This is a genomic window from Arthrobacter castelli DSM 16402 (assembly GCF_000430705.1).
Lineage (GTDB): Bacteria > Actinomycetota > Actinomycetes > Actinomycetales > Micrococcaceae > Arthrobacter_C > Arthrobacter_C castelli.
The window spans coordinates 171,089-213,644 of record NZ_AUMN01000005.1 but is presented as its reverse complement, the minus strand read 5'-3'; the positions used below and the strand labels follow the sequence as shown (position 1 = coordinate 213,644).

General features: G+C 60.9%; 37 protein-coding genes and 3 pseudogenes (1 of these 40 only partly in view). 16 read left to right on the top strand and 24 right to left on the bottom strand.

Annotated elements, in window-relative coordinates; all coding sequences use genetic code 11:
* Nucleotides 1-190, bottom strand: a pseudogene (locus H535_RS29600) (ISL3 family transposase); the annotation flags it as partial.
* 170 nt (nt 191-360) lie between these two features.
* On the opposite strand from H535_RS29600, the gene H535_RS28950 reads away from it, so the two are divergent.
* The 4 genes from H535_RS28950 to H535_RS0108120 all read left to right on the top strand — a co-directional run bounded on the left by H535_RS28950 (nt 361) and on the right by H535_RS0108120 (nt 6,134).
* Nucleotides 361-1,038: a hypothetical protein gene (locus H535_RS28950; RefSeq protein WP_155838614.1), complete on the top strand. Its 678-nt coding sequence runs from the start codon at nt 361-363 to the stop codon at nt 1,036-1,038.
* Between the two features lie 323 nt (nt 1,039-1,361).
* A complete protein-coding gene (locus tag H535_RS0108130; protein ID WP_026819158.1) occupies nt 1,362-4,901 on the top strand; it encodes a TM0106 family RecB-like putative nuclease in 3,540 nt (1,179 codons plus the stop codon).
* Nucleotides 4,902-4,980: 79 nt separating this feature from the next.
* Complete coding sequence (locus tag H535_RS0108125; protein ID WP_026819157.1) at nt 4,981-5,517, top strand: hypothetical protein; 537 nt, start codon at nt 4,981-4,983, stop codon at nt 5,515-5,517.
* Nucleotides 5,511-6,134, top strand: coding sequence for an RES family NAD+ phosphorylase (locus tag H535_RS0108120; protein ID WP_026819156.1), 624 nt, complete (start codon nt 5,511-5,513; stop codon nt 6,132-6,134). The genes H535_RS0108125 and H535_RS0108120 overlap by 7 nt, the downstream gene beginning before the upstream one ends.
* Before the next feature lie 23 nt (nt 6,135-6,157).
* Here the strand turns inward: H535_RS0108120 and H535_RS24240 are convergent, their stop codons facing one another.
* Nucleotides 6,158-7,405: a thiamine pyrophosphate-dependent enzyme gene (locus H535_RS24240; RefSeq protein WP_051298812.1), complete on the bottom strand. Its 1,248-nt coding sequence runs from the start codon at nt 7,403-7,405 to the stop codon at nt 6,158-6,160.
* A gap of 132 nt (nt 7,406-7,537) precedes the next feature.
* Nucleotides 7,538-8,188, bottom strand: a complete 651-nt coding sequence (locus H535_RS30370; protein ID WP_051298810.1) for an SbtR family transcriptional regulator — start codon at nt 8,186-8,188, stop codon at nt 7,538-7,540.
* Nucleotides 8,189-8,279: 91 nt separating this feature from the next.
* Between H535_RS30370 and H535_RS0108105 the strand changes: the two genes are divergently transcribed.
* Nucleotides 8,280-8,690 carry an NUDIX hydrolase gene (locus H535_RS0108105; RefSeq protein ID WP_026819155.1) on the top strand — a complete coding sequence of 137 codons (411 nt, stop codon included), beginning with the start codon at nt 8,280-8,282 and terminating at the stop codon, nt 8,688-8,690.
* 104 nt (nt 8,691-8,794) lie between these two features.
* Here the strand turns inward: H535_RS0108105 and H535_RS0108100 are convergent, their stop codons facing one another.
* The 3 genes from H535_RS0108100 to H535_RS29890 form a co-directional block, all read right to left on the bottom strand.
* Complete coding sequence (locus H535_RS0108100) at nt 8,795-10,300, bottom strand: GntT/GntP/DsdX family permease (RefSeq protein WP_026819154.1); 1,506 nt, start codon at nt 10,298-10,300, stop codon at nt 8,795-8,797.
* Between the two features lie 71 nt (nt 10,301-10,371).
* On the bottom strand, nt 10,372-11,229 hold the full coding sequence (locus H535_RS0108095; protein WP_026819153.1) for a phosphogluconate dehydrogenase C-terminal domain-containing protein: 858 nt from the start codon (nt 11,227-11,229) through the stop codon (nt 10,372-10,374).
* Nucleotides 11,226-12,023 carry a sugar phosphate isomerase/epimerase family protein gene (locus tag H535_RS29890; RefSeq protein ID WP_035768761.1) on the bottom strand — a complete coding sequence of 266 codons (798 nt, stop codon included), beginning with the start codon at nt 12,021-12,023 and terminating at the stop codon, nt 11,226-11,228. Before H535_RS29890 ends, H535_RS0108095 begins: the two co-directional genes overlap by 4 nt.
* A 112-nt stretch (nt 12,024-12,135) precedes the next feature.
* On the opposite strand from H535_RS29890, the gene H535_RS24230 reads away from it, so the two are divergent.
* Nucleotides 12,136-12,906 (top strand): FadR/GntR family transcriptional regulator, encoded by a 771-nt coding sequence (locus H535_RS24230; protein ID WP_051298808.1) that lies wholly within the window; start codon nt 12,136-12,138, stop codon nt 12,904-12,906.
* 169 nt (nt 12,907-13,075) lie between these two features.
* Here H535_RS24230 and H535_RS29885 read toward each other — a convergent pair.
* Nucleotides 13,076-13,539 (bottom strand): annotated as a pseudogene (locus H535_RS29885) (cyclodeaminase/cyclohydrolase family protein); the annotation flags it as partial.
* On the opposite strand from H535_RS29885, the gene H535_RS29880 reads away from it, so the two are divergent.
* The gene (locus H535_RS29880) at nt 13,540-13,686 is read left to right on the top strand and encodes a hypothetical protein (protein WP_245580228.1); all 147 of its coding nucleotides are present in this window, start codon (nt 13,540-13,542) and stop codon (nt 13,684-13,686) included.
* A gap of 58 nt (nt 13,687-13,744) precedes the next feature.
* Here H535_RS29880 and H535_RS24220 read toward each other — a convergent pair whose 3' ends face one another.
* The 5 genes from H535_RS24220 to H535_RS0108055 all read right to left on the bottom strand — a co-directional run bounded on the left by H535_RS24220 (nt 13,745) and on the right by H535_RS0108055 (nt 20,149).
* The gene (locus H535_RS24220; RefSeq protein ID WP_035768759.1) at nt 13,745-14,725 is read right to left on the bottom strand and encodes an ROK family protein; all 981 of its coding nucleotides are present in this window, start codon (nt 14,723-14,725) and stop codon (nt 13,745-13,747) included.
* Nucleotides 14,722-16,410 (bottom strand): dipeptide ABC transporter ATP-binding protein, encoded by a 1,689-nt coding sequence (locus H535_RS24215; protein WP_035768757.1) that lies wholly within the window; start codon nt 16,408-16,410, stop codon nt 14,722-14,724. The genes H535_RS24220 and H535_RS24215 overlap by 4 nt, the downstream gene beginning before the upstream one ends.
* Nucleotides 16,410-17,312, bottom strand: a complete 903-nt coding sequence (locus H535_RS0108065; RefSeq protein WP_081416522.1) for an ABC transporter permease — start codon at nt 17,310-17,312, stop codon at nt 16,410-16,412. The genes H535_RS24215 and H535_RS0108065 overlap by 1 nt, the downstream gene beginning before the upstream one ends.
* Entirely contained in the window at nt 17,309-18,265 is a 957-nt protein-coding gene (locus tag H535_RS0108060) for an ABC transporter permease (RefSeq protein WP_026819150.1), read from the bottom strand. The genes H535_RS0108065 and H535_RS0108060 overlap by 4 nt, the downstream gene beginning before the upstream one ends.
* 72 nt (nt 18,266-18,337) lie before the next feature.
* Complete coding sequence (locus H535_RS0108055) at nt 18,338-20,149, bottom strand: peptide ABC transporter substrate-binding protein (protein ID WP_026819149.1); 1,812 nt, start codon at nt 20,147-20,149, stop codon at nt 18,338-18,340.
* Nucleotides 20,150-20,541: 392 nt separating this feature from the next.
* Between H535_RS0108055 and H535_RS24210 the strand changes: the two genes are divergently transcribed.
* Genes H535_RS24210 through H535_RS0108040 form a run of 3 tightly spaced genes read left to right on the top strand, consistent with a single transcriptional unit; the run spans nt 20,542 to nt 23,936 of the window.
* A complete protein-coding gene (locus tag H535_RS24210) occupies nt 20,542-21,663 on the top strand; it encodes an ROK family protein (protein WP_245580224.1) in 1,122 nt (373 codons plus the stop codon).
* Nucleotides 21,664-23,160: a M81 family metallopeptidase gene (locus H535_RS0108045; protein ID WP_026819148.1), complete on the top strand. Its 1,497-nt coding sequence runs from the start codon at nt 21,664-21,666 to the stop codon at nt 23,158-23,160.
* Nucleotides 23,160-23,936 carry a copper homeostasis protein CutC gene (locus tag H535_RS0108040; RefSeq protein WP_026819147.1) on the top strand — a complete coding sequence of 259 codons (777 nt, stop codon included), beginning with the start codon at nt 23,160-23,162 and terminating at the stop codon, nt 23,934-23,936. Before H535_RS0108045 ends, H535_RS0108040 begins: the two co-directional genes overlap by 1 nt.
* A 38-nt stretch (nt 23,937-23,974) precedes the next feature.
* On the opposite strand, the gene H535_RS0108035 is transcribed toward H535_RS0108040, so the two are convergent.
* Nucleotides 23,975-24,985: a LacI family DNA-binding transcriptional regulator gene (locus H535_RS0108035; RefSeq protein WP_026819146.1), complete on the bottom strand. Its 1,011-nt coding sequence runs from the start codon at nt 24,983-24,985 to the stop codon at nt 23,975-23,977.
* A 188-nt stretch (nt 24,986-25,173) separates the two neighbouring features.
* Between H535_RS0108035 and add the strand changes: the two genes are divergently transcribed.
* From add to H535_RS0108015, 4 genes are read left to right on the top strand one after another with little or no spacing between them, the layout of a single operon-like run.
* Nucleotides 25,174-26,259, top strand: a complete 1,086-nt coding sequence (gene add / locus H535_RS24205; RefSeq protein WP_162144869.1) for an adenosine deaminase — start codon at nt 25,174-25,176, stop codon at nt 26,257-26,259.
* Nucleotides 26,256-26,918: an ECF transporter S component gene (locus H535_RS0108025; protein WP_026819145.1), complete on the top strand. Its 663-nt coding sequence runs from the start codon at nt 26,256-26,258 to the stop codon at nt 26,916-26,918. The genes add and H535_RS0108025 overlap by 4 nt, the downstream gene beginning before the upstream one ends.
* A 16-nt stretch (nt 26,919-26,934) precedes the next feature.
* Nucleotides 26,935-27,705 (top strand): energy-coupling factor transporter transmembrane component T family protein, encoded by a 771-nt coding sequence (locus H535_RS0108020; protein WP_026819144.1) that lies wholly within the window; start codon nt 26,935-26,937, stop codon nt 27,703-27,705.
* Nucleotides 27,693-29,498 (top strand): ABC transporter ATP-binding protein, encoded by a 1,806-nt coding sequence (locus H535_RS0108015; protein WP_051298801.1) that lies wholly within the window; start codon nt 27,693-27,695, stop codon nt 29,496-29,498. The genes H535_RS0108020 and H535_RS0108015 overlap by 13 nt, the downstream gene beginning before the upstream one ends.
* Nucleotides 29,499-29,584: 86 nt before the next feature.
* Here the strand turns inward: H535_RS0108015 and H535_RS0108010 are convergent, their stop codons facing one another.
* From H535_RS0108010 to H535_RS0107960, 11 genes are all read right to left on the bottom strand, one after another.
* Nucleotides 29,585-30,310, bottom strand: a complete 726-nt coding sequence (locus tag H535_RS0108010) for a FadR/GntR family transcriptional regulator (protein WP_162144868.1) — start codon at nt 30,308-30,310, stop codon at nt 29,585-29,587.
* Nucleotides 30,311-30,365: 55 nt separating this feature from the next.
* Nucleotides 30,366-31,181 (bottom strand): SDR family NAD(P)-dependent oxidoreductase, encoded by an 816-nt coding sequence (locus H535_RS0108005; protein ID WP_026819141.1) that lies wholly within the window; start codon nt 31,179-31,181, stop codon nt 30,366-30,368.
* 77 nt (nt 31,182-31,258) lie between these two features.
* A complete protein-coding gene (locus H535_RS0108000) occupies nt 31,259-32,257 on the bottom strand; it encodes an alpha-ketoacid dehydrogenase subunit beta (RefSeq protein WP_026819140.1) in 999 nt (332 codons plus the stop codon).
* Nucleotides 32,254-33,234, bottom strand: a complete 981-nt coding sequence (locus tag H535_RS0107995) for a thiamine pyrophosphate-dependent dehydrogenase E1 component subunit alpha (protein ID WP_211236554.1) — start codon at nt 33,232-33,234, stop codon at nt 32,254-32,256. The genes H535_RS0108000 and H535_RS0107995 overlap by 4 nt, the downstream gene beginning before the upstream one ends.
* Nucleotides 33,235-33,244: 10 nt before the next feature.
* Nucleotides 33,245-33,472 carry a lipoyl domain-containing protein gene (locus H535_RS0107990; protein WP_026819138.1) on the bottom strand — a complete coding sequence of 76 codons (228 nt, stop codon included), beginning with the start codon at nt 33,470-33,472 and terminating at the stop codon, nt 33,245-33,247.
* Nucleotides 33,473-34,426 (bottom strand): PCC domain-containing protein, encoded by a 954-nt coding sequence (locus tag H535_RS24200; RefSeq protein WP_051298799.1) that lies wholly within the window; start codon nt 34,424-34,426, stop codon nt 33,473-33,475.
* 20 nt (nt 34,427-34,446) lie between these two features.
* A complete protein-coding gene (locus tag H535_RS0107980; protein WP_026819137.1) occupies nt 34,447-35,211 on the bottom strand; it encodes an SDR family NAD(P)-dependent oxidoreductase in 765 nt (254 codons plus the stop codon).
* Between the two features lie 28 nt (nt 35,212-35,239).
* Nucleotides 35,240-36,670: a TRAP transporter large permease gene (locus tag H535_RS0107975; protein ID WP_026819136.1), complete on the bottom strand. Its 1,431-nt coding sequence runs from the start codon at nt 36,668-36,670 to the stop codon at nt 35,240-35,242.
* A 3-nt stretch (nt 36,671-36,673) separates the two neighbouring features.
* Complete coding sequence (locus tag H535_RS0107970) at nt 36,674-37,165, bottom strand: TRAP transporter small permease (protein WP_026819135.1); 492 nt, start codon at nt 37,163-37,165, stop codon at nt 36,674-36,676.
* A gap of 16 nt (nt 37,166-37,181) precedes the next feature.
* Nucleotides 37,182-38,192, bottom strand: a complete 1,011-nt coding sequence (locus H535_RS0107965) for a DctP family TRAP transporter solute-binding subunit (RefSeq protein ID WP_035768750.1) — start codon at nt 38,190-38,192, stop codon at nt 37,182-37,184.
* Between the two features lie 376 nt (nt 38,193-38,568).
* Nucleotides 38,569-39,192: a cyclodeaminase/cyclohydrolase family protein gene (locus tag H535_RS0107960; protein ID WP_026819133.1), complete on the bottom strand. Its 624-nt coding sequence runs from the start codon at nt 39,190-39,192 to the stop codon at nt 38,569-38,571.
* 98 nt (nt 39,193-39,290) lie between these two features.
* On the opposite strand from H535_RS0107960, the pseudogene H535_RS24195 reads away from it, so the two are divergent.
* Nucleotides 39,291-40,460: pseudogene (locus H535_RS24195) on the top strand (RtcB family protein).
* A gap of 272 nt (nt 40,461-40,732) precedes the next feature.
* On the top strand, nt 40,733-42,556 hold the 5' portion of the coding sequence (locus tag H535_RS24190) for a glycoside hydrolase family 3 protein (RefSeq protein WP_245580221.1). Its footprint extends 45 nt past the window's final position; 1,824 of the gene's 1,869 nt are visible here — the first part of the coding sequence; it begins with the start codon at nt 40,733-40,735; its stop codon lies beyond the right edge, outside the window.

The window sequence follows — 42,556 nt, the reverse complement described above, 5'->3', positions numbered from 1 at the left end:
GCCTGCGTCCGTGCCCGATGGCAACGACGCCGCAGGCCGGGCAACCAGCCAGGGACTGATCCGTTTCAATGCGAAGGAGCAGGCTCTCGGCAGATCCGGTGACGGAGGTGATGTGCACTCCAGTGATACCGAGCAGAGTGTCAGCGCGTTCGCACCAGCGCCCACCGGGACAGGACGTAGAATTAGACAAGTCAGGGTCTCTTTTGAGGTTGGAAGTTTGGTCGCTACCAATTCAAAGAGACCCTGACCCCGTTCCGTGCGCGCCACGCCGCAGCAGCCGCAGAACATCCCGCCATCTCAAATTCCTGAGGACACCCTAACCACGCTCAAATGCGAAGGGCCCTCAATAGCGGTCATACAATGACGCTGATAGCCAGCAACGTCGATTCAGACACTGAACGAATAGTCTCCTACCTCAATAGCTACTACAACGTACCGATTAACGTAATGGTGTTCCGCTACTTTACTGATGGTGGTCACCAGTACCTTGCCAGAACTTGGCTCATGGACGAAGAAGCGCCAGTTCCGGTTGCGAAAGGAAAGAAGAGCACGTCGTCAACGGTTGATTGGAATGGACGCGATTGGTACGTTTCGTATGGTGTCGATAACCGATCCCGGTATTGGGAAGATGCCAAGAGATACGGGTTCGTATCAGCTGGGGGTGGCGAATGGTATTCAAAAACGATAAAGAACCTTCCAGAAGGTGCTCGTGTATTCGTGCACATTCCACAGAACGGCTATGTCGCGGTCGGCACCGTTACAGGTCCACCAGCAACGGCCGATGAAGCGAGTCTCTATGTCGATGGAGTCAACAGACCGTTTCGATCTCTTGAACTGAATGGAGTCTATTCGCACCCGGACGCACCCGAAGGGGCAGATGCCGCTGAATACGTTGTACCGGTCGAATGGATCGCTACGGTGGACCGCGATCAAGCCTATTGGCAGCTGGGTATGTTCGCCAACCAACACAGCGCCTGCAAGTTGCGAAATCAATTCACGATCGATGAGCTTTCGAGGATTTTTGATCTCAACGACTAATCACGAGACATTGTCTGCGGCGTCCCGAACTCAACCGGGCCCATTCTACAGAACGCCCTCTGCGCCCGGCTGCAGACCGCGGCCGCTGGGCCGCAGGATGAGCCCCTCTTCTTGATATCGACGCGGACCAGACGCCCGGGCCGGTCACGTTTGTAACGTCTGATGACTGCTGCGCGACAGCCCTGCGAAGAGGAAATCGAAATTTGTCGGTAGCGAATGCTCTACTGAAACTGTTCTTGCGGAAGGGCGAGACTGCCCGTCCGGAGCGGGCATGCGTCACACCTATATATTGATCTTCACCGCACCAGCCTTGGGGAGGCACCGTGTTCTTGCTCGATTCAACCGATACCGTCGACCATCGCGACCTCATCTATTCGGCGAGCGACTTAGTCATCGCGTCGCGGTGCGAATACCAGTTGCTGCGGATCCTCGACGAGAAGTTGGGGCGAGTTTTCAAGCTCGACATAACCGAAGACCAGATGCTGGCCCGGACAGCAGAGCTGGGCGATGTCCACGAGCATAAAGTCCTCGAGGCGTACAGGCAGAAGTTTGGACCCTGGGACGCACATGCCGGCACGGGTGTCTACGAAGTCGACGCAGCCGCGATCAAACGGGAGTCGCTGGCTGATAAGCACAGAGAAACGATCGCTGCGCTGGAAGCGGGCGCCGACGTTGTCTTCCAAGGCTCGTTCTTCGACGGCCTGTTCCACGGACGTTCGGACTTCCTGGTCAATACAGGCGACGGCGTCTACGCCGTCTATGACACCAAACTGGCCAGGCACGCCAAGGTCGAAGCATTGCTGCAGCTTGCCGCCTACGGCGATCAGCTCATCCAGGCAGGAATCGCTGTCCATCCGGAAGTGACGCTGGTCCTCGGAACAGGGGCTCACAGCAATCACAGTTTGCATGATCTCCTTCCGGTCTTCCGCGAACGACGCCAGCGGCTCCTGGAGTTCACTGCCGCGCATCGGGATCAGCCGGAGCCGGTCGAATGGAATCGTGAGGACATTACCTCGTGTGGCCGTTGCGGCTACTGCCAGCATGAGATTCATAGGACGCGGGATCTGCTGCTCGTGGCAAACATGAGCGTTGCCCGGCGCAAGAAGCTCCGTGACCAGGGCATCTATACAATTGACGATCTGGCGTCCGCAGACATCCCAACCGGAAACGCTGGTTTGCGCAAACTGCAGGATCAGGCCCGCATGCAGACCGGAACTGCACAGACGGATGGAGAGGTCCGCTATCCCGGTCACGACGGAGCGGAGCAAACGCTGCGCTACCGTGTGCTGGAAGAGAATACGCTGGACAGACTGCCCATACCAAGCAAGGGCGACATCTTCTTCGACTTCGAAGGGGACCCACTCTGGCAGGACGAGCACGGCCGATGGGGCATCGAGTACCTGTTCGGCGTCGTCGAACCCGCTGCAATTCCTGGTACGGAACCAGTTTTCAAGCCGTTCTGGGCACACAATCGTGCAGACGAGCGACGTGCTTTGGTGGACTTCCTCGACTATGTCGAGGACCGTCGTCGGACCTACCCGGATATGAAGATCTACCACTATGCCGCCTACGAAAAGACGGCGCTGCGGAACCTCTCCACCCAGCACGGCGTGGGCGAGGAGATTGTCGATCAGTGGTTGCGCGAAGGCGTCCTATTCGACCTGCTCCCCATGGTCCGCAGCTGCATCCGCATCTCCGAGAACTCCTACAGCATCAAGAAGCTCGAACCGCTCTACATGGGAACGGAGCTGCGCTCAGGGGACATCACCGACGCCGGTGCTTCAGTGGTTGCGTACGCCATCTACTGCCAGCAGCGCGATGCCGGCGAACAGGAGCAGGCAGCAAAGACGCTGGCCGGGATCGAGGATTACAACCGCTACGACTGCCTGTCCACTCTCAAGCTACACAACTGGCTGCTACAACTCGCCCAGGAGCGCGGGATTGAGCCGAGGCAGCAATCCTCAGATGCCGCCGACGACGTTCCCACCACTGTGGCGACCAATGCTTCCCCAGAAGAGACTCACTTATTGGAATATCTCCAAGCTCTTCCGGGCCATGACTTGTCCGATGATGATCAGGCAGTGGCCATGGTGGCAGCGGCTGTGAACTACCACCGTCGGGAGAACAAGCAGTTCTGGTGGGCCCACTTCGACCGATTGGAAAGCGCCCTCGAAGAGTGGGAGGACACGACAGACGTCTTTACCGTGCAACGTGCCGAGGTTGTTAGTGATTGGGAGAAGCCCAATTCCAAGAGCAATCCCGTACGGCACCTCAAACTCACCGGCATGCTCGGCTCTGGCTCGAACTACAAGGCCGGCAAGACGTTCTTCCGGATCTATGAGGAACCGGATATCCCCGATGACCTCAGGCCCGAACTGACCAACAACAGCATCCGCGCCGGATGGTTTGAAACCGAGATCGTCGAGGTCGACCACGACGGCGTCCACGATGTGTTGGTCGTCAAGGAGAAGCTCAAGCGCGGAGGCCACGAATACGAGCAGGCGCCTATTGCCCTCTCCCCCGGACGGCCCATTGGCACCATAAATATTGAAGCAGCCCTGGCTGAACTCGCATCAGTGGTGAGCCGTCAACTGCCGACGTTACCTGATCATCCGGGTCTCGATATTCTGCGCCGCCGTGCCTCGCGCCTTGCCACCTTGCCCGGTCTTCCAAAGGTTCAGGATGGGCCGAGCGGTTACATCGACGCCATCACTGCCGCGGTCGACGATCTGGACCATTCCTATCTCGCTGTGCAGGGTCCTCCGGGCACCGGCAAGACGTATGTTGGCTCGCACGTCATCCAGCGGCTCGTCGCGAACGGCTGGAAGGTCGGCGTCGTCGGCCAGTCCCATGCCGTCGTCGAAAACCTCATCAAAGCCGCCATCGAAGCCGGTGTCCCCGAGGACCAAGTAGCCAAGAAAACTGACAGCAAGGATGTGCCGTGGTCGCGTCGGGGAGAGAACGACGTCGCGAGTCTGCTTGGTGCGGAGGGCGGAGCATTGGTCGGTGGAACCGCATGGACGATGACTGGGCAGCAGGTGCCGGCAGGATCGCTCGACCTGCTGGTGATTGATGAAGCCGGACAGTTCTGCCTGGCCGACACGCTCGCCGTCTCCCGCGCGACGCGACGTCTGCTGTTGCTCGGCGATCCGCAGCAACTGCCACAAGTGAGCCAAGGCAAGCACCCCGAACCGGTCAACGAATCGGCTCTCGGATGGCTCGCCGCAGGGCACCCCACCCTTCCCGGGCAGATGGGATACTTCCTTGCCGACAGTTGGCGGATGCATCCTGAACTGTGCGGCGCGGTGTCCCGGCTGTCGTACGAGGGACGGTTGGAGTCGGCCGACGCCGCTGCCCGTCGCCATCTTCAAGGCGTTCCGGCCGGAGTCGAATGCGTGATGGTGCCGCACACCGGCAACTCGACGTCGTCGACGGAAGAAGCAGTCGAAGTTGAGGAGCAAGTGCGCCGGCATCTGGGGCTGAAGTGGACAGACGAGCTGAAAGCTCCTGCGCGTCCGTTGGAAGAAGCCGACATCCTGGTAGTGGCCGCTTACAACGCTCAAGTACAGGCTATCCGCGAGCGGCTGGCATCAGCTGGACTGCCAAACGTCCGCGTCGGCACCGTCGACAAATTCCAAGGCCAGCAGGCCGTCGTCGTCATTGTCTCCATGGCCTGTTCCAACGCCTCGGAAGCGCCGCGTGGCATCGAGTTCCTGCTCAACCGGAACCGAATCAACGTTGCGATCTCGCGGGGCCAATGGAGAGCCGTGATCATCCGGTCACCGGAACTGACCAAACACATGCCGAAGAAGCCGGCTGCGTTGGAGCAGCTTGGGGCGCTCATCGGGCTGTGCAGCAAGTAGGAAAGTCGTCGCAAGCACTTCAACAAAGATGATTCTGAAGATATGATGAGTCATAAGAATCGTAAGAAGGAATCGGCCCATGACTACCACCAATCCCGAAAACAGCAGCCTCGACGCCGCCCGCAACGACACCCTCGAAGCTGGGCTGCGAACCATGCATGCCAGTCTTGCAGCCCTTGGCCCCGCCATCGCATCCGTGCAAGTGCCGGTTCCACCTCAAATGGCCAGGGGTGTTCAAGCCAGAGAAAACGGCTGGCGGCGTATAGAGCACGAATTCAGGCTGCTCACCGCACCGCAGGTGGCAGATCTCCTTGGTTCACAATCGAGCAATCGCAACGCCTACGCAGCAGATCGGCGCAAAAAAGGACAGCTCCTCGGCGTCCGCCGGCGCAATGCCTACCTCTACCCTGGCTTCCAGTTTGATGGCGCCAGCATTCACCCGCTGATCCCTGAACTCATCAAGATCGCCGACCGTCACCACGTCGAACCTGGCGACCTCGCCCAATGGCTCTGCCTGAAGACCCGGCAACTCGCCGGAGACCGGCCTGTTGACCACTTGAATGAAAGAGAGCGGGTTATCAACGCGGCCACCCGGCACTTCGGCGTCCAATGGTAGACGGGCCCAAAGGTCCGTTTCGTCCCCTGTCGGAAAACCTGCGTGCAGGTGCCAAACTGTACCGCGTCATCAGCAACACCCGACCGGGGGCGTCCTTGGACGCATTCAACCCGGGTTATGGACCTCCCACCCGGTTCGCATTCTTCGGGAACCCGGTGATCCCGATTCTCTATTGTGCGGAATCGGAATCCAGCGCATTGTGCGAAACGCTTCTCCGGGATATCCCGTACGAGGGTGGAGAAGTACTCCCGTCCGAATACCTCAGACTGTTGCTCGGCCGCCTGACCGTGCAGCAGGACCTCAGCCTTGCATCCTTCAGAGGTACCGGCCTGCGGGCAATCGGCGTGGGGCGAAAAGACATCACTGACACCGACGATGAGCGGTACGCCGAGACTGTTCTGTGGGCGGAAGCTGCGCATAGGGCGGGGTTCGATGGCATCACCTGGACCAGCGCCCGCTGTGACTCTGATGCAGCCTATATGCTGTTCGGAGACCGCGTTACCCCGGCAGATCTGTCCATTGACCCTGATTTTAGCCGCGTCTTTGCCACTCCAGAGGGAATCTTCTGGCTGACCGATTTCTGTGCGCCACTGAATATTGAGGTGCAACAAAGCTGACGTTGCGGCTGCCAGCCTCAGCGTCACCCAAAGAACTTCTCCGGATCCGTGTCATCCCACACGGCGATCGGCGGGTAGGCATCCGCTTCTGTTATCACCTCAATCAGGTGGAAACTTGAACCGTCCCTGGCCCGTTTCAGGGCGTCCTCCAGTTCGTCAACGTTAGTCACCGTGTCGGCTTGGGCTCCGACAGCCCGGGCGATAGCGGAGTGGTCGACGCTGGCAAATGAAATGGCCGAGGTGTACTGCGAGAACTGGGCGATTTCGGCGTGCTTCTGGAATCCGAGGATTGAGTTGTTCAGCACGATGGAAACAATGGGCTGGCGGTTTCGAACTGCAGCTTCCATTTCGGCCCAGACGTGCCCGTAGCCGCCGTCTCCGCTGATGCACACGACGCGTTTGTCCGGATTGGCGGTCTGGCTCCCCATGGCCAAGGGCAGGCCCCACCCCAGTCCGGCGAGGCCGCGGGGTGAGATGAACCGCTGGCCGGTTTTCTTCGCGGTCAGGTACCCGGTCATCCACAGTGTGGAGTAGCTGGCGTCTGCGACGGCGATGTCGTCTTCGCCGAGGTGCCGGTCGAGCACAGCCATGGCCTGCTGCGGAGTGATCTTTTCGCCGGCTGGAGCGGAGATGCGCTCCGCCGCTTCGGCGGCCGCGGTTTCTTTGGCGGTGGTGATCTGCCGGGCTGCGTCGTCTCGGGCCGCCACGCGCGGACTGAGGTCAGCCTTCTCGAGTTCGGCAGTAATGTCCTGCAGTCCGAGTTTGGCGTCGCCCACGAGACGGTGGGCGGGGTAATTGCGGCCTACTTCCCCGCCGTCGACATCGAAGTGGACGTAGGTGGCACCGGCCGGGAAGAGACTCCACGAGCCCGTACCGTTCTCGTTAGTGCGGGTGCCGACAAAGAAGATGACGTCGGCGTCGTCCACCAGCTTCCGGACCTGGCGGTTCGGCAAATTCTTCCCGAGGGCGTTGCCAATGACTCCGAGGGACAGTTCATGTGTTTCGGCAACGCTGCCCTTGCCCATGTTGGTGGTCGCGACGGGGATGCCAGCAAGCTCCTGCAGCCGGGCGACTTCTTCGGCGGCACCGGACAGGTGCACTCCGCCGCCTGCCACGATGAGGGGCGCTTTGGCGTTAGCGAGCAGGTGGGCGGCTTCGGCAACGCGCTGTCCGTCCGGGCGGCTGCGATCGAGCGGGTACTCCCCCAGCTTTGCCGGGCGTGCGGCTGTCTCCGGCTCCTCCACCTTGGCGTCCAGCACGTCCTTCGGCATCAGCAAAACTACGGGGCCGGGGCGTCCGGAGGTCGCGACCGTGACGGCGCGATTGACGTATTCGTGGGCCCGGACCGGATCGTCGACGCGCTTGATCCACTTGGCGCAGTTGCTGAACAGCCCCTCTGAGGTCTAACGAGCAGAACTGGTGTCTACCCCGAGCACGTGCTGCAAATCGAAAGGTGCTGGAGGCGGCAGCTGCCCCGGGGCGGCGGGCGGAGAGGCATCCTGCACGCGGAATGACTGCAATAGATACGCGGTGAGGCGGTGGGACGCGATGGTGGAGGACTCCAGGGAGTCTTGGGCAAAACCGCTGTTGGCGCGGAACACCAGGAAGATATCGGAGAGCTTGAAATCCGGGCGCAATTCCCCCGCATCCTGAGCGCGCCGAACCAGGCGTGCCAGTCCGGCTTCAGCCCGGGCACGTTGACGGTCGAACTCGGCTGAATCCGGAAACCGGGCGAGAAGCGCTGCCGTAAAACCGTGATCGGCGGCTTGCATAGTGCTTATTTCCTCGATGGCGGACGAAAAGCCATGCCAGGGATCAGGGTCGGTGATCGCCGCGTCCAGGGTCTCGATGCAATGGTCGATCTGTTCGCTGAAGGCTTCGCCGATGAGAGCGGCCCTGGTGGGAAAGTGCCCGGGCAGGTGCGGCCCGTTGTCGATACAATCCACCCGCTTGCCGATGTCGCCGCCGCCCATCGCGCACTTGAGGCCGGCGGCGTGCAGGGCAAACACGTGGTTCACATCGGCTGATCCGGAGCCAGTGGCCGCCGCGGGCATGAGGCGAGGCCTATGAACCGCCCGTCCTCACTGAGGCGACGCCGCCGTCGTCGATCCCCACAATGAAGGCAGGCGCCTGTAGCATCGGCTCATGCCAACTGTTCTGACCATCGCCGGTGTCGTCCTGCGCGACGCCGAGGGCCGCATGCTGACCGTCCGCAAGAGCGGAACGACCATGTTCATGCTCCCTGGCGGCAAACTTGAAACCGGCGAGGCCTCGGACGAAGCAGCAACCCGCGAGTTGGCCGAAGAACTCGGTATTGAGGTGCCCGCGGCGTCCCTGCGTTTACTGGGCAGCTGGCGGGCCACAGCCGCTAATGAGCCAGACACAGTGGTCGAGTCCACGATCTATTGCTCTGATTCCATAGAAGAACCGATGGCCGCCGCAGAGATCGCTGAGCTGGTTTGGATGCGTCTGGACGAGGCGTCCGAATACGCGAATGTCGCTCCCCTGCTGCGACTTCACGTCGTGCCGACACTGTTGGCACTCGTCCGCCACTAACGGCCGAGCAGATATTGCAAAGCGGGTGGCGGAAGCAGCGGGCCTGCATCGGTCGGGGCACGGTTCCATTCGATGCAAGTGGGGGATCAAGTTCCCGCCGCCCCTCAGGACACGAGGATCCACACTCCGCTGATCAGCAGGAAGCTGGCCCAGCCGAGGACTGTGGCGAGCACGGTCCAGGTGCGCAGTCCGTCAGCGACGGAGAGCCCCAGGAATTTGGTGGCGATCCAGAATCCGGAGTCGTTGATGTGCGAGAGCGCGACGGATCCGCAGGCGATGGCGAGCACGATCAGCACGACCTGAATGGCGGAGTAGTCTCCCTGGGTCACGGCCGATTGGATGAGCCCGGCCGTGGCCAGCGTGGCGACGGTTCCCGAGCCCTGGGCGACCTTGAAGACGCTGGCCAGCAGGAATGCCAGCAGCAGGATGGGCACTCCCAGGTCGACCATCGAACTTGAGATGGTCTCCCCGATGCCGCTTTCGGTCAGGATTTTGGCGAACACGCCGCCGGCGCCGGTGACGAAGACGACGATGGCCGCTGGGGCGAGAGCGGCGTCCATAATGCTGCTCAGGTTCTGGCGGTCCCAGCCATGGCGGGCGCCGAGGAAGTACATGGCCAGCACCAGTGCCACCAACAGCGCCAGTCCCGGTTCCCCGATCAGCGAGATGACGTGCGCGGCGGTCGATTCTTCGGCGAGGAACATCGAGCCGACTGTGCCCACGGAGATCATCAGGATCGGCACCAGGATCATCGACACGACGGCAGCCGCGCCGGGCCGAGTGAAAGCCGGGGCGGCCACGGCCACCGAGTCGTCCGAGCCGGCGGAATTGCCTGCCCCGTCGACGCCGCCAACCACGCGGGAACTGCCAGGGCGCGAGCCACCGGCCCCGCCGGAGCTGCCGGCACCACCAGAGCCGGCCGAACCGCCGTCGGGCACGTCCGCTGCACCCGACTCATCAAACTTCTGCTGCACCTGCGGATCGATGGTGAACTCGCGGCTGGTGGTGATCTTCTTGCTGACGTAGTAGGCAAGGATGCCGGCGGGGATGGAGATCAGCAGGCCCACCACGGTGACCAGTCCGACGTCGGCCCCCAGCAGAGTGCTGCTGCCGGTGACGCCGGGATGCGGCGGGACGAAATTGTGGATGTAGACCATCAGTGCCGCGATGGGCACGCCGACGAAGACCGGTGACTTGTGCCCGGCGGCCTTGGCGAAGCTGAACATGATCGGGATCAGGATGATGAACGCGACGTCGAAGAAGATCGGCACCGCAATTACAGCCGAGACCAGCAGCAGTGCCGGACCCACCCGTTCCTTGCCCAGCTTGGCGGTGAATTTCTCGGCCAGGATCTCCGCGCCGCCGGATTTCTCCACGACGGCTCCGAGCATCGCGCCGAGGCCCACCAGCAACGCGACGCTGCCGAGCGTGCCTCCCATGCCTTCGATCACCAGCGGCATGATGTCCTGCGGTGCGATTCCGGACGCCATCGCCGTGAGGATCGAGACCAGCAGCAGCGCCACGAACGCGGGCATTTTCAGCCGCATGACCAGGAACAGCAACAGCACGATGGCCGCGGCGGCGACCCCTACAAGGTAGATGGTGTTCATTGTGGTGTTCGCTTTCTATACGCCATTGTCAGTAGAAGAACGTCGCCGGCATGCGACCGCCGGCGTCGGAATCAGCGCTGCAGCGCCTCGAGCTTGAGCATTTTCGCGATGGTGTCGTCCAGCACCGAGTCGTCGAAGACCCGCTTCCAGTCGTCCTTGATGATCGCGTCCCGGCCGTGGTCCATGGCGATGTGGCAGGCTTCCGAGAACGGGTTGTCCCCGCGCAGCGCGTTGGCCAGCGCCACCTGGATGTGGCCGTAGAAAATTGCTTCGGCGGCCGGGCGCGGGACCCCTGCGGTGTTGACGGTTTCCTCCAGCGCGTCCTTGAGCAGCCCGCCGATCATGCAGGCGATGGTTTCCACCAGCGTCGGCTCCAGGACGGCGAGCTGCTTGATGGTCACCCAGTGCACGTCGATCACCGGGGCATACATGGTGCGGATAACGACGTCGGCGCGGTCCTTGATTGCCTCGTTGCCGGAGTCGACGGCAGCCACCACGTTCTGCGGCGCGGCGATCCCGCCGAAGGTGTCGGCATATTCTTCCTTGGTGGTGCGTTCGAGGAAGATCGACGGATGTGCCGGGTGCGCACATGCATACTCGATGCCATCGCGCTGGTAGAGCAGGCCGGCGTAGGCAGCGGCCGGATCCAGGGTGAGCACCAGCGCCCCCTCTTTGAGCTGCGGCACCACGTCCGCGCTTACTGTGCCGAGGGCGACGTCGGGCACCGCGAGGATAACGACGTCGGCGTCGCTGACTGCATCTTCGGTGGCGGTGACGTCGAGCCCGAGTGCCCGCACCCGATCCTGGCCTGCAGGGGACGCTTCGGCGTAGAAGACCTTGGCGGAAGTTTTCTTGAAGTTGTTGGAGATCCGCTGGCCCATTTTTCCGCCGGCTCCGATGAGGGCGATGGTCAGGTCGTCGATGTTCATGCTGCTTTGCTCCTTAGGAATTTCACGTTGTGCTGTGTCCACTGCTGCTCGAGGCGGATGGTCTCGGCGATGTTGTCGGTCCAGGGCAGCCAGTGTTCGATCACCTGGTTGAGGCCGCGCTCGGCCGGCCGGACCTGGGCGACCATGTGGTCGTAGTCGAGCAGGCCCTGCCCCAGCGGGGCGCCGGCGTAGGTGAATCCCACCCATCCGTCGCGGCGGCTGAAGGCGAAATCTTTGACGTGCAGGTTGTTCACATACGGCGCGGTGCGGTCGATGACGTCGTTCGGGGTTTCGAGTGCGGCCACGCAGTTTCCCGGATCGAGCACGATGCCCAGCGACTCGTCCCCCACAGCCTCGACGATGCGGACCAGGTCTGCTGTCGGTATCTGCTCGTACGTCTCCAACCCCAGGGCGACTCCCCTGCGGCCGAACTCCTGTACGACGTCGGCCAGTAGCCAAGGTGCCTCGGTGACCGCTGGTTCGCCGTCGCCGACTTTGACCATGGACCGCACCAGGCTGGAGCCCAATTGCTCCGCCAGATCCAGGTACTTCAGCAGATGCTCCGGGGCGATGCCGCGGGTGCCGAGTTCCAGAGTCAGCCCGAGGTCGTCGGCGGCGTCCTTGATCCGGATCAGCTCGCCCGACGTCATGGTCTGCAGCGGTGGATAGTCGCAGATTTGGAACAGCTCAACCCCGAGTTCGCGGGTGTCTTCGAGCATTTGCTCGAGGCTCATCGGCTCCGGGTTCTGCTGTGACCACCGCCAGAGGTAGGCGTACGTGCTCAGCCCGATCATGATGCTGCCAGATCTGTGAACATGCTCCACAAGCTATATCGGGCACATCACACCTGTCAACCGGTTGACCAATTATCGGAAGGCGTATGACATAGCGACTAAGCTCTTAACCATGCCGGCGTATCCGAATAACCCCTCCGACGAACTGCAGGGAAAGCTCACAACCGTCCCTGCCAGCACACCCTCAGCGGCCGTGGCCTCCCAACTACTGACCTACTTCACCGGAGGGGACGTCTCCCCCGGCACCCGGCTCCCCCCGGAGCGGCACCTCGCCCAAATGCTGGGCACCGGCCGATCCGCCGTTCGGGAAGCGCTTGCAGCACTGGAGATTCTCGGCGTCGTCCAGGTCCGCCCCGGATCGGGAACCTACCTGCAAGGCGGCGCCTCCGAACTGCTCCCCCAGACCCTGAACTGGGGACTGATGCTGGGCGACCGGAAGATCGAAGACCTGCTGCAGATCCGCTCCGGATTGGAAATCCTCGCCGCCGAACTCGCCGCCACCAAAGTCACCGACGACGACGTCGTCGCGCTTCGGACATACCTGTCCCAAATGGAAGACCGGAAGAATGACTATGCCGCGTTCGTCGAAGTCGACATGCTCTTCCACCAAACCCTGGCCACCGCCTCCGGCAACGAGACACTCGGCGGACTGCTGCAAAGCGTGCGCTCGCTGCTCCGCCTGTGGGTCGACCGCAGCATCGCCAAAGAGCAGGAAGCACTCGACGCCGTCAACGAACACCGCCAGCTCCTCCAAGCCCTCGAAACCCGCGACTCGGCCGCCGCTCGGACCGCCATGGAGGCGCACATGTCCACCGCCAACCAGCGGCTGCTCGACAAGGAATCGGCTATGCAGCACGGCAAGACCGGGACGGACGGCGGGTAACTTCATGGCGCCGCTCCTGGTAAATCTGGGCTGTACTGAGGGGCGCTGAAAACCGCTCGAAATAAGGCAAGCAGACGCTTCGTCGGTAATTCCTGCCAGGACGTATCTGCAATTGTCGGCATGAAGCCAATCGAAATACCGGAGCTCTCGTTCACCTCTGGGGCTGTGGCTACGCCGGGAGATCCTCCCGGATCCGTTTGGTGAGATTGTCGCAGGAGTCGATCAGGGAATCAGCACCGCGGATATGTTCGGAAACCGTGCTGCGGGCGTCGTCGTCCTTCACGCCTGACAGGTTGATCTCGAGGGTTGCCTGGGCGATCGTGGCCGCGGCCCGGGTCGCCGCAGTGGCCGCAACGATATCGCTGAGGATATTTCTGTTCGCGCACTCGAGCAGCTCTTCGCCGAGGGCTGCCATCTTCCGGCCAATTCAAGCAACCGCTGTGGCGGCTCCGTCGCACCGATCAAAGCTGTCTGGACCGCCTTGGACCTGGCTTCCTTCTCCGCCTCGGAATCGTTTGGCATCGCGTAAGCGTCGGCGACCTTCGCGAATGCCGCCGCATCGGCGTCGCCCGCATCGAGGGACTCGCCGATCAGCGGCTTAGCAGCGGCGAGCACGTGCTGAACCATAGTGGCGTGGTCGGCGAACTTATCCCCGTGCTGAACCGGGCAGACATGGCGACCAGCGCTGCAGCCTGCGCCAACTGCAACGATGCGGCTGCGCCTACGCCGGGAGAGCTGCTGAACTGGGCGTCGGTCATAGACACCAAGACCCGCGAGTAGGCGATTACGGCATCCCGCATGTCCTGTATTCATCCGCACCCAGCGCTGACGCCAGCCGTTAATACACGTGAGCAGCGCCATCGACAGCCAGATTTGCTGCGGCGGTGGTTGCCGCACCCAGCGCAACGGCATGCGAACCAAGTGCAGTTGGAACGACTACCGGCAGCTGGCCGTTGATGGGCGGTTCGTGTGCCAGCGTCTTGGAAATTCCGTGGTTCAGTAAGTCCCAGGCGCCGCCGACTCCACCACCGACGACGACCGAATCTATGTCCATCAATCCGGCAGTCATCAGGATGGCCTTGCCCACCGCCTCACCTGCTTCTGAATAGGCCTGGATTGCCGGTCCGTCGTCCGACCGTGCCGCGTCGGCTACGTGTTTGGCCGTCAGCCCCGGGCCATCCGTCTGTCCGGCCGTTCCACTCAACGCCTTGCCATTGGACCGCGAGCTGAGGCGCCGGTAGCGTCGTACGATCGCAGGTCCGGCGGCAATGGCTTCCAAGTGGCCGATTTGGCCACAGGTGCAGCGCTCCGTCCCGAACCCGGGTATATGGCCGATCTCGCCCGCCGCACCGTGGGCACCGTGCACCACCCTGCCGTCCGTCCACAAGGCACCACCAACCCCGGTCCCCAGGGTGATGCCCAAAGCAGCCTTCGATCCTTGAACTGCGCCCAGCGTTACCTCGCCTTCCAGGAATGCGTTTACATCATTTTCCAATGAAACAGGAACATAAAACCTATCGCGCAGCAGCCGCGCGACTGCGGTTCCGGCCCAGTCAACGAATGAGTCGCTGGCGAAGAGGATTGACCCGGCCACATGGTCAATGACTCCCGCTGCGCCAACGCCAATGCAGGTCAGTTCCCCGCCGGCGGAAGACACCACTTCCTGGATGGCTTTCTCGGTTTCGGCAACGATGGCGCCGTTTCCGAGCCTGGCCGGTGTAGCGCGGCTATGAGTGGCGACGATCCTCAGATCCGGCGTACAGGCAATCGCAAGTGTCGTGGTTCCACCGATATCAACTCCAACTAGTACAGAATTCACTGGCCCACGGACCCGCCGACTTCAACTGTCCGGCGTCGTTGTTTCTGCACGACGGGATCCGGGACCGGAGCCGCGGACAAGAGTTCACGCGTATATTCGACTTCCGGATTGACCAGTACGGATCCGGTCGGTCCGGACTCGACGATTTCGCCCCGACGCATCACCGCCACTGTTTGTGACATCTGCTGCACGACCGCCAGATCGTGACTAATGAACAGACAGGCAAAGCCATAGGTTTGCTGCAGCTCGGTGAGAACAGACAGCACGCTCGCCTGCACAGATACGTCAAGGGCGCTCGTTGCCTCATCAGCAATGAGCAGCCGGGGTTCGAGGATGAGCGCGCGTGCCATGCTGACACGTTGACGCTGGCCGCCCGACAACTCATGTGGGAAGCGGCGGATCACGCCTGCGGGAAGATGCACGGAATCCAACAGTGAGGCTACTTTTTGACGCCGTTCCGTCCCGGAGAGACGGCGATGGGTCATCAGGGGTTCAGCGACACAGTCCATCACGCTCATCCGGGGATCGAGCGAGGCCACTGGGTCCTGCAGAACGATGCCAATTTGCGCTTGGAACTTTCGCCGCGTGCGCCACGGAAGCGATCTTAGATCGCGATTGAACAGGCGCACGGAACCGGCGGATGGCTTGAGGAGGCCGATCGCGGCCCGTCCAGTCGTTGACTTTCCAGACCCCGACTCGCCGACAAGACCCAACGTTGCACTCTGTGGAAGTTGGAAACTGACACTCTTCAGGGCCTCGAAACGGCGCCGGCCGCGTCCATACGTCACGCTGACATTTTCGAACTCCAGCGCGATATGTTCGGATGCCGACACTGCTGATTCGGTGTTGGTGTTCTCGGGGTCCGGCTCATCAGTAGTAACGCGCAACCGCGGCACTGCCTTCAGCAGCCGCCTTGTGTATTCATGCTGCGGGTGGAGCAGTACATCGTTCACTTGGCCGGATTCGACCAGCTCCCCCTTCAACATCACGGCGACTCGTTCAGCGAAGTCGGCCACAACGCCCATATTGTGCGTCACAAGGAGGACGGCGGTGTTCGTCCCGGAAGCCAGGGACCGGAGCAGGTCCAATATCTCCGCCTGAACGGTCACGTCGAGCGCCGTCGTCGGTTCGTCGGCAATCAGCAAGGCCGGATCGTTGGCAATCGCGATGGCGATTACCACGCGCTGCCGCTGCCCACCGGATAGCTGAAACGGATAATCCCGAATCCTCTGTTCCGGGTCGGCGATGCCAACGCGATCCAGCAGCGTGACCGCCCGGGCCTTAGCTTCCCGGGCCGGCACGTCGGTGTGGTTGGTAATGACTTCGGCTATTTGGTCACCGATGCGTTTCAGCGGATTCAGCGCACTGGCTGGTTCCTGGAAAACCATCGACACGACTCGTCCCCGGATTTTGTTCAGGCTCCGCCCATCAGGGACGTCGATAGTTGACCCGGCGACGGACACATTCCCGGTCATCTGTGCATTCGAGGGAAGAAGCCCCATCGCGGTCAGTGCCACCGTGGATTTGCCGGAGCCGGACTCACCAACCAAGGCGAGCACTTCTCCCGGTGCCACCTGAAGGGAGACGCCCTCAACAGCCGGGACAGTGCCCGATTCGGCTGTGAATGCCACGTTCAGGTCGTCGATCTTCAGTGCGGCTTCAGTCGCCAGCGTTGTGGAAGTCATCAGCGTCCTTTCACGTCAAACATGTCGCGCAACCCGTCGCCAATCGCATTGAAGGCACACACGACAAGGATGATTGCTACTCCAGGCGGGATGATCAGCCACCAGAATCCGCTGTACGCGGCAGAGAGCCCTGCGCTCAGCATGCCACCCCAATCGGTGGCGGGTGCCTGCACTCCCATACCGAGGTAACTCACATAGGCAACCAATAAAATGGCGTCAGCGATTTGGAAGGTCGCATTCACCACCAGCGTGCTGATCGTATTGGGTACGATATGGCGGCTGACAACGCGCCAATGCCCACCGCCAATGCCCCGAAGAGTCAACACGTAGTCACGGCTCTTCAATGTAAGTGTTTCTGCCCGCACCAAGCGCGAAGGCACCAGCCAGGCCAGGCATCCGATCACCAGAATCATGGTTAAGCTGTTCGGCGAGACGATAGCCGAGATCACGAGCAGTATAAACAGGGCCGGAATAGCGATGCCGCTGTCAACTATGCGCATCATAATGGCGTCGACCCAGCCACCGGTGTAGCCGGCAACCGATCCCCACAACGCGCCAATGACCGTCGCGAGGACGCCAGCGGCCAACCCGATGGTCAGGGACACCTGTCCGCCAACCATCATGCGTCCCAGTTGGTCGAAGCCGACCGCGTCCGTGCCCAGCCAATGGTTTGCGCTGGGCGCCTCGTTGGCAGCACTGAGTTGAACGTGCACTTGGTCTGTCTGATAGATGAGTGGTCCCAGGAAGGCGAACGCGAAGGCGAGAACGACGACGACCGCCCCTACCACCGCAATCTTGTTGCGCATAAAACGCTTCCACATAAGCATCCGATTGCTGACCGGTGCGGCCATGCCGTCGGGCGCGCCCCCGCGCCGTGATACCTCTATTTGTGCTTCGCTCATGAGGAATGCCTCACTCGTGGGTCGATGAATACTTGGACCAAGTCAGCCAAAAGACTGCCGATCACAGTGGCAATCGAGATGATCAGCACACAGCCAAGGAGAACCGGAAAGTCCGGAGCCTGGGCGGCGTTCCAGAACAAGAGGCCCATCCCTGGATAGTTGAAAAGCTGTTCAACCACCAGGGAACCGGCGAACAAGACCGGAATGTAGTAGCCGAGCATCGTCGTGATCGAGGTTAAAGAATTCCGGAACACGTGGCGCGCCAGGATCTGCCCCTCTGAAGTTCCCTTGGCAGCTGCCGTACGCACGTAATCCTCTGACAGGTTATCCAGAGTCGACGCCCGCATATAACGGCTGAACAGCGCAATGATGCCCAGCGCCGCTGTAGTGACGGGCAACACCAGGGCTTGAGGGTCAGAAAGGATATCTGCGATTGAGTCGCCCCGTGGCGCAAGAGGCGGGAACCAGCTCAACCACTGCGTAAAGACAATGATGAGAATCAGCCCCACGAAGAATACCGGGGTGGCATATGCGACGAACGAAAGGGACGTCAATACATAGTCGGATGGCCTGTTCCGCTTGTAGGCCTGCCATATCCCCAAGGGGAGGGCGATCATGAGCCCGACGGCGGCGGAGAGCACCGAGAGCAACAGCGTCTTTGGCAGTCGGTCAATGATCAGATCGGCCACGGGAGCATTCAGCACATATGAACGTCCCAAGTCGCCCTGCAGCAGGCGGCCAAGGTATTCAAGATACTGAATCACTAAGGGCTCATCCAGTCCCCTTTTCTCTTTAAAAGCCGCTATCTGCTCGGGCGTGGCTTGAACACCGAGGATGCCCCGCGCCGGTCCTCCTGGCAGTAGATGCAAAAGGGCAAACACAACGATTGTCACCAAAAAGACAACGACAACCGATTGCCCGACCCGTTTTAGGATGAATCGAAAGGTTTCCACGCTCTACCTCTGCTGACATGCGAGGGGGCGTTGATCGCGCGTACCACCAACGCCCCCGGGTGTGAGAATGTGCTACTTCTGCGTTTCCCAGTGCCAGCGCTGCGGATAGATCTCATCCACATCGGCGGCGGTGCCTTTAAGACCTTCTCTGGTCGCCGAGACCTGATATACCGGGTTCGGCATCCAAACAACCGGAAGATCCTTGGCCAGCAACGCACTGTACTTCACCATGGCGGAACTATCCTTGGAACTCACAGCCTTCTGCATCAGCCGATCGGCCTTGGGATTGGAATAGTGCCCAAAGTTCGAAGGTCCGTCAGTTCCAAAGATCCGCTCCCCCGTCGGGTAAGGGGGAAAGTACCAACTGCCGGAGGTGCCGAAGAACGACAGCTGCCAGTCGCATTGCTTCTGGGAAGGCTTGCAGCGGGGTGTCTGTGACAAGACGCTGTTTACCGGTGCGCTTTTGACGTCGAGCTTGATCCCCGCCTTGGAGAGGGAGGAGCGGATCTCGTTCATCATGTTGTCAGTCTCGGTGGACCCGCTCTGCGCCAGCAGCTTGATCTCCAGTCTGGTGCCTTTCTCGATCCCCTCGCCGCACTCGTTCTCGCCGGTGCCGACGCTGCTGCAGACAGCTACACCGTCCGACCCCATTTTCCAGCCGTGAGAGGTGAGCAGCTTTTTCGCCTTATCGATGCTGTACGGATAAGGGTTATTCTTTTGGACCTCTGACAGGTATGGCGAGTCGCTGCCTTGTGGAATGGGCCCGTACCCAGGTTCCGCAGTACCCTGCCAGATGACTTCAGAGATACTTTTCTGGTCGATTGAATGCTGGATCGCCTGGCGCACATAGAGTTGCGAAAACACATCACCCATCTTTGGGTTGTTGAAATTGTAAGGCATATATGTGATGGACCATCCCGGCTTCGGGGTGATCTTATAACCACTTGCCTCGAAGGTTTCTTTTTGTGCCATGGCGGAGGCTGTGATGTATCCATAATCCAGCTCTCCGCTGCGCAGGGCATTCTGTTCTGCTTCGACACTGGTAAATGGAAGCAACTTCACCGTCTCAATGTGCGCGGCATCGGTCCCGTCGTACTTCTTGTTTTTTGCCAGGACAACTTTTCCAGACGAGGTGAAGGTGTCTATTTTGTACGGACCGTTCGTAGTCTTCCACAACGGATTAGTGTCGTACGAGGCCATATCCTTGGCCTCACTTTGAATGTACTCAAACACCTTCTTCGCACCGGACTCCGTGCGATCATAATTGCCAACGGCACCGGAATCGCTCTTCTTATCCCACGCGTGCTGTGGTATGGGCTGAATAAAGCTCAGCTGGTTCGACTTGAGCCAGTCCTGGTTGTACACGTCATCGAAGGTGAGTTTAAAGGTTGACGAATTGACCGCCTCGAACTTCTTGATGATGTCTGGCATCCTGCCGTCGACGTAGTTGGCCCAGTTCTCCTTGTTTGCTTTGATCAAGTTGAGCCAGAACTCGACGTCCCGGCTCGTGACCGGCACGCCGTCGCTCCAACTCATGTCTTTCAGGGTGATGGTTGCCACGCGGCCATCAGGGGAAAATTCGACCGACTTGGCAAGACTTGCCTCCTTATCCCATCCCATGCTGCCGCCTGAAGTGTTGAACTCGATCAGTGGGGTCCACAGCACTTGGTTAAGTGATGCATTAATGGTCGATGTGTGTCCGGCGCTGCTAATGGGGGATATCCAGTTGGGCGTCTGTGAAACGGGCCAGGCATAACTGACTGAGTTCTTCGTTTCGGCTGAGGATTCTGCAGGATCAGAGCATCCCGAGAGGGTCACCCCAACCACCCCGCATACCGCCAGTAACAGTCGTGACTTGGCGCTTACCGATCCTGACGACAACATAAAGTGCCTCCTTGAGAAGGGAACATCCGGGCCGCTTCATGCCGCTTCCAGCACCAGCTCTGCGCCTCGGGAATGTGATCTAGAAGACAGTCAACCGCGAACCGCCGATAGATGTCAATGCCTTCTCGAATAAAGTTTTTCACCGTATAGTGGACCCCCAATGGGCGCCGAATGCCTTGCCCAAATCGCGGTTACAGCGCTTTTTGCCTGCCCGCGTGGGTTAGTATGCACTGGGTGACAGACATCACAACTCGGTCAATACCAGCACAAGTATTGATTCTTCGAACTATGATGGGGATACTTTTTCCATGACTGAATTAAGTGTGAACCAGCCTGGAGCTTCCAACCGTCCCCGCCCGCGATCGCGGTCTGTTGAAGCGGAGGTCCTTTCATTGATTGCCTCGAAGCAAGCAAGTTCACGTTCAGAGCTTGCCAGCGCCCTCGGAATGGCGGGCTCATCCATATCGGTGAGCGTCCAGGCACTGCTTGAGCTTGGATGGATCAAGGAGGTTGGCTCCGGGACCTCGACCGGGGGGCGCAAGCCAAGGATATTGACCCTTGGCGGGGAGGCTCACTACGTCTTGTGCGCCGACGTCGGCATCCATCATGTTCGCGTTGGTGCGGTGACATTGGACGGCAGCGTTGAAACTGCGGTTACCTACGATTTTGATATCACGCTGGGACCCGAACACGCGCTGGAACAACTCGAGAAGATCTTGCGGGAGTTAGTTGATGAAAGGAACCCCCGGCAACTTCTCGGTATAGGTCTAACCCTGCCTGGTCCTGTAAATACTGCCGAAGGAACTGTGGATTCGCCCTCCCGTATGCCTGGATGGCACCGATATTCCGTTCGAGCAGAACTGGACCGCCGGTTTATGGTTCCAACGTGCATCGCAAACGACGCTAACGCTATGGCCCTCGGTGAGCATTCGGCCCAGCCCATGGACCATAAAGATTCCATTACGATCAAAGCCGGCACGGCCCTGGGCGCCGGAGTGATCATCGATGGCAACATCCATGAAGGCGCAACGGGAGCCGCGGGGGACATGACGCATGTCCGGGTTGCGGATGCTGACGATATTCCGTGTTCCTGCGGAAACCGTGGATGTCTCGAGACCATCGCCTCCGGTGCCGCCATTGTTCGGATGCTCAGCGAGCAACGGGCAGACGTCGGTTCCATTTTGGATGTCGTCGATTTGGTGCGTGCCGGCGACGCGCTGGCGACATCACTGGTCAGGGATGCGGGTCGTCATCTGGGAGAAGTTCTTTCCGCGGTGGTGAATTTCTTCAATCCATCGGCCGTGTATCTGGGTGGCGTTATGTCCACGCTGGAACCGTATGTGGCTGCCTTCCGGAGTCGGTTGTATGAAGGATGCCACCCATTGGCTACCAAACATCTCATCATCCAGGAATCCCAGCTGGGTCAGGACGCAGGTATAGCCGGCGTCGGCCGGCTCACCCTGGACCTGGCTTTTGCTTCACCGATCGTTCATCAAGCACGAAAGGAAGCCTAAATGAGTTCACCAGCATCTGGCAGACCAAGAATCGCAATCGCTGGCCTCAGCGTCGAATCAAGCACCTTTTCGCCGGCGCGCACCCGAATCGCTGACCTCCGGCCCAGGCGCGGCAACGACGTTCTCGATCATTATGCGTTCCTGCAGGCGGGGGCAGAACTCCGTTCCGCTGCCGATTGGGTGCCGGTGTTGCAGGGCCGGGCCATACCCGGCGGAGCCGTTCCCCTCGAGGACTACCTACAGCTGAAGCAGGAAATCCTGGCCGGGCTCCAATCCGCACAGCAACTCGATGGCCTGGTGCTCGACATCCACGGTGCCATGAGCGTTGTCGGCATGGACGACGCCGAGGGCGACCTGGCAGCCACGGTGCGGCAGGCTGTCGGGCCGGAGGTTGTCATCAGCACCGGGATGGATCTGCACGGCAATGTCTCATGGAAGCTCGCCGAAACCGTGGACCTGTTGACGTGTTATCGGATGGCACCTCATGAAGACGCCCTGGAGACCAAAGAACGGGCCATCCGGAACCTGATTGACGTCCTGCAGACCCCGGGAAGGCCGCGGCCTGCAAAAGCTTGGGTGCCGGTTCCGATCCTGCTGCCCGGCGAAAAGACAAGCACCCGCATCGAACCGGCCAAAAGCCTCTACGCCAAAGTTCCGGACATCGAGGCATTACCCGATGTCCTCGACGCTGGAATCTGGATCGGTTACGCCTGGGCTGACGAGCCCCGCAATATGGCAGTCGTCATGGTCACCGGCAGCAACGCTGATACCGCGGCCCGCGAGGCAACGAACCTGGCGCAGGAAGTGTGGCGGAGGCGTGCCGAGTTCAACTTTGTCGCCCCATCCGCCAGCCTCGACGAGTGCATCAAGACGGCAACAGCAAGCAAGCAGCGGCCATTCTTTATCAGCGATTCCGGCGACAACCCGACCGCTGGCGGTGCGGGCGACGTCTCATGGACGCTGGTCGAGCTGCTGGAGCGGGATGAGCTGATTTCAGGCGATTTAACCGCTATCTATGCTTCAATTCCCGCTTCCGAAGCGGTGGAAACGTGTGTGTCGCGCGGTATTGGCGTCACCGTCGAATTACATGTCGGCGCCCTGAGTGATGCAGGTCCTTCCGGGCCGGCCCGTCTGACGGGCATCGTGGAACATATCCACCACGGTGACCCGGTTGCAGAAATCGAAGTCGTCGTCCGGGTTGGAGGCTTGCACGTCATATTGACCAAGTCGCGCAAGCCTTATCATCTTGAAGCAGATTTCCTGCGGAACGGGCTGAAACCGAGGGAGGCCGACGTCGTTATCGTCAAAATCGGCTATCTCGAACCTGAATTGTTTGAAATGGCGGCAGATTGGATGCTGGCGCTGACGCCCGGGGGCGTGGACCAGGACCTTCTCCGTCTGGGGCATTCGAGGATCGACCGGCCGATGTTTCCCTTCGACCGACACGACTCCGACCCGGATCTGCACGCCCGACTCGTTCCGACAGTTGGTCAGTAATGGACCTTGAAATCGCCGTGACCTCTGCGACAGGCGCCCGCATATCCCGTGAAGGCGGGGCAAACCGCGTCGAGCTGTGCTCGGGGCTGGAACTGGGAGGATTGACTCCTTCCAACGGACTGGTTACGGCCGTCGTCGAGGAAGGAATCGACACCCACGTTCTAATTCGTCCCCGACCCGGCGACTTTCACTACTCCGCTGATGACGTCGCGCAATCATGCCTTGAAATAGCCAGCCTCGGCAAAATCGGTATCTCCGGCATCGTCATTGGCGCACTCAATCAATACGGAGCAGTTGACATACCCTCAATAAGGCGCCTGGTAGACACCGCACACAGTGTCGATGAAACCATGGAGATCACCTTCCACCGGGCCGTCGACCTCGCCCCGGATCCGGCAAACATCGTCGAGGAGCTGATGCCCCTGGGCTTCACACGGGTCCTCACTTCCGGGAAATCGAACCGGGCTGTTGATGGCATTCCTGTCATAAAAGAACTGGCAAACACCGTGGGCGGACGCATCCAGATTATGGCCGGTGGAGGCATCCGTGCTCAGGATATCCACCCGCTGCTCGCCGAAGGACGAGCGGATGCCGTACACCTGTCAGCCAAGAAGCTCTTCGAACCCGGCGCAACAGGGGACGTCTCACTCGGAAGCGCGGCAGAAAATCCTGGCTCGTACTATGTCACGAATGAGCGAGTGGTCAGAGACGCATCGCTTGCCGTCAAGCAGGCTTCGACGCACTCGGAAAATAGCAGCCCTTCAGCTTTGGACTGAGGGCTCCCCCACTAAATGACTTCGGCCGGGCCCGCGCCCTACTGAGGGGGCGTGGCAGCGGGCGCGGCCGTCGACTGGCCCAGTTCAAACCGCACTGGCAAGGTCAGTTCCTGGGGAGGGCCCCCGTTCCCTAGCCGCGACAACTCTTCCACTGCAAGCTCCCCTGCGTCTTCGGCTGGCACGTGAACTGCAGTCATCTGAGGCATGGACAGCCCGATGCTGCCCAAATCATCCACGCAGGCCAGGCTCATATCCTGCGGCACTCGCACGCCCATGGAACTCAACGCGTGGTGGAGCCCGATCAGCACGACGCTGTTGTAGGCGATTACGGCCGTCGCACCGGAGGAGACCACCTCCTGGGCGGCCCCGCCGCCGGACGCATAAGTGAGCGGCAACGGCCCTATGGGAGTCACCACCCCACCGGCAGTTTCCACTCTGTCCGTCAGCGCCCGCTGGCGTCGCGGATCCATCCATGACCCGGGAGGCCCGGACAAGTATGCGAACTTGCGGTGTCCCAATGAGCACAAATGGTCAGCCAGCTGAGCGGCACCATCGGGGGTATCCACCACAACGGAGCTTACGCCCGGCGCGCGCCTGTTGACCAACACCAACGGTTTAGGGCCGGCGGCAGCCGCAAGCTCAGCGGAGTCTCCACTAGTGGCCAGTGCAATGAACCCATCGACCTGGTTCTGAAGCCGGGACATGGTCCGTCGTTCACGCTCGATCGAAGCCTCAGTAACCACGACCAGTAGCCCGCTGCCCGCTTCCTCGGCCGCGCGTTGGGCACCGCTGATGATGGGCGCGAAAAAGGGGTTGGCCAGTGTCGGAACGCACAGCGCGATGAGTCCCATTCGCCCGGTGATCAGTGCACGTGCGGAGGGATGGTGGCGGAAGTCGAGGCCTTCAGCGGCCTGCTCCACCCGCTGCCTGGTCTCCGCCGCAACCATATCCGGACGGGAAAGTGCCCTGGAAGCGGTCGCGACCGATACTCCCGCGGCCTTGGCCACGTCTGCCAGTCGCGGCGACGTTTCCACTTCATTCTTATCCATTCCGGCGCCCTCCACCCATGCACTATATCCGGGCCGTTCTCCAGCTCAAACGCAGTCACACCCCATGCCATATTTCATATCGCCAGCACCACGAGCATTGACACTGGAAAACCGGGACGCTAGCCTTCTGCAAAGGTTTGCAGACTGGAATCATGCGGTTTCCGGCAATGGCTATCAAGGAGAAGAGTGTGGTTGTTTCGTCCCCCGGGCCGGCTGAAGATGTGGTGCGTCTCCCCAAGACGGATCTCCACGTGCATCTGCTGGGCGCGGTCCGCTCGGAGACACTGGCCGACCTGGCCCGCGCTGCCGGCGTGACACTGCCACGCCCGGCAGCCGAGCTGTACCGGCACACAAATTCAGCCCCATCGGCCGAAGAGGAAAAGCACGGACCCTGGTACCCGCTGGGGCAAGTGTGCGAAATCATCGCCGACTGCATTTCCCACCCCGACCACTTGTCCCGGCTCGTCTATGAAGCCCTTGAAGACGGCCTGCGCGAGAGCAACGTGGTGTATCAGGAACTGTCCTATAGCCCTGATATGCACCGGCTGCGCGGCATGAAGTACCAGGACGTCGTCGACGGCTTATGCGATGGCGTGCAAGCAGCCGAACGTGAACTTGGAGTCAAAGCCCGCCTGATCGCGGCAATTGGCCGTGCAGGCACCCCCGGTACGGCCTCCTCAATGGTCCAGACAGTCGTCGAGTATCCCCGGGAAGAGGTCGTCGGCATCGGCCTGGATGGTTTTGAGCAGGCTGGCCCGCCGGAATCCTTTGTTGACGCCTTCGCCTTGGCCCGGCGCTACGGTCTCTACCGGACTGCGCACGCCGGTGAACATGTTCCCGGAGGAGCGAATGTCCGCTCCTGCCTCGACGAGCTGCACTGCAACCGCATCGACCACGGGTACCACTTGCTGGACGAGGCCGCCCTGGTCGACCGTTGCCGGGAGGAAGGCATTTATTTCAACGCGGCCTTCACCACTTCCCGGCGTGCGTGGCGTCCGTGGCGGCAGCGCTCTATTACGTCGATGGTGCGCGAAGGCCTCAATGTCACCTTGAACTCGGATGACCCCGCCCTCTTCCCCACCACGGTGGCTTCCGAATTCACCATTGGCGCCCGGGACGCCGGATTGTCCACAAACGAGTTGGCGGGCATTGCGCTCAATGGTTTTGAAGCAGCCTTTATTGATGACTCCACCAGAAATTCACTCAAACAGTCCTTCAACACGGCTCTGTCGGCCGCGCCCGGGGACAACGCGACGCAAGGGACATCACAATGACAACCGATCCGAAAAAACAGCGAGAGCACGACCGGCGCAAGGGTTTCTTCTCCCGGATCGCGGCCGACTTCACGACCCGCGCCTGGGTTCTGATTCCCATCGGCATCGCCATCAACTTTGTCGGAGCCACTCTCGCCGAAGCGCTGAGCCTGCCCCTGTTCCTGGACAGCCTTGGAACGATGCTCATCGCAATTCTCGCCGGCCCCTGGGTGGCAGGCCTGACCGGTCTGCTGGGCAATATCATCTTCGGTATTACGGTGGATCCCACCGCGCTGGCGTTCATCCCCTCCGCCGTCGCACTGGGCCTCGTCGCCGGCTTCCTCGCCAGGCACGGCTGGCTCAAGAGCTACCTCGGAATCGTCGGGGGCGGGATATTGCTGGCCCTCACCTCGACTATCGTCAGTGCTCCGATTGTCGTCATGGTCTTTGGCGGTGCCGGCGGATCCGGCGTCACAGCGGTGCGCGCCGTTTTCATGGCCAGCGGCGCGGGGATCTGGCAGAGCGTGGCCTCCTCGCAGATATTGGTTGATCTCGCGGACAAACTGATCCAGTTGTTTATCGCAGTGACGGTGGCCCGCGCCGTCCCGTCACGGTATCGGCCCAAGGCGGCACAGCGCAGCATCGCCGACCGCATCACCGTCCTACCCACCAAGAAATAGACGGCGGTACCGTCACTTGCTTGAATACCGTCCAGGAAACAGCCTTCTCCACCGACTCAATCCCCTCACCAAGATCGTGGTGGCGGGCGCGGTCATCGTCTGCGGTTTCCTTTTGCCTGACTTCCGCGGTCCGCTCGTACTGCTGATCGCAGTGCTGGCCCTGGCCGCCGTCGCCGGACTGCTGAAGCGCATCCTGCTCATGGCTGCGGCCGTCCTGATCACGCTTTTCATCGGTGTCTTCGTGCTTCAGGGCCTCTTTCATGAGGGAGATGGCACGGCTCTGCTGTCAGTGGGGCCGGTAACCTTGTGGCTGGATGGTTTCCAGCGTGCGTTGCTGATCTTCTTCCGCATCGCCATCATCGTCTGCGCGATGCTGTTGTTCATCCTGTCCACGCACCCCAAGGACCTCGTCATCGCTTTGAATAACCGGGGAGTCTCGCCCAAGCTCACTTATGTGCTCGTGGCATCCCTCCAGTTCACCCCGCAGATGCAGCGGCGGGCGCGGGCCATCACCGAAGCGCAGCAGGCCCGCGGTCTGAACGTCAAGGGATCGTGGCGCCGACGAATACAGGCCCTAATTACGATCATGGTTCCGCTGCTGGTGGGCGCGCTGATCGGGGCAGAAACCCGCGCGCTGGCGCTGGAAGCGCGCGGGTTCAGCCGACAGGGGCCTCGAACGTATCTGCGTGAGGTTCCGGACACCACTACGGACAAGGTCCTGCGCTGGGCCGCTTTAGTGGTATTGGCCGGCGTCATCATCTGGAGGGTCATCACATGGCTGAACTAAGAAATCGGCTCGAAGCCGACGACGGCGCGGCACCAGAAGTGCTGATCAACGATGTATCTGTCGCATACACGACCAATCCGGACAAAGAGGTGCTCCAAGGCGTCAGCCTGAGCATTGAACGCGGCAGCTTCATTGGAATTACCGGCCTGAACGGGGCTGGTAAATCCACGCTGTGCCGGTTGATCGCCGGATACATACCGCACTTTTTCGACGTCGATATGACCGGATCCGTGGCAGTCCGCGGCAGCGACACAGCCGAATCCGGCATCGGCGAGCTGGCCGAAACGGTTGGCTTTGTCTTCGAGAATCCATTCGACCAGCTCAGCGGCGCGAACCTGACCGTGCTCGAAGAAGCTGCCTTCGCCCTCGAGAATATGGGTGTGCCGCGGCAGGACATTGAACGCCGCGCCCGGGCCAGCCTCGCAGCAGTTGGAATCGAAGACCTTGCCGATCGGGACCCTGCCAAGCTCTCCGGTGGTCAAACACAACGATTGGCCCTTGCCTCGGTGCTCGCCCTGCGGCCGCGAATAATCGTTCTGGACGACCCGACATCCCAGCTGGATCCTCTTGGCGCAGAGGACGTCTTCGACGTACTCGATGACCTGCACCAACAAGGGTTCACCGTCGTTGTGGTCAGCCAGGATCTGGAACAACTGGCGCCACGGGTGGACCGGCTGGTGGTTCTCGAAGCCGGTCGGGTGCTATGGAATGACCGGCCCCAAATTGTCCTGAAGAACGCCGTCGACCAGTCCTACCCGCTCGCCGTGCCCGACGTGGTGCACGTGTGGCATGAGCTGCGCCAACGCGATCTGTTGCCGGGCGCGCCCGAACCTCCCCTCACCGCCACCGAGGCGGTGGCTGCGATAGCAGCACGGTCCCCTGCCACAAAAGCGGGTTCAGCCTTCCTGGATTCAGAACCGGCGACCAATGACACTGCCGGTGGCTGGGCTCGGCCGGACTCTTCAGAAGTTGAACAGCTCTACACCGCAGACGGAACGAAGGGCGTCAGTTTCAACGATGTACAGTACGTGTATCCTGGAGACGTTACCGCCCTGCAGAATCTGTCCCTCAACCTGGAGGGCGGTTGCATCTGCGTCATCGGGCAAAACGGGGCGGGCAAAAGTACGTTCGCCCGGCATCTCAATGGCCTCCTAAAGCCGACGGCGGGCACGGTAAAGGTGGTCGGTCAGGATACGGCCGGGATGAACGTCTCTGTTCTGGCCCGCGATGTCGGGCTTGCCTTTCAAAACCCGGACGACCAACTGTTCCGCCGAACGGTGCAGGACGAGGTGCAGTTCGGCCCTGAGAACATCGGAGCACCGGACGCCGAAGTTGCGACCCGCGCCAACGAGGCCATGGAGCTGCTCGGCTTATTGGATGTGAAGGACCAGAAACCCCACGATCTCGATCTGGCCCATCGTAAGCATGTTGCCACGGCTTCGGTGCTTGCCATGGATACTCCGGTGCTGGTTCTGGATGAACCCACCGGTGGTCAGGATGCACAAGGCACCGAACTGCTGGGCAATCTGGTGCGTCAAGCTGCTTCGCGCGGCAAGACCGTCATCGTTATCACCCACGATATGCACTTTGCCGCCCGGTACGCCGACCGGGTGGTGGTGCTGGCAGAGGGGACACTCCTGGCCGACGGGGACGCCCGGAGCGTGTTCGGGCAGCCGGAAGTGCTGCGGCGCGGCCATGTGACTGCGCCTGCCACTACCCGGCTTGCGGCCGGTCTCGGCCTTACCTCGTTACCACTATCTCCGGCAGAGTTGGTGGCTGAGTTGGCGGGCTGACCCGTGGTGGTCGTGCTCCATGTCCGCACACGGGTCTTGACCGTCGCGAAAGGCCATGTCCTCAGCGGCCGCGGTCGTCGCCAAGGCTAGCTCGCCGGCGCCACATTCTCCGCCCCCGATTCCCCGCCCGATTTATTTTCGGCAAGGAGTACATCCAGCCATTCGAAGTGCTGATCGATGGCGGCGAGAACGGCATCGTGGTCTTGTGCCTGGACAGCCTCCAGTATGTCGCGGTGAACCTTGCGCATAGTCAGTCGATCCTTGCTCAAGCTCAAACTCTGGATGGTTTCGGCAAGTACCTGGGACAGCACCTGGGAGAAGAATTGCAGGGCTTTTGACCCGGATGCCTCAAACAGCGCCTGGTGGAAGTCCAAGTCCGCCTGCCGCAGCCGTTCGCCGTCGTCGGTGGCTTCCATCGAGTCGACCGCCACGGCCATGTGAGCGATGCTGACATGGTCGTGGCTGCCGGCAGCTTCGATTGCCGCTTGTCGCTCGAGGGCGACTCGAACCGTAACAATAGATTCAACTGTCAGATCGGAAGCCATGAGCCCGAGCATCAGAACCTCACTGATCGTCTCCGGCCGCAGCCCTACGACAAAGGTCCCCGCGCGGCCGCGGCGCTCCAGTATTCCCATCGATTGAAGCCTGCCCACCCGGTCACGCAGGGCAGTACGGCTGACCCCCAGGTCTTCGGCCAGCTCACGCTCGCTCAGTAACCTGTCGCCCGGTTTCATATCCTTAATCTGCTTGACCAGGGCATGGGTGATGGGATCCTTGCCCGGGATTAGTTCAGTGCCATCTTGTCCACTCATCGTCATTAGACCTCCCGTCAGTGACGCCGCAGTCATTGGCATGAACCAATGCCATCTACAACGCCTGGCTGGCGTTTGGAACTGAATGTATCAGTCCCCCGTCGACCGGCAGGCACACCCCATTGATGTACTTGGCTTCGTCGGAGGCGAGGAATAATGCTGCATTGGCCACGTCGAACGAGTCGCCCATGGCACCGGTTGGGCTGGCCCTGTTCCGCATCCGGCGCATTTGTTCAACTGAGTCGTAGTTTTCCGCAATCTGCTGGTACATCATCGGGGTTTCGATAAAACCCGGCGCCACGCAATTGGCCCGCACTCCGCGGTTTGCGTATTCCACAGCAATATTCCGGGTGAACTGGATCAGCCCTGCCTTGGATGCCGCATATCCGGGATAGTTGTAGCCCAGGTGCCTGATTCCTCCGATCGATGCGATGTTGACGATGGCGCCGCCGGTCTCCAGCAGGTACGGCAACACATGTTTGGTGGTGAGAAAAGCGCTGGACAGGTTCGCCGACATAACCTTGTCCCATTCCTCCTCCGTCATCTCCAGAGGCCCGCCCATTGGCGCAATTCCGACGTTGTTGTGCAACACATCGGGTGTTCCGACGTCGGCGGCGCACGCCTCTACGGCAGCCTTGATGGCGGAGCTGTCGGTGACGTCCGCTTTTGTCCCATTGGTCCTCGCGGAAGGTTGTTCTGCCCTCAGCCGGGTGAGACCGTCCTGAAGAGCAACGGCGTCGTTGTCGACGATGAATACCGCGGCGTCTTCCCGGGCGTAGGTCAGAGCCGCTGCGATCCCATTATTGGTGGCGCCGGATCGCGATCCTCCGCCGAATAGCAGGACGGTCTTGCCCGCCATCCTCTGTCCCATGACCCTCCTTACTCGTCATCGCGGGCCTCGTCCCAATGTGGTCTGCCGCATTGGAACGAGGCCCGCAACACTTATTGCTACGCCGCTATGGCGGTGCGGACCTTCCGCATCGCGGTGAGAATTTCATCGACGCCGGGCACTACTGCGCTCTCCAACGGTTCACTGTATGGAATGGGCGTGCGTGCACTTCCCAGCCGTACCGGTGGAGCATCGAGTTCTTCCCAGGCCTGTTCGACGACGGACGACGAGACTTCCGCGCCCCATCCGTAGTCGCGGACTGCTTCATGGGCCACCATGAGATGCCGGGTTTTCCGGACTGAACCCAACACCGTTTCCATATCGAACGGATAGAGAGTGCGTGGATCGATGACTTCGGCATTGATCCCATGCTCCGCCTGCAACCTTTCCGCCGCAGCAAGCGAACGGGTCAGCATTTGCTGCGTTGCCACCACCGTGAGATCAGTGCCCTCCCTGGCGACCCTTGCCCGGCCGAATGGGACTGGCTCGAAGTCCACGGCTCCCTTGTCGTAGTACAGATTCTTGTGTTCGAGGAAGATGGTGGGGTTGCTGCTCCTCTCCGCGGTGCGCAGCAACCCGTACGCGTCCGCTGGTGTCGCCGGAACCGCAACCTCCAGCCCCGGAATATGGGCGAACAGCGTCTCCAACGACTGTGAATGCTGGCCCGCCTTGCCAACGCCTGAGCCGCCGTTGGTGCGGATGACCAGTGGACAGTCGAACTGACCGCCGAACATGTACCGGCTCTTCGCTGCCTGGTTGATGATTCCGTCAAAGCCGAGGAGGGTGAAGTCGGAGTACATGATCTCCAGGATCGGCCTGCTGCCCCGCATCGCGGCACCTACGGCCGTGGAGATCAACACTTCTTCAGAGATCGGTGTATCCCGAACCCGCTCCGCTCCGAATTCGTCGAAGAGCTTCCGGGTGACGCCGTAGATTCCACCCCCGGTGCCCCACGTTGTGATGTCTTCACCCATCACAAGCGACTCCGGGGTCTCCTGCAGAATGTCCTTGAGCGCGGTGTTCAGCGCCCGCCAGGTCGTCAAGTTCTTGGTGGTCATGCCGGCACTCCCTTCGAGTAGACGTCTTGCGTGGCGTCAGAGGCATCGGGGAATGGCGAATTCCGCGCGAACTCTTCAGCCTCCTGCACGACCCGGGACGCTTCCTCCTGAATGTCTTCCCAGTCCGAGGTCGTTATGACCCCTGCCTCCAGCAGTTGTGAGACCAGGCGCGCGATCGGGTCTTTAGCCTGCCACTGCTCCACTTCGACCTGGTTTCGGTAGATCTCGGTGTCCCCGGCCATGTGCCCGAGGTAGCGATAGGTGTCGGCGATGATAAGCGTCGGGCCGGAACCACTTCGCGCCCGCTCCACGCCTTCGGCCGCGGCAGTGAAAGTGTCCCCCAAGCTCATGCCGTCGACGTCGACAGACGGGACTCCGTACGCCAGCCCCCGTTGCTTGAGATCCGGTTGGGCAATCATTTCCTCGATCGAAGCCGACTGCGCGTAGTGGTTGTTTTCGCAGACGAACAGCACCGGAAGCTTCCAAATCGCCGCCAGATTAAGAGCTTCGGCCAACACACCCTGGTTGGCAGCGCCGTCGCCGAAATAGACGACGGACACCGCATCGGAGCCCTGCATCTGGGCTGCCAGGGCGGCGCCGGTTGCCAATCCGATCCCGGCACCGACGATTCCGTTGGTGCCGAGGATGCCAAGTTCAGCAACGCCGATGTGCATCGACCCGCCCTTGCCTCCGCCGTATCCGTCGCGGCGTCCGAGAATCTCGGCCATGGTGCGGCCGGGGTCGGAGCCGCGGGCGAGGCAGTGTGCATGGCCGCGGTGGTTGGACGCAATCGAGTCTTGAGGCCCCAGTGCGAGCGAAACACCCGTGGCTACAGCTTCCATACCCGCTGACGGGTGGGTGGAACCGCGGATTAACCGCTCTTCGGACAGCACCGGCATCCGGCTTTCGAACGCACGGATCATTGCCATTGTCTTCAGGCCCGACAGCCCCTGCCGTCTTTGATCGAATTCCTGCACAGCTCCTCCTTTACTCGATGACCGCGATGACGGTGTCGAGCTCAACCACATCGCCTTCTTCGGCGTGCAGGGTGATTCGTCCGCTGGCCGGAGCCTCAAACTCGCTGGTGGTTTTTGATGTTTCGATCTGGCACAAGGCTTCGCCTTGCGCCACGCTTGCGCCGTCGCTGACGAGCCAATCGACGAGGTCTGCTTCTGTTTCCTCCCCCAGGGTTTCTGCGGTAAGAAAGATATTCATCTACTTCTCCTTTTGATGTGTCGCGTCTGTAGACGCTGCAGGGTGCCCGGCTTCGGCCGGGAGGTTCGTGGGATCGATTTCCTGAACCACGAGTTCGAAAGTGACTGATACCTGGTTTGCTCCGGGGATCAGCCTTCCGGCGTGCACGTTTCCGTACTTGTCCACCAGTGAGCAGCTCAAATGCACGCCGGGCCGGCCTCGCTCGTCCAGTGCATAGTGGCCGACCAGTGTGACCACTTCGGTGGCGGGACCGTCCACCCGGGTTGGCGGCCCACCGTGGTGAGGCTCGAATACCGCACCGACCAGGCTGCCCGTGCCGCCACGGACAATCGCCGTGGCGAACTCGTTGTCATTGCAGATCCGTTCCACGGCCTGTGTGATGTCCTCGTTGGGCAACACTCTGGCCATGACAGTCCGATGGGCGGGGTGTGCCGTATCGGATTCCATCGTTTCTCCTCCATCTCCGGTTTGAGGGGTGAAAACAGGAAGGAGCGTCTCCTCGCAATCGGAGCTTGTCAGTTCGATACCGTCCAGACCGATCAAGGCGACGGACGGCGCCGGGGCGCTGGTAAGCGTCTCCGGCCACAGATGTCCAGCGGCCAAGCCGCCGCCGGATGTACGCCAAATACAGTGGCAATGCATGAACGGCTTGCCATCACGCCGCCCAAGCACGGCCGTTCCAAAAATCACCTCGCCCGGTCCGGACGTGCGGCTTTCGCTGTAGCTGACGCTTCGTCCGGACCGGCCTTCGGCCGGAACGCAGTAATCGATCGGGTCCAGCGTCCCGCCCAGCAATTCGGCGATTCCGGACCGGTATCCCCCGGCCGCCAACAGCTCATGGAGTTCGTCCAGCAGCCGTCCGCCACCGGGCAGTTGCCCGATCGTCGTCGTGGATGTGCCCTTGACCGACTGCAACCGGCTCTCATGCTGTGGCCCGGGATGGGTAATGTGCATTGGTTGTCCTTTCGACGCCGCTATCCGATGGCCGATCCGCCACACACCTTCAGCACTTGCCCGGTGACAAAGGAGGCGCCGGGAGAGGCCAGATACGCCACCGCTTCGGCGATATCGGCGGGAGTGCCCATTCGTTTGATGGGTTGATTGCTGAAGTCATAGGCGACCGAGCTTGTCATCGGCGTCTCGACCGGTCCCGGCGCGACGGAATTACACGTAATGCCCAGATGCCCGACTTCTTTGGCCACCCACTTGGTGAGTGCAATGACTCCGCCCTTCGACGCGGCGTAGGCCGGACCTGAACGACTTGCATCTTCTCCAGACGACAGCGGGCCGCCCATGATCCCGGAGATCGAGCTGACGTTGACAATCGATCCTGTCCCTTGGGCCGCCATATGCGGGTGGATAGCGTGCCGGGTGAACAGGAAAGTGCCCTTCAGGTTGGTGTCCAGATCGCGCTGCCACATTTCTCCTGTCATCTCGTCCAGTCCGAGGCGGGCGCAGGTGCCGGCGTTATTAACCACGACGTCGATCCGGCCGAAAGTGGAAACCGTCCAGCCAACGGCTTCCTTCACCGCGGACTCGTCGCGGACATCGACAGCACGTCCTTCCACTCGCGCTGCCGGGAGGTTCTCCCGGATCTTAGCCACGACTTCTGTTGGTTCCTGGATATCGACCAAGACGACGGCGGCGCCTCGGTCTGCGAGGCTGTGGGCAATCTCCGCCCCGATTCCCTGGGCGGCACCGGTAACCAGCGAGACCAGTCCGGTCAGTTGTTCAGTCATAGTGAGTTCTCTCTTTCTGCTTGGAGGACTACATGCCCAGCAGATCCGGCAGCCAGTTGGACAGGCCCGGAATGAAGGCAATCAGCAGCAGCACTGTGAGGGCCGCAATGAGGAATGGAACAGCCCCCTTGGAGACGCCCGTCAATGGAGTCTTCGCAATGCCGGCGGCGACGAAGAGGTTGACCCCGACCGGTGGTGTAATCAGGCCGATGGCCAGGTTCACTGTCATCATCACGCCGATGGTGGTGATGTCGTATCCCAGGGACAGCAGGATCGGCACGAAGATCGGGATGAACAGGAACAGCGCTGAGATCGCATCGATAAAGGCCCCGGCAATAAGCAGCAGCACCAGCACCAGGATCATAATGACCACGCGATTGTCGGTAATGCCCAGGATTGCGTCCGACACATGCTGGGCAACCCGTTCAGAGGTAATGACGTAGGCGAAGATCGATGCGCATCCCACAATGATCATCACCACCGAAGACTGCACGGCCGAGGTGATGAAGATCTTGCCGAGGGAGCCCGGTTTGATTTCCCGGTAGAAGAACAGCCCCACCGCCAGTGCGTAGAAAGCTGCCACCACTGCGGATTCTGTGGGGGTGAAGACACCACCGTAGATGCCGCCGAGGATGATGACGGGGACCAGCAGTCCCGGGATGGCGTTGACGAACCTCTTGGCGATATCTCCGAGGGGTGCACGTCCGGCCTGCTGGGCGCCGTGGGCTGCCAGTTTTTCGATTTCCTCTTTCTCACCCGGATGCAGGCGTTCCCCGCTGCCGCCGGATAATCCTGAAGATCCTCCCCCGCTGCGGTCGAGTGCACCCACTGCGGCCGGTGCCGGGGCACGAGCCGCCTGGGTACGCGGGATCATCCGTGCGGCGATGTATAGCGCCAAGGCCATCAGGATGCCGGGAATCACCCCTGCCATGAAGAGGCGCGCGATCGAGACCCGCTCGTAGTCGCTGGCCACCACACCGAAGATGATGAGCGTGATGCTCGGAGGGATGATGATGCCCATCGAACCGGCGCTGGCGAGCATCGCAGCGGCATGATGTTTGAAATAACCATTCCGGACCAAGGCCGGAATGAGAATGGCACCAATCGCCGCCACAGTCGCCGGACCTGAGCCGGAGATTGCGGAAAAGAAGAAGGCCGCGATAATGACGACCATTGCCAGCCCATGCTTGCGGTGACCCACACACGCGTCTGCCAGGTCGATGAGACGCTTTGAGATGCCCGCGTACTCCATAATGACGCCCGCCAGGATGAAGAAGGGGATGGCCAACAGCGTGGCAGAGGACAGCGACGAGTAGAAGACATTTGGCATCACGGCCAGATTGTCGATTCCGCCGACGAAGACCATCGTCGCCACGGCTGCCAATCCCAATGCGAACGCGACCGGAACACTGAGGAACAGCAGCACAAAGAAGGTCCCGAACAGGACGACTTCAACCATTTCTCATCCCTCCGTTCTTGAAACGACCCGGCGCTGAGGCGCTTCACGGACACCGGTAATAGTTACTTGGACAACCCGGATGACTCCGAGAACTGCCCCCAGTGGAACCACCGCCGTCAGCAATCCCATGGGCAACCCCAATGCGGGCGTTGTCTGCTGCCGACGGAACTGGTCCAGGGAAATGTCGAGACCAAACTTGAACAAGGCCACGTAGAACAGCACGATAGCCAGGCCCGCCGCGACGACGATCACTTGATGTGTCCGTCCGGTCGCCTTGTCCCGCAGCAGGGTGAAGCCGAGGTGGCTGCCCTCCCGAATCCCGATCGCCGCTCCCACCATGGTCAGCAGGACGGCCAGATTGACGGTCAGCTCAGTGGTCAAGGCCAGCGAAGCGTTAAATATATACCGGGACAGCACATTCGAGAATGCGACAACACTGACGATGCTGAATGCCGCTACAGCTAACGTGTTTTCGACTGCGTCGAGCGCCTGCATCCGTTTCACAACCGGATCACTTCGGCTGAACGGCTTCGGCGAGCTCTGCTCCCCAAATGGAGTTGTACTTGTCGTAAACCGGAGCCATAGCCTCCCGGAATGCGGCACGCTGCTGATCCGTCAACGAGATGACCTCCATCTTTTCCTTCATGTCCTTCAACTGGCTCTCTTCCCGGCTTCGGTTTGTCTCCTTCTGGACAGCGTTGGCTGCTTCTGCGGCCTGCTGAACGATTTTCTGGTCCTTCTCCGGAAGGGATTCATACAATTCATCGTTCATGCCGAGAATCAAAGGATCGTAGACGTAGTTCCACATCGTCATGTAATCCAGCACTTCGGTGAGGCCGGACGAGTACGTCACGTCCAAAGGGTTCACCTGGCCGTCAATGGTGCCCTGCTGTAGGGCCGTAAAGACCTCCGAGAAGGTCATCGTCACTGGGTTGGCGTTCAGTTGCTGGTAGATGTCCTGGAAGAGCGTGATGCCAGGAATCCGCATCTTGATGCCCTTCAGGTCAGATGGTTCGTCGATGGGCCGCACATTGTTGGTGACCTGCCGGAATCCGCTCTCGCCGAAACCGAGTACTTCGACGCCGATATCGTCGCCAAGCTTCTTGTACGCATCCAGAGCCGAGGCCTGGATCGTCGCATCCGCTTCTTCATAGCTTTCATACAGGAATGGCGCGTTTATGGCGCCGAACCGCTCATCGATACTCGCGTAGATGATTGTCGAGTGGTACGAGAACGCCTTCTCCCCATTGATCAGTTGTTCGAGGCTGGCGACCGTGTCGCCACCGGAGAGTTGCTCGTTGGTGTAGATGTTCAGCTGCATCCGGCCGTCGGACTTCTTTTCAAGCACTTCGGCGAACTTCTCCGCGCCCTTGTACCAGGAGGACTGCTCACCGACCGTGATCGTCATGTCCCATTCGTAGGTTTTTTCACCGTCGGCACCGGCATTTGCGCCTCCTCCTGAACAGCCCGAGAGCACCAGCGCAGTGCTGGCGAAAAACGGAATGATGTACTTCGCTTTCATCTGAATCTCCTTGCCCTGATAGGCGCTGGGGTATCCGACGCCTGACCCAACCGGCGGTTGCACTATGTCGGTTTAGGGGATTTGCACCACAGACGGTGGTGATGCTATTCACCCAGTATGCCTGCTTTGGTACTACCAGACAACAGTTTTGGTGTACCAATTCGAATTTTGGTGGACCATACTGGGAATACTCAGAGGGACGGAACGGACGTCGCGTCGCCGACGTCCAGGACGTTAAAGCCGTGTGGCAGGAGGCATGGGGCGAATCAGCGACAGCTCTGCATCCGGGTGTCGGCACCGGCTGAGCCATGCTTCCCATGCCCCTGCTGGGTGTACATCCCACCAGCTCCGGCAGCTGGCCGCCCTACAGTGATACCTATGCCGAAATGTCGTCCTGGATCCGCTTAGTGAGGTTGTCGCAGAAGTCGATCAGGGAATCGGCACCACGGATATGTTCTGCAATCGTGCTGCGGGCGGCTTCATCTTTCACGCCCGCCAGATTGATCTCCAGAGTTGCCTGAGCGATAGTGGCCGCCGCCCGCGTCGAAGCCGTCGCGGCAACGATGTCGCTGAGGATGTTCCGGTTCGCGCAACCGAGCAGCTCTTCACCCAGGCCTGCTATCTCCCTGCCCAATTCGAGCAACCGTTGCGGAGGTTTAGTGGCGCCGACTAACGCTGTCTGGATCTGCTTGGTCCTGGCCTCCTTGGCCGCGTCGGAGTCGCGGGGCAGGGCATAAGCATGCGCGACTGTCGCGAATGCCGCCGCGTCGTCGTCGCCCGCGTCGAGAGACTCGCCGACCAACGGCTTTGCGGTGGCGAGAACACGTTCCACCATTGGGGCGTATTCGGCGAACTTCTCCCCCGTGCTGAACCGGGCAGACATGGCAATCAGCGCTGCAGCCTGCGCCAGCTGCAACGATGCGGCGGCACCTCCGCCGGGAGCAGGCGCGTCTGAAGCCGTTCGATCCAAGTATGCGCCAATGCTTTGCTCGTAGATCATCCGCACCTCCAGGAGCATCTTATCGACTACTCACGCTTCCGGACCGGGTGTAGTGTCCGCAACATCGAACGGTTGAAGCTCCGCGAGGAAGGAGCGGCATGGAGCGTATCAACGACAAGCTGCTGAATTGGGCGTCGGTCATGGATGACAAGACCCGTGAGCAGGCGGTTCTCGCGTCCACCATGCCGTTCATCCATCCGCACCTGGCACTCATGCCCGATGCGCACCTGGGCATGGGAGCCACCGTTGGTTCGGTGATCCCAACCCTCGAGGCGGTGATGCCGGCCGCCGTCGGCGTCGATATCGGTTGCGGGATGATTGCCGTGCAGACCCAGTTCAACACGCGGGGCATCAAGGGGTAGAACCGCAGGACCCTGCGCCGGGCGATCGAAGCCAGCGTGCCCATGTCGGCCGGGACGAACAACAAGAAGCTGACCGACTCAGCTCGGACCCGCATTCAGGACCTGAAGGAACGGGCAGAAGAAGCGAACTTCGTCCCCGACAATTACACCGCGAAGTGGAAGCTGCAACTCGGCACCCTCGGGTCCGGCAATCACTTCATCGAAGCGTCCGTCGATGAGAACGACGACGTCTGGCTCTTCCTGCATTCCGGTTCCCGTGGCGTCGGTAACAAGATCGCGCAGCGGCACATCGAGGTCGCGCAGCACCTCTGCCGGGGCCAAGGCATCGAGCTGCCGGACCGGAATCTGGCCTACCTGGCCGAGGGGACGCCGCAGTTCGACCACTACATCCGCGAACTCAATTGGGCCCAGCACTTCGCGCTGCTGAACCGCGAGGAAATGATGGACCGCGTCGTAGCCGCCTTCGAGAAGTGGACCGGCGCAACCGTCGTCGAACGTGAGCGCATAAACTGCCATCACAACTTCACCCAGCTGGAGCACCATGCCGGCAAGGACGTGTGGGTTAGCCGCAAGGGTGCCATCGAGGCCCGCGAGGGGATGAAAGGCATCATCCCCGGATCCATGGGAACCGCCAGCTACGTCGTCGAAGGCCGCGGGAACGTTGAAAGCCTCCACAGCTCACCGCACGGCGCCGGTCGTCAGTTCAGCCGGAACCAGGCCCGTAAAAACTTCTCCCAGGACCAGCTTCGCGAAGCGATGAAAGGGATCGAATACCGGGACACCAACGCCTTCATCGACGAACTCCCCGCCGCTTACAAGGACATCGACCAGGTGATGGTCGACGCGGCGGACCTGGTCGAGGTCAAGCACACGCTTCGTCAGTTCGTGAACTGCAAGGGCGACTGAAGGCACCCCCCACTGCGTATTTGATCCAGAGGTCCTACGTGTTGACAGTGCGGACGCCCCATTCAAGAGTGATCTCAACCGCACCGGGCAAAGACGCCCGCCGAAATGGAGGCATTGTGACCCGCAGATTGTTCTTAGGCAGCCGGAAAAGGAGCGGTCTCGTTTCAGTCATTGTGGCGGGAATGCTCCTTTCGACCGTAGGGGCAGCGAATGCAGACACGCAGACTTCAGGACCGCCTGCTGAACCGGACATCGACGCAATAATCGCCGACATGACGCTCAACGAGAAGATCGGCCAGATGACGTGGACGCACGTCTATGGATCGTCGGCGAACGACACGTCAATGGCAGAGCAGAACCAAAAGCGTTACGGGGTGGACACACCCGCCCAAGTGGTGGAGAAGTACAACCTGGGCGGCGTTCTTTACTTCGCGTGGTCTGGAAACACCAACAATCCGATGCAGATCGCCAAGCTGTCCAACGGTCTGCAGGAGACCGCCATGGGAGAGTCCGGCGACGGCGTTCCGCTGGCCATCACGGTCGACCAGGAAGGCGGCCTCGTCGCCCGCATCGGCCCGCCGGCAACGGTGCTGCCCGGCAACATGGCCCTCGGTGCCACCTTCGATCCGGGTCTGGCACACGCCCAGGGTGAGATCCTCGGCTCGGAGTTGCGGGCAATGGGTATCAACGTCGACTTCGCGCCAGTGCTTGACCTCAACTCGAACCCCGACAATCCCGTGATAGGAATTCGCTCCATGGGTGAGGATCCCGACGTCGTCAGTTCACTCGGCGTCGAACAGATCAAGGGTATGCAGCAGTACGTGGGCGCCGCGGCCAAGCATTTCCCCGGCCATGGGGACACCTCGGTGGACTCCCACTACGGATTGCCAATCGTCACCTATGACCGCGAGACATTGAACAAGCACCTGCAACCGTTCCAGGCCGCGATCGACGCCGGCGTGGACATGGTCATGACGGCCCACATCATCGTCGAAGCCATTGACCCGGACATGCCAGGCACGCTCTCCCACAAGGTGCTCACCGGACTGCTTCGCGAGGAGATGGGATTCGAGGGAGTCATCACCACCGACGCGCTCGACATGGCGGCGATGGCGGACGAATGGACACAGCAAGAGATCGCGGTGATGGCCATCCAGGCCGGATCCGACATCCTGCTCAACTCCCCCGATATCGAAGCGTCTTTCGCAGGAGTCCGTGCCGCAGTTGCCTCGGGCGAGATCACCGAAGCCCGTCTCGACGAATCTGTCCGCCGGATTCTGGAATGGAAAGTCGAGCGCGGAGTCTTCGAGAAGCCACTGGCCGATCCCGATGAGGTGGCCGCCGTCGTCGGCAATTCCGACCACCTTGCCACAGCCAAACAGATCTCCGACCGCGCCGCGACCCTGCTGCGGAACGAAGAACAAACCCTGCCGCTCGCCCCGGGCAGCTCTGTACTGATGGTCGGCGCCGGGTCGGGTTGGCCGGAACTTATGGGCCCGATGCTCGCCGATCAAGGATTTGCCGTGACCGAAGAGTACGAGAACGGCTCCTCCCCTTCGGAGGCGTACCGTGCGCGTGCCGTTGCGGCTGCTGAAGGTGTTGACGCCGTCGTATTCACATCTAACAACGCCACCGGCAACACTGCGCAGCAACGCATGGTCGAAGAGCTGACCGCTACAGGAACACCGGTCATTGTGGTCGCAACCCGGAATCCATACGACATCAGCGTCTTCCCCAATGCCGATGCCGTCATCAACAGCTACGGCGTCAAGAAGGTCAACTTCCACGGCGTAGTCCGTGCCATCGCCGGCGAAATCAACCCCAGCGGAAAATTGCCCGTCAACGTCCCCAGGGCCGACGGCGGCGGGATACTGCTGCCGCTGGGCTTCGGCTTGGACTACGGCACCAAGGCGACCCCCGCCGACGTCGTCTTCACCAACCGTCCGGGCAGGGGTCAGGACGCTTATACGATTCCTGCGGCTGAGGGGGTGGATTACCTCATCGATGGGGAGATAGTCGACGCCGGTACCTACCGGAAGGCGCGGAGTGTTTCCGTCACGGCGGTGGCCGAGGAGGGGTACTACTTCGACGACGCC

Bases quoted from the DNA above. Each gene is read 5' to 3' on its own strand.
- H535_RS24240 (WP_051298812.1), bottom strand. From the start codon at position 7,405: ATGCCGAAGGACGTGCTGGACGCCAAGGTGGAGGAGCCGGAGACAGCC.
- H535_RS0107975 (WP_026819136.1), bottom strand. From the start codon at position 36,670: ATGGTTGAAGTCGTCCTGTTCGGGACCTTCTTTGTGCTGCTGTTCCTC.
- H535_RS0108035 (WP_026819146.1), bottom strand. From the start codon at position 24,985: ATGGATAAGAATGAAGTGGAAACGTCGCCGCGACTGGCAGACGTGGCC.
- H535_RS0107960 (WP_026819133.1), bottom strand. From the start codon at position 39,192: ATGATCTACGAGCAAAGCATTGGCGCATACTTGGATCGAACGGCTTCA.
- H535_RS0108095 (WP_026819153.1), bottom strand. From the start codon at position 11,229: ATGAACATCGACGACCTGACCATCGCCCTCATCGGAGCCGGCGGAAAA.
- H535_RS0108065 (WP_081416522.1), bottom strand. From the start codon at position 17,312: ATGAGCGAAGCACAAATAGAGGTATCACGGCGCGGGGGCGCGCCCGAC.
- H535_RS24230 (WP_051298808.1), top strand. From the start codon at position 12,136: ATGCCGGCGTATCCGAATAACCCCTCCGACGAACTGCAGGGAAAGCTC.
- H535_RS0108105 (WP_026819155.1), top strand. From the start codon at position 8,280: ATGCCAACTGTTCTGACCATCGCCGGTGTCGTCCTGCGCGACGCCGAG.
- H535_RS24215 (WP_035768757.1), bottom strand. From the start codon at position 16,410: ATGACTTCCACAACGCTGGCGACTGAAGCCGCACTGAAGATCGACGAC.
- H535_RS0108015 (WP_051298801.1), top strand. From the start codon at position 27,693: ATGGCTGAACTAAGAAATCGGCTCGAAGCCGACGACGGCGCGGCACCA.
- H535_RS0108100 (WP_026819154.1), bottom strand. From the start codon at position 10,300: ATGAACACCATCTACCTTGTAGGGGTCGCCGCCGCGGCCATCGTGCTG.
- H535_RS29890 (WP_035768761.1), bottom strand. From the start codon at position 12,023: ATGATCGGGCTGAGCACGTACGCCTACCTCTGGCGGTGGTCACAGCAG.
- H535_RS28950 (WP_155838614.1), top strand. From the start codon at position 361: ATGACGCTGATAGCCAGCAACGTCGATTCAGACACTGAACGAATAGTC.
- H535_RS0108040 (WP_026819147.1), top strand. From the start codon at position 23,160: ATGGACCTTGAAATCGCCGTGACCTCTGCGACAGGCGCCCGCATATCC.
- H535_RS30370 (WP_051298810.1), bottom strand. From the start codon at position 8,188: ATGCCCGCGGCGGCCACTGGCTCCGGATCAGCCGATGTGAACCACGTG.
- H535_RS24200 (WP_051298799.1), bottom strand. From the start codon at position 34,426: ATGCACATTACCCATCCCGGGCCACAGCATGAGAGCCGGTTGCAGTCG.
- H535_RS0107980 (WP_026819137.1), bottom strand. From the start codon at position 35,211: ATGACTGAACAACTGACCGGACTGGTCTCGCTGGTTACCGGTGCCGCC.
- H535_RS0108000 (WP_026819140.1), bottom strand. From the start codon at position 32,257: ATGACCACCAAGAACTTGACGACCTGGCGGGCGCTGAACACCGCGCTC.
- H535_RS0107990 (WP_026819138.1), bottom strand. From the start codon at position 33,472: ATGAATATCTTTCTTACCGCAGAAACCCTGGGGGAGGAAACAGAAGCA.
- H535_RS0107965 (WP_035768750.1), bottom strand. From the start codon at position 38,192: ATGAAAGCGAAGTACATCATTCCGTTTTTCGCCAGCACTGCGCTGGTG.
- H535_RS0108010 (WP_162144868.1), bottom strand. From the start codon at position 30,310: ATGAGTGGACAAGATGGCACTGAACTAATCCCGGGCAAGGATCCCATC.
- H535_RS0108005 (WP_026819141.1), bottom strand. From the start codon at position 31,181: ATGGGACAGAGGATGGCGGGCAAGACCGTCCTGCTATTCGGCGGAGGA.
- H535_RS0108055 (WP_026819149.1), bottom strand. From the start codon at position 20,149: ATGTTGTCGTCAGGATCGGTAAGCGCCAAGTCACGACTGTTACTGGCG.
- H535_RS0107970 (WP_026819135.1), bottom strand. From the start codon at position 37,165: ATGCAGGCGCTCGACGCAGTCGAAAACACGTTAGCTGTAGCGGCATTC.
- H535_RS0108120 (WP_026819156.1), top strand. From the start codon at position 5,511: ATGGTAGACGGGCCCAAAGGTCCGTTTCGTCCCCTGTCGGAAAACCTG.
- H535_RS0108045 (WP_026819148.1), top strand. From the start codon at position 21,664: ATGAGTTCACCAGCATCTGGCAGACCAAGAATCGCAATCGCTGGCCTC.
- H535_RS0108125 (WP_026819157.1), top strand. From the start codon at position 4,981: ATGACTACCACCAATCCCGAAAACAGCAGCCTCGACGCCGCCCGCAAC.
- H535_RS0108025 (WP_026819145.1), top strand. From the start codon at position 26,256: ATGACAACCGATCCGAAAAAACAGCGAGAGCACGACCGGCGCAAGGGT.